This window comes from Mariniflexile sp. (genome assembly GCF_041583155.1).
Lineage (GTDB): Bacteria > Bacteroidota > Bacteroidia > Flavobacteriales > Flavobacteriaceae > Mariniflexile.
This window is the reverse complement of the sequence record NZ_JBFHGK010000017.1, coordinates 1-57,671: the sequence shown is the minus strand read 5'-3', so window position 1 is coordinate 57,671 and position 57,671 is coordinate 1. Positions and strand designations below refer to the sequence as shown.

Genomic DNA, 57,671 nt, shown 5'->3' with positions numbered 1-57,671 from the left:
GTCTGGAAAAACACCTTTGTTTTTATTACTAGATCAATTAAGCGATGTGCGGAATTTTGGTGCTATTATACGAACTGCAGAATGTACTGGTGTTTCTGGAATTATTGTACAAAAAAAAGGTGGTGCCCCCGTAAATGGAGATACTATTAAAACAAGTGCTGGTGCCGTATTCAAAGTGCCAATCTGTAAAGTTGACCATATTAAAGATGCTGTTTTTTACATGCAGTCTTCAGGAATAAAAGTTATTGCTGCCACCGAAAAAACGGATGATTTGCTTTATGATGTTTCTTTTACTGAACCTTGTGCAATCATAATGGGTTCGGAAGATAGAGGTATCAATCCTTCTATTTTGAAAGTGGTTGATGCTAAAGCAAAATTACCAATATTGGGGGATATAGAATCGTTGAATGTTTCTGTAGCTTGTGGCGCCTTTTTGTATGAAGCCGTAAGGCAACGACTTGGTTAAATCTATTTAGAACAAACAATCAAGATTTGTTCAGAAACCTTGCCTTATTTTTTAAAACTTATTCTGAATTATTATTTTCTTTATAAGTATAAATTACATCTGGTTGCCCCTGTTCTTTTTCGGGTTCTAAATGTTCAATAAAGTTACCATTTTCATCGAAGTGCTTTAAAAAGGGATCATCGGCATCTACAAAATTTGGCGATTCCCATTCAAATTTATTGGGTTTTGCTATCGATTTTTTGAAAATAAGGGCAAATACCAATCCCGTAACAAGCCCCGACAAATGACCTTCCCACGACACACCTTCTTCTAGCGGCAAGGCATACCAAATCATACTTCCATAAAGAAAAACTACTAATAGCGACAAAGCAATGAGTCTATAATGTTTTGCTAAAACCCCTTTAAAAAAAATAAAACTTACTAAAACATAAATTAGCCCACTCGCACCGATATGGTGTGAAGGCCTGCCAATGAACCAAGTTAAAAAACCGGATAGCAAGATACCATAGAGTAACACTTTCCAAGCTATAGGACGGTAGAAATAAAACAATGCCATGGACAATACAAAAAGCGGTATTGTATTATGATACAAATGCTGAATACTTCCATGAATAAAAGGACTAAAAAAAACACCTCGAAGTCCTTTTAGGGTTTGAGGGTAAATGCCATAATCGTTAAAATGAAACCTAAAACGTACTTCAAACCAAAACACCAACCATATAGTTAGTACAAATGCTATTGGGTAAGCAATAACACCTGTTGAAAATTTGAAATGATCTTGGTTCTTCATAAGCCTAAATATAACAAATAGTTATCCATATTTGATGTGAATGCTAAAATGGCAGACAGATGCGTGAGCGATTGTAGTGGAAATCCTTTTTGTGAGGCACGAACAAAAAGATTGCAACGAAAAGCGCGACCCCCGATTTTTTTTCGGGGGACACGCCAAATAAATAAAACTTAATTACAAGGAGACTCCAGTTTTAATAGGAATTAATTAATTTTACAGTATGAATGAGCCTTTAGCCGAACGTTTGAGACCCAAAACTTTAGCCGACTATGTGAGTCAGACCCATTTGGTTGGTACCCATGGCACACTAACTCAACATATAAAACAAGGATTAATTCCATCAATGATTTTTTGGGGACCTCCAGGCACAGGTAAAACCACATTGGCGAACATTATTGCAACGGAATCTGGCCGACCTTTTTTTACCTTGAGTGCGATAAATTCGGGAGTGAAGGATATACGTGATGTTATTGACAAAGCGAAACAAAGCGGCGGATTGTTTACTACCAAAAACCCTATTTTGTTTATTGATGAAATTCATAGGTTTAGTAAATCGCAACAAGATTCATTATTACAAGCTGTTGAAAAAGGCTGGATTACTTTAATTGGGGCTACAACTGAAAACCCAAGTTTTGAAGTTATTCCCGCACTATTATCACGCTGCCAGGTTTATGTACTGAACGCTTTTGATAAGACTGATTTAGAGACCCTTTTAAGACGGGCCATTAAAACCGATGTCTACTTATCTAAAAAAAACATTAAACTTGAAGAAACCAATGCTATTTTAAGGCTATCGGGTGGTGACGCCAGAAAACTGTTGAATATTTTTGAATTGATTGTGAATTCTGAAAATTCGGATGATATTACAATTACGGATGCCTTAGTTTCTGAAAAAATTCAAAATAATACGGCGCGTTACGACAAAACAGGCGAACAACATTATGATATTATATCGGCCTTTATAAAATCGATTAGAGGCAGCGACCCAAATGCCGCAGTGTATTGGCTGGCTCGTATGATTGAAGGTGGTGAAGATGTGAAGTTTATTGCCCGACGCTTACTAATATTGGCTAGCGAAGATATTGGAAACGCAAACCCAACAGCCTTAGTTATTGCGAATAACACATTTCAGGCGGTTACCGCCATAGGCTACCCAGAATCTAGAATTTTACTAAGCCAATGTGCTACGTATTTGGCCTGTTCCCCTAAAAGTAACGCTGCGTATATGGCTATAGGCAAGGCGCAACAATTAGTAAGACAAACTGGTGATTTATCGGTACCTTTAGAAATTAGAAATGCGCCAACCAAACTTATGAAAGAACTAGGTTATGGTGACAATTACCAATACGCTCACAACTACGAAAATAACTTTGCCAACCAAGAGTTTATGCCAGATGCCATAAAAAACACAAAGCTTTATGACCCTGGGAATAATAGCAGAGAAAATACTGATAGAGCTTTTTTAAAACTAAGATGGAAAGATAAATATGGCTATTAGTTACTTGTAAAGTTGTGAGTTGTTAAATACAACCCACAACTACAATAATTAAAATTTGATGTTAAGTTCTTCTTGTTTTAAAACATTATTTTCGTAATATTCTAAAACCCAAATATTATCTTTCTTGTAAAGCGTTGCATCTTTGTTTTCTACCAAATACACATCGGCAATACTCGTTTTTTTAATCTTATAAACCACTTTAGGAGAACTATCTACTAATTGAAATCCGTTTTCAATAGCTTGCGCATATAAAATACCTGTTTCCGCTTTTTTTAATTGTGCTACAATTTCAGCCTCTTTTTTTATAACTTTTTTTGGTTCCGATTTTTCAACTGTTGCATTCACAGTTTTATCAGAAACAACATTACTTTTAGACTCAAGTTCCTTAGCGTTCTTAATACTTGCAATTTCTTGTTTTAGTCTTTCTATTTCTTTTGATGCCTCACTACTAACCTCAACCTCTTGCAAGCCTGCTAGATTTGTAACTTCACTTGGCACGTATTTATAATTTAGGGCTTCAATATATTCAAAAGCACTACGTAAAGCTTCTGTATATGCGCGTTGATATTCTTTTTCCCTACTCTCTCCCATTTCTGAAGTATAAACAATTTGGTCGTTGCAATTTTTAAGCTCAATTGCCAACTTGGTTTTAAACATTCCAGAATCTTTAATTAAATTGGATTTTAAAGCCAAACATCTGTTTTTAAGCAAATCAGCAGGATAACTACCACCTTCCATCAATGGTGTAAAACCATATTTTTTAAACAAAAATTCGGTAAGTGAGTTTAGTTGAAACTGATCGTTTTCTTTTAAAAAATCGTATTTAACGGGAACAATTACATATTTGTAGTTGTTCAAATTCTTTTGAGAAAATAGGTTTGAAGCGGTAAAAAATACCAGAAGTATTGTAATATATTTAAGTTTCATTTATATAAAGTTTAATTTAAAATTCAATTGTAAAGATACATTTTTATAGGTAGTTTTTTATTTCAATTAAAGCTGCAATTTGTTTCACTGTGGTTTTGTTTTTTATGTTATTGGTGTCAAAGTAAATAACATCCATTCCCACATTAAGCGCACCTTCAATATCAGCTTCATAACCGTCACCAATCATTATACTTCTACTTACATCGGTTTGAGCCTTTTCCAAAGCATGATAAAATATTTGAGGATGCGGTTTTTTAACCCCAATATCTTCCCCGTTTGTAATTGTTTTAAAGTAATGATGAATATTCGATTTAGTCAATTTCCTGTATTGTACTTCTTCAAAACCGTTTGACAATATATGTAGATTATAATTTAAGCTTAGGTAGTCTAAAATTTCAACGGCATTTTCAAACAAAAAATTATTATCGGTAAGGTAAGTGATGTAATCAATTGAAAGCTGCTTAATCATCTCATCTTCAACATGATAATTAACAGCTGTAAATGTGTCTTTTAAGCGCCCAAAGCGCAATACTTCTTTGTCAATTTCTGCCTCGCGATAAAGCTTCCAATATCTAAAATTAATATCTCGGTAATGAGAAAGAAACTCATTTAAATCTACGCTAATAGAATTAAGTTTAAAAATTTTATCCAAAGTTAATTCAGAGTTTTTATCGAAATCCCAAAGGGTATGATCTAAATCAAAAAAAACATCTGTTATGCCATTAATTTTCATGTTTGTTTTTTATTGTTTTACAGGTAATTTGTCCTTCTTTATTTATTTTTTTCGGGAAATTAAATTATCGGCTATTTCAATCATTGGATTCATTTCCTGATTCCAAAATAATATTAAATAATTCTTTAAACCCTTGCCAACGCTCAATATCACTAAAAGTATAATTATGAAATACAGGTATAAACTCACCATTTACTTGTTTTACTTCGTTAATAATTTCGTTTAAGGTTTTCTTTTTATCCAATAAGGAGTGGTTTTTTAATAAAACATAATCCATAAGATGGTACGAATATACCTTTAATGGTGTTTGAACTTCATAATCTAAATCGTAAAAGAAAAATGGCGTGCAGGAGCCAGCTCTAAATCCTTTATGATTTACATAGCCCATGGTGTAATCTTCTAAAATTTCTAATTCTATCAAGTTTCTATAAGATTCTGGTAAGTTTAATTTAGAAAACGATTGGCGAGATGCTTTTAGTGTGCTATTTAAAATATCTTCCATTTTTTGTTTTTCTTTTTTCATAATAGAAAAATTATCGATGGAAAAAAACGATGTTTTTAATCCAACTTCACAATAATCAGCAACGTGTTTTATAAGCGACACAAATTTCCTTTTGTTAGGATTAATACCTTTGTCGAAAGTTGAATAATCCCCAATTAAAAAGAAAAACAAAAATTTAAATTTACTTTGTTTTTGCCTGTTGATTATATATTTGAAAGTATCGAAAGGATCGTGTTGCAAATTAAAAATTACCATAAATCTGGTATATATATTTTTCAATTTTAGTGCAAATAAATCTTTTATTACACCACCAAAACTCCGCATAACACCTTTTAATTTATAACGATATGGAATTGGAATGTCTATAATGGGTTTTACACTGTATCTTCTTTCTGGAAAAACATACTCTGGGTACTGTGCTTGCAATGCATCCTTAAACTTATATGCCCAAATATCAACTACAGGTTGATGTAAAAATCCGTGTTTATAAGCTAAGCTTTCGGTTGCCAAAAATCGGCCATATTGATCCTTTACGTGTGGCAAATACTCTTCGTACCTACATAGTAAATAGAAAGATGCCGCAAAAATATCAAACGGAATAGCGCTTTTTTCTCCATTAAAGAAGAAACATTTGGTTTGTCCCCATTTTTGAACATTTGGATCGATATCATTAAGTCCCTGTTCGAATAAAATATCATGGCTTTTAATGAAAAATTCGCTTCCTAATTGTTGCTTGGTGTAGGATATTTTTAGGCTATCGTGAGCAATAAACTCCTCAATTTTTGTGGTAAAAGCAACCTCAATACCCAATACTCGCGTACATATGTGCTTAAAAACATATTTGAAACGAGGAGTAATGGCATGTGTGTAAACTAAAAGCATACTATTATTAAAATCCAATTTTTAAAAACCCCAAAATACAATATTAAAAGATTTATTTTCCAGCTGAAATTTGAAAATTGTTATTCTGAAATTATTCACAGCAGGGATTCGTCAGCGAAACTAAAGTATGCATTTTCGGTTACAATAAGGTGATCTAGCACTTTTATATCCAAACTTTCTGCAGCTAACTTTAATTTCTTGGTTATTTGTTTGTCGGCCTCACTTGGTTTTAGGGTTCCTGAAGGATGGTTATGTGCCAATACAAGTCCGGTAGCACCAACTTCTAAAGCATTTTTTAATACCAAACGCACATCCACTAGAGTTCCTGTTATCCCTCCTTTACTTAATTGAGTTTTTTGAATCACCTTATTTGAATTATTTAAATATATAATCCAAAACTCTTCATGTTCCAACTCTCCTATTATTGGTTGCATCAACTCAAAAACAGATGTACTAGATGTTATTTGTTTATTATCCAGAGCCTCCTCGCCTCTCCGCCTTCTTCCCAACTCCAAAGCCGCAGCAATACTAATAGCCTTAGCTTCTCCAATGCCTTTAAATTGCATCAATTGCTTAATAGAAAGCTTTCCTAACTTACTTAAATTGTTATCTACACTAGCTAATATACGCTTGCATAACTCTACAGCACTTTCGTTTCTATTACCCGATCCTATCAAGATAGCTACCAATTCAGCATCGCTTAAACTGGCCTTACCTTTGTTGAGTAACTTCTCTCGAGGTTGGTCGTCTTGACTCCAATTTTTTATTGAAAATGAGGTTTTTTTTTCTTGCATTGAGTAAAGATAAAAATTGTAATTTTAAAAAGTGAAAAGTGAAAAATTTAAAACGTAAATCTAGTTGAATTATCCACCAAAAATACATCAAGATAATAACATTCAACATATGGTTGATGTTATAAAAACATATCCTCTAGCGACCCTCATTTCTGTAAAAAACAACGAACCTATAATCACTCATTTACCTTTGGTTTACAATGAGTTTGGCAAATTAATTGGACACATTGACAAAAATAATCCTCAAGCTGAATTGTTAAAAAACAACCAACCGATAACAATTTTGTTTTCTGGACCTCAATGTTACATATCTCCTAGTATTTTTTCAACTGCGCAGTTGCCAACATGGAATTATATTAAAGTTCACATAAAGGGAACCGTAAAAGCGATTGAAAGTAAAGAAGCTTTAAAAGATTCGCTTATTAAAATGACCGAATTTTTGGAACAGCCAAACCATAACTATGTTTTAGAGCCGGATAACCCACGAATGCTTGGTGCTTTGGATTATATTGATATGTTTGAAATCACCATTAATTCCTGGGAGGGTAAATTTAAACTTTCTAAAGACAAAAAACCTCAAGACATTGAACATGCTAAGGCTGAATTAATCCGTTCCAACCAAGAAAGTATTGCTCATTTTTTAAGTACCGTATTTTAACCCATATTAATAACATATATGAAGTATTTCATGCTAATCATGGCTATTTTTAGCTACACAAACTTGTTATTGGCTCAAGAAAAGGAATACACGTCTGTAGATTACCCTGAAGAGTACAAGGCGGAAATTGATGTTCTTTACACACAAGTCAATAATTGGAAGGGCTACATGGATATTTTTATAAACCCTACAGCAACAAGCCCTACGCCTGTAGTGATTAACATTCATGGTGGAGGTTGGAAAAGCGGCCAAAAAGAATCTCAAACAGGACTAGACACTTTTTTTAGTCGTGGTTATGCCGTTGCCAATGTTGGCTATCGTTTAATAGATGTTGCTCCTGCTCCGGCAGCTATTCAAGATGTTCGATGCGCTTTGTTATATATTTACGAAAATGCTGTAGCATTAAATATTGACACATCAAAAATTGTTATTATGGGTGGTTCTGCAGGTGGCCATTTAGCACTTATGGCCGGGTTATTGGGAGGCAATAATAGTTTTGATAGTAATTGCCCAAACTCCGAACACATAAAAGTGGCTGCAATTATAGACAAATATGGCGTTACAGATTTAACCCCTCTTGCTTATAGAAATTCGCCAAGAGACTGGTTAGGACTTAATAATATTGATGCCGATTTTGTTAAGAAAGTTTCTCCAATTAATTACATATCAAAAAACAGTCCACCTATTTTCATTGCACATGGTGATGCAGACCCTATTGTGCCATACAGCCAATCTGTAATCCTTTATAAAAGATTAAAAGCCCATAACGTTAAAACCCGACTTTTAACCATCAAAAAAGGAAAACATGGTAATTTCACTAAAAAACAAAACATCCAGTTAAGCAAAAGTATTTGGAAATTTTTAAGTGCCTTAGGTCTTTAATATTGAAATCATATAACAAAAAAACTGAATAAAAATGGCGTTGATTACACTTGCATCAACGCCATTTTCATATAATTGATTTCCTTAGAATTTTACGGTTTTGATTCTGGCAGATTAACACCTTTTATTAATAAAGTTACACCCATTACAACTAACCATATAACTTTTACATGAAATAAGGGCTTGTAAACTTCGAAATTATTAGGAATCATCATAATAACACCCATTGCTGCAAGTCCGAATATTATAGTAAACCATCCTAACCATTTAGCCAACAAATGCCATTTTACAAAGGCAGTCCCTAACAGCACAAAACCAACACCGGAAAAAATACGTCCGAAACGCACAAAACAAGTAACGTACTGGTTAGTATATAAAATGCTATTCATAAATTCTTGAATTTCTTCTGAAGATTTTCCTGCAGTTTGCCCTACACCCCAAGCTCCATAGTTGTAATAATAAGCAGCTGCAATTGCTATTGTAAACGTACCTACAATTATCATTCCTGCTCCGGGCAAGACTAAAACTCTATAAGGTTTTCTAGCTATTATGGATACCAATGCAAACATCGAAATTGCCATAGTAACCCAACCAAAAATATGAAATCTATACATCCAAATCCAGTACCATACATTTTCGCCTATGGCTTCAAAATCTGAAACCACAAAATATTCCCCGACATGATGTGAAGAAAGCCCCCAACCACCCCACAATAAGATTGCAGCAACTATAAATGCCCAACCAGTAAATTTAGTTTCGAAATTTTTAACCATAACTTTCAGTTTTTTAAGCAATTACACAATTTACGATATCAACATGGATTTCATTGTAACTTTTGTTACAGTATTCAATTATAATAAGTTGTAACTTCATAAGGTTTTGATTATCCAATAATTAACTTTAAAACACTTGTTTTGAATAGAAGAGATTTCGCTAAAAAAGCAACGTTAAGCACTTTTGCAACCTTAATTGGAGCAGAGATAGTTTTTGGTTCTCGCCTAATGGAAGGTTATAGTCCGTTGGCACTACAAAATCCAGATCCATTTAAAATGTTTAACAAGCATAAAGACATGATTGTGCTTAACGATAAACCTTGGAACATGGAGGCACAAGCCCATTTACTGGATGATAAAATCACACCAAATTCTTGCATGTTTATAAGAAATAACGGTTTGGTTCCAAAAGATAATGATGCCAACAAGTGGACTCTGACATTTGATGGCGAATCTGTAATTAATAAAAAAACCTATTCTTTAGCCGACTTGAAAACTAAATTTCAGCAGCACACTTATCAAATAACCTTAGAATGTGGCGGTAATGGTAGAAGTGAATTTAATCCTCCCGCAAAGGGAAATCAATGGACGGTTGGAGCAGTTCATTGTGCTTCATGGACGGGCGTGCGATTAAGAGATGTTTTAAAAGATGTTGGCATAAAAAAAAGTGCAGTATATATCGGCTATCATGCAACGGATTTACACCTTAGCATGGACCCAAACAAAGAACCAATTTCTAGGGGTTGCCCCATTTGGAAGGCTTTAGAAGACGAAGCTCTTTTGGCATTTAAAATGAATGGAGATGATATTCCACTCATTCATGGTTATCCACTTCGCTTGATTATTGGAGGTTGGCCGGCTTCGGTTTCGGGAAAATGGGTAAATAGAATCAGCGTAAGAAACAAAATTCATGATGGCCCGAAAATGACTGGAGATGCATACAGAGTACCGTGTGAACCAGTTGCACCAGGAGAAAAAGTTAAAGATGAAGACATGTGTATTATTGAGTCAATGCCCGTAAAATCGATAATTACCTATCCTAAATCTGGTGCCATACTAAAAGAAGGTAAAGCTTTGAACATAAGGGGGCATGCCTGGGCAGGCGATTTGGGAGTTGCCAAAATGGAATACTCAATAGATTTTGGAGCTACCTGGAAATCTTGTCATATTGAAAAACCATCAAACCGATTTGCATGGCAACATTTCAAAGCATCGGTAAATTTACCTAAAAAAGGATATTATGAGATTTGGGCTAGAGCCACCGATAGTAAAGGCACTTCACAACCAATGTTATTACCGGGTTGGAATCCAAAAGGGTATTTAAATAATGCTTGTCACAGAATTGCTGTAAAAATTAATTAAATGTCTAAAGAAGCACTTTTCAGGAAACAAATAAAAAAAGTATATCGCATATTATTTTTATTTTTTGGTTTGCTTCTCATCACTGGAGGAATGCTGGTGTTCTACACTATCAATCCAGGCTTTTTTACTTTTGAAACCCAAACTGAAACAATTGTTAGCACTCCTATTAGTGTAGAGGAAGATGAAGACAAAATTGAAAATGGCATACATATAAGAACTGGATTAATTGATGCAGAAGGCTTAATGACGGTGGTTAATAATTGTACCAATTGTCATTCATCCAAATTATTAATTCAAAATAGAATGAATACCGAACGATGGAACGCTACTATTAAATGGATGCAGGAAACACAAAATCTTTGGGAGCTTGGTAAGAATCAAGAGATTATTGTAAACTATTTAGTAACAAATTATCCTCCAAAAGATAAAGGAAGAAGAGAAATTTTAACAAACATTGATTGGTATGAATTAAAGGATTAGTCTCTTTATTCATATTGAAAAAAAATAAGTTTTAAAAACGCACGAATTATTATTCTAACACATAAATTAGCATATTATGGAAAAATATTTAGACGCCTTTTCAACTGCCTTTAACGGCACTCTAAGCTGGACTTGGAAATCGATACTTTTCGAAGTACCATGGTACACGAATTACTTTTGGGGACTTACCCTAATTTCCATCCTTGTATGGTTATTAGAAATTACTTTTCCTTGGCGAAAAGAACAGGCCATCTTTAGAAAAGATTTTTGGCTAGATGCCTTTTACATGTTTTTTAATTTTTTCCTCTTTTCTATTGTTATAAGTGGTGTTTATAATATGTTGGCGGTGTTATTTGGAGAATTAAATATCACGGCTAAAAGTTTCGCCGTTATAGATATAGCAACCTGGCCAATGTGGGCACAATTACTGGTTTTTTTCATCATTCTTGACTTTGTACAATGGTTCACTCATGTACTATTGCATAAGTATGCATTTTTATGGAAATTTCACAAGGTACATCATAGCGTGAAAGAAATGGGCTTTGCTGCGCATTTAAGATACCATTGGATGGAAAACATTTTTTACAAACCTTTAAAAACTTTTGGAGTTATGTTACTTGGGGGATTTGAACCAGAACAAGCTTATATAGTTCACTTTATTGCCATAACCATAGGGCATTTAAATCATTCCAACATAAAAATAACTTGGGGACCACTAAAATATATTTTCAATAATCCGGTAATGCATCTATATCATCATGCGTACGTATTACCAAAAGGAACTTATGGCGTAAATTATGGCATTAGCTTAAGCCTTTGGGATTATATATTTAAAACAAACTACATCCCTGAAGACAGCGGAACCATTGAAATAGGGTTTAAAGGTGATGATAAATTTCCAAAAGATTTTTTTCATCAAAACATTTACGGCTTCAAAAAGGGACAAAAATAATTTCAGAAAAAGCTTAACACTGGGATAAACAAAAATTTTAGATATTTTTAAATATCTTAGGAGTGTAAAACTGAATAAAATACATCAGTTTTGAACACACATGAAACAACTCCTATATTTCATACTTTTTAATTTTTTAAGTATTGGCACATCATTATCGCAGGAAAAAAAACACAACCCAGTAAATGTTCCGGATGAGTATCTAACCCAAATAAACGTTGTTTACACAAGGGTTAATGGTTGGGACGGCAAAATGGACTTGTACACTAATCCGAAAGCCGAAGCACCAACACCAATCGTAATCAATATTCACGGTGGCGGCTGGAACCACGGCGAAAAAGAATCTCAAACAGGTTTTGGCTCCTGGTTTAAAAATGGTTACGCCGTAGCTAATGTAGCATACCGCTTAGTGCATATTGCCCCAGCCCCAGCAGCTATTGAGGATGTAAGATGTGCATTAATATACATCATCAAAAATGCAAAAACATTAAATATTGATACCAACAAAATTGTGATCATGGGGGCTTCCTCCGGTGGCCATTTGGCGCTTATGGCAGGCTTATTAGGAAGCGACAACCGTTTTGACTACAATTGCAGTTATGACGAACCCATTAAAGTTACAGCAATAATAAACAAATACGGCGTTAGCGATTTAGCACCGCTGGCAACTTGGAAATCAGCCAAAAACTGGTTGGGAACAAAATATAACGACGAACACTTTGTTCAGTCAGTTTCACCAATACATTACGTAAATACCCAAAGCCCCTCTGTTTTTATAATTCACGGAGATGCCGATCCTATTGTACCCTACAACCAATCTACAATTCTTTACAACGCATTAAAAGCTAAAGGAGTCAAAACTGAATTTATTACTATTCAAGATGGTGCCCATGGAAAATTTAGCACTGAACAAAATGAAATGATTAGTAAACAACTTTGGGAATTTTTAAATAACTTAGGGCTATAATATTGAAATTTAAAAACATATCGTTATGAAAAAACTAGCAAAGGAAGATATAAATCAAGATGTTTTTGACCTGTATGATGACTATGCCCACAATAAAATTAGCAGACGTCAATTTGTAGAAAAGTTATCGCTATATGCCATTGGGGGCATTACTGTATCATCCTTACTTAGTTTCATGACTCCAAACTATATTGATACCCTATTGGTAAAACCAGATGATGAACGTTTAGATTCTAAGTACATCACCTATTCTTCCCCAAAAGGAGGTGGCACGATAAAAGGACTACTAACTAAGCCAGAGAAAACTAAAACCAAACTACCTGGTGTTATTGTAGTGCATGAAAATCGCGGATTAAACCCATATATAGAAGATGTAGGAAGACGTGTTGCTCTTGATGGTTTTATATCTTTAGCACCGGACGCTCTATGTCCGTTAGGAGGATACCCTGGTAACGACGACGACGGACGGGAACTTCAAAAAAAACGCGACCGAAACGAAATGCTCGAAGACTTTATTGCTGCCTTTCACTTCCTAAGCAATCATGAACATTGTGATGGCAACATTGGTGTTGTGGGGTTCTGTTTTGGCGGTTGGATAGCCAATATGATGGCGGTTCACATACCAACACTTAAAGCATCAGTACCTTTTTATGGCGGGCAACCCACCGCAGAGGAAGCTGCAAAAATTAAAACTCCTCTTCAATTACATTATGCAAGCTTAGATACCCGTGTGAATGAAGGTTGGGATGCTTACCAAACTGTATTAAAAGCTAATAATATTGAATATGCTGCGCATTTCTACCCAGAGGTAAATCATGGGTTTCATAATAACACTACCCCACGTTATGATCAAGAAGCAGCAACCTTAGCTTGGGATAGAACGATTGCCTTTTTTAAAGAAAAACTGAAGTAGCTTTTAATAAAACTACATGTAAAACAAGAAAAAATTCTGAAATTTTGCTTTATGAAGAATGGGGTTAGGATACTTTTCCCAACACCTTCTTCTACGAACTGCCATATTTTAAGAAATCCTTAAGTGATTTCAGGAACTTTTCTGTTTAAGCCTTCAATTATATCTCAATGAGGAATAAAAAAAGAATTTAAATCTGAATGAAAAAATCATATCAATTTTAACAGTTCTGCCATATTACCAAAGGTTTTAGTTGCAACTGCTTTAAGTTCGTTATTATAATCATGCGCTGTAAATCCAAACACATCAAAACCACCTAATTTAGCACCTTTCACACCAGATAGGCTATCTTCTATAATTAAACATTCATTTGGACTAAAACCCATGTCCTTTGCTGCCCATAAAAACACGGCTGGATCTGGTTTCCACTTTTGAAGTGTGTAACAACTATAAATCTTGTTTTCAAAATAAGGCAACAAACCAGAAAGTTCTAAATTTAGTTTTATTTTATTCTCTGGGCCACTGGAAGCCACACAAAAAGGTATGGTTAGTTCATTTAAAACATTTTTTATTCCCTCAATAGGCTTCATATCCTTTTTAAAGGCTTCAAAACTTTGTTTCCTATAATCGTTTTCAAAAGTGTCTGGTAAAGCTTCTTTAGTTAACTTTGATATTTTTTCAATACACTCATACATAAAACTACCTTTAAAGTGTTTCATTCCGTATGCTAAATCGATTGAAGCACCGTAACTGTTCGCCATATTCACCAAAATTTGAATGCTAATAGGCTCGCTATCTACCAACACCCCGTCACAATCAAAAATGATGCATTTATATTTACTCATAAGTTATTTTTTTAAAGCAAAATGCCCTTTAAATTCACTTTCATTATTCAATTTTACAATAAACCAATAGTCGGTTGAAATCATTTTTTCACCTCTAAAAGTGCCATCCCAACCCAAGCTGTTTGTACTTAATTGTTTTAAAAGCTTACCATAGCGGTCATAAATAAAAATTTCTGCACTAGGATATTCTGCAATACCTCTTATATGCCAAGTATCATTCACACCATCATTATTTGGGGTAAAATACTTAGGATAATCAATAACCGTTACTTTTTCAAAATCTTCGCCACAACCTAATTTATCTCTTACTAAAACGGTATAAACACCCCCTAAAACATCTTTAAAAGTATTACTGTTTTGAAAACTAATCCCATCAATTGAATATTCAAAATCGCCATCGCCCGTTGCATTTACTGTTATAAAGTTAGCATCAGACAATTCTTGAAAATCAACATTAACAATATCAGGAAGCTCGGAACGAATTAATTTGAAATGAAAACTATTTTCGCAATAAATACCGTTTTTAATTTCGCCAACCGTAAGCTTATAGTTTCCTGCTTCCACTAAATTAACTTCATAGGAATTAGAGATAACAGTCCCATCTTGATATTCCCACGCATAATAATCTAAATAGTCCTCTACAATTAAATGCATTGAAGGCTCTAGATTACATAAAAAATAAGCGTTTTCAATAGTTACGAGAGGCAGTTCATTTACAACCAAATCAAAACTAGTTTGCGAATAACACAGGCTGTTAAATTCATTTTCAACTTTAACAAATATTGTTTGAAACCAAGCCGTTGTGTTTTTATATTCGAAAGGCAACGGATTTGGTAACTGATTATTATTAGCATCAAAATATTGTATTTTTAATCCATTTTGATTGCCTATAAGTTGGCTTTCTACCAAAGACATATTGAAGAGCCCATAACCTTCACCATCATTACAAGCATAAATGGTTTCCGGCTTACTAATTTGAGGCTTGGAAGCTGTTTTAAGAACTAATGTTGTTTCCGAAAAACACTTTGTTAAACTATTTGTAACTCTTACAGTAATTATCTCTTGGTTGGAAACCGTATTAGTAAATGGATTTGGTAATGGATTTGGCAATGGACTTCCATCCGATTTAAAATAAGAAACTTCCATTCCTATTTGATTTCCTAAAACTTGAGATTGAATGTTTGAAGTATCAAAATATTCCGAAATACCATCATTATTATCGTCACAACCTACTAATTCTTGCAATGTATTGGCCATAGGTAACGAAAGTACCCTTAGTTTAAAAGTAGTTTCTGAGAAGCATTCGGTATTACTATTTTTAACTATTACTTTAATTAGCTCTTCATTAGCTATCATATTGGATACTGAAGTTAAATCCGACAGTATTTCTTTTCCATTTTGATGATAAAATCTAACATTTATATCTGTTTCTACTCCTATAATTTCGTCCTTTATTTTTTGAAAGTTAAACAAGCCAATCCCATCAAAATCGTCATCACAAATAATCACATCTGTAACCTCTTTTGTTTTAGGTAAGGCATTCACAATTAAATCAAAAGTGGTTTCAGAATAACAACAAGGTTCATCTTTATATGCCACTCGAACACTGATAGTCTCTCTATTTTTAATAGAATTTGTTAAGGTATTTGGCATGGGACTAGCCATTTTTCTTCCACTACCATCAAGATAAGTAACTACCACATCGGTTCTTCCATTAAGCACCTGAGAATGAATAGCTGAAACATCAAAACTTGAAGAAATTCCTGTTCCATAATTATCCTCACAGGCGTATATATTATTAATACCGTAAGCTTGAGGGGGTTCCTTAACATCAATTGTTTCTTTTAATACTTCTATACTCCCATCTTTAGCTGTTACATTAGCAGTAATAGTATATTCTCCATCTTGTGAAAAATCATGAAACGGTGATAAATCTGTTGAAAAATTAGCTGCTCCTGAAGCTACATCACCAAAATCCCATGATACTAAAGCTACATTTGCTTTATTCTCTACACTAAATTCCTTTAAAAACTCCGAACAAATATTTGAAACATTCATCTCAAAGTTGTTGGTTACATGTTTTGTTTTTCCGGTTACGTTAATAAAATAATTAATGTTTGGATTGGTAGTGGCTGTATATTGCTGAAATGGCGGACAGCCTCCGGCCTCCGACCTTAACCAAGAAATATCATTATTTTGAGCTCCTCCTGCAATAAAAACAAGACCAGCACTACTGGAGCTACCTAAATTATACACTTCAACAAGTATTTTATCTACATTCGCAGGAACCGTTATTGGTGTACCGAATAATACTTCGAAAATTCTAGGTCCACCTGTACTGAAACCAGGAAGATAAATTACCTGACTACTACCTAATAAATCAGTTTGTGAATACGACGCTGGAAAATTATCATCGATTTTATAGATATTGAATTGAATTTTAGCATCGTAAACACCAACACTAGACAAAGCTACCTGCCCCCTATCAATTATAAATTCTTCATTAGCTGAAACACCAAATTCCTTCAAAATGAATCTTCTAGCATACTTTAAACCACCCCAACTACAACTATATTGATTCACCTTTACAACATCATCGCAAAGATTATGTGTTAACATGATATCGGAACCCAAATCATTTATATTTAAAAGCGTTCCTGTAACATTTATATAAAAATTAGCATTATAAGACGGTGGATTAAGGTTTTCAGTAGCCGTATGAGAATACACATTATGGCATCCCCAATACCATGAAACATCATTATCATAAGCCGTTCCAGCTATATAGGCAACGGATGTATCCTGTTTATTAACATCATAAAATTTTCTAACTTCTACTAAAACACGCTCTACGCCATCCGGAATTACAACAGGAACATCAAAATCAACCTGAATTATTTCGGGGTTTGCTCCAATAACAGGAATTCCCACAATTTGGCTGCTTCCAATAAGATTTGTATTTGAATACGTATTTGGAAAATTTGAATCAATTTTATAAATATTGAATTGCAAGCTAGATCCTCCTAAGGAGTTATAAATGGCAACTTGACCAGAATTGATAACCAATTTATTCTTTCCAGACACACCGAAATCCTCTAATTTAAAAGCCCGTGCCCAAGATTGAGCAAACTCACAGGAACTCATATCGGTTTGAATTGGTGTTGTACCTATATTATGTGTCAATGTAATTTGGGCAGGCAACAAAAAACTAAATAGCAAGAATGGAATATATAGTAGTCTTTTAATCATAATTTATGGCCCAAAAGGTATGGGTTACAACCAGTAGTTAAAGCGTTTTCTAATAAAAAAGCCTAAACTTAACTATTGAAATTTAATTTAAAAATATTAAAACTATTTTTCATACACGTACAATTCAAGAAAATTTTTACAATTGATATAATAATTATTATTTAAAATATTAATATTATTACATAATTAAAATCCATCTACATGAAAGCGTCTTTTCGTAATATTTCAATTGTTACATTTTTAATATTATTCCTTTCAAATTATTCTGGTGCCCAACCTCAAAAAGGCGAATTCATACAAGCATCAATAGGTTATGGTATGAGTGCGCCCTATGAAAATTATAACATTATAGGAACAGGGTTTTATGCACAAGCGGAGTATGTTTATGCTTTTAGAAAGTGGATTGGCCTAAGACCCTACGCAGGATTTGTAATTACTAACCCTAGTAAAAACAACACAGATATAAATTTAACAGGATATTCTGTAACATCTAAAGCCATATTATTAGGCGGAAAGGCACGCATATGCGCACCAATTCCGTGGGTTGCGCCATTTATTGAACTAGGTGTTGGTGCTTCTCTCGGTTCGTTTGAAACCAACACGCCTTCTTTTTTCAAAAAAGAACGTGGTTTGCTTATGCACATACCTTATTCATTGGGATTAGCATTAGGCAGAAACCATGACGTTGAAATTGCAGCCACCTATTATGACCACCCTTCTGTAGAACAATTTTCTGGAGCCTTGGCAGTTAGTTTTTCTTTTCCAATAAATAAGTAATAATTGTTTCAAGGGGTAGAATTAGATACCTGCAACAATTTACCGTTATAATATTTATTCCCGTTAAGCGAAAAATCAAAAATATACTGCGCCATTTCTAAGGCTGACGTGGAGGCTATATAACCAGGAAATGCCTCCTCCAACATTTCAGTTTGCACCGCCCCTAATGCTAGAACGTTAAACGAAATTCCAGACGCTTTATATTCTTCTGCTAATAATTCTGTAAGGGTTATTACGGCTGCTTTACTAGAACTATAGGCTGCAAGCCCAGGAAACTTCATACTACCTTGTACGCCTCCCATAGAGCTTATGGTTACGACATGACTCTCCTTTTTCATGAATGGTAAAACAATTTTTGTTAATTCAGCGACTCCAAACACATTGGTTTTATAAACCGATTCAAATTCCTCCATGGTGATTTCAGAAAAGGGTTTATTCAATAACGCACCAGCATTATTAATTAGCACATCCACATGCTCCCAGTCACTATCAATAAAATTTTCTACTTTTTTATAGGCTCCAGAATCATTTAAATCAAAGGAAAAGGAAGTCACATTAGCTAATTTTAAATCTTGAACGGGCTTTTCATTCCGCGAAAGCGCTAATATCTGATGTCCTGCTTTAGCGAATAATTGTACCAATTCATAACCAATGCCTCTGCTGGTCCCCGTAATAATAATATTTTTACTCATTGTTCATTTTAATTTCTTTGGTTGGCGTATTACACATGCTTTCAATGGCAGGTAATAGTTTATTTATTAAACGTTCCATGTGATTATAGTCTAATTTATCGGCTTCATCATCTACATGGTGATAATAATTATAATTGGACAAATCGCAACTGGAAATAGTTTGACAAGGTAGTTTAAACGCTTGATAAAAAGGATAATTATCAGAATGTTTAAATAAATCGTACTTTTTAGCTACTTCAGAAAAGCCCGTAAGACTAGTATTCGTGTATTCGTTTATTTTAGCCGACATATTAGAAAGTTCAAAACCAGTTATAAACGCTTCATAAGGTCTATCGGTAAATGGGACCCCAATCATTTCGAAGTTAAGCATCGTATATAAATTAATATTTTGGGCTTTAAGCTTTTCAGCCAAATGTTCTGAACCTTTAAGCCCCTTTTCTTCAGCAGAAAACAAAGCAATTATAATACTTCGTTTGTTATTTTTAGTAGCTGCTAAATAATCGGCAATTTCTAAAACAGCGCTGGTTCCAGCCGCATTATCATTGGCGCCATTTGCAATAATATCTTCATTAACCTGTTTCGCAGTGCCAATATGATCATAATGAGCTCCTATAATTACAATTTCTTTTTTAAGAGTTGCATCAGTCCCTTCAATAAAACCTACAATATTATAGGCATTAACACCTTTTAAATTAAAACTATCCCGATATGTTGTAAAATAAGGTTTAATATTACTTTTCATGAAGCTGTTTTCAATGAATATGGCAGCCTTTTCAATACCTTCTGAACCAGTATCTCTACCATTCAATTCATCAGAAGCCATATATTCAACTATGTTTTTAAGTTCTTCACTTGATACCAAATATCGCTTATCAGAATTTAAAGAAGAAGCCATAATAACATCACCTTTTGAAGGTTTTGGAATTATATTTTGACTAGCATCTTCATTATTAATTACAACCGTTGAAGATTTACAACCAAACGAAAATATGATGATTAATAGAATTGAAATTTTTTTCATTTGAAGGTTTTTGAGTTTAAAGATAAAAAAAACCTGCTTCAATAATATGAAACAGGTTTTTATATTGTGTGTTTCCTGCATTAGCAGGAGTATATTATACTAACATAGTCACAGGATTTTCAATGTATCCTTTCAAAGTTTGAAGGAATTGAGCACCCGTTGCACCGTCAATAGTTCTATGATCACATGCTAAAGACAATTTCATAGTATTTCCAACTACAATTTGCCCGTTTTTAACTACTGGTTTTTCAACAATATTTCCAACAGAAAGAATTGCTGAATTTGGTTGGTTGATAATCGATGTAAATGTATCGATTCCAAACATACCTAAGTTAGAAACTGTAAACGTACTACCTTCCATTTCTGCAGGCGTTAGTTTTTTGTTTTTAGCTTTACCAGCAAGTTCTCTTACGGCAGCACCTATTTGAGGTAAACTTTGCTCGTTTGCAAACTTAACTACAGGAACAACCAATCCGTCTGGCACAGCTACTGCAACACCAATATGAACGTGATTATTTAAACGCATTTTATCTGCAAACCATTGAGAGTTTACTTGAGGGTGTTGTTTTAAAGCTAATGCACAAGCTTTAACGACCATATCATTATAAGATATTTTAGTATCTGGAATGGTATTGAACTGTGTACGGAATGCAATTGCATTTTCCATATCGAACTCTACACTTAAGTAGTAATGAGGTGCTGTGAATTTAGAATTTGTTAATGCTTTAGCTATCGCTTTACGCATTTGCGAGTTGGTAACATCTTCAAAATCTTCTTGGCCTGTTGGTAAGAATTTACCAACTGATGCGCCACCTACTGCTGCTGGAACAAAATTCTCTACATCGGTTTTTACAATACGTCCATTTTCACCAGAGCCTTGTACTTGGTTTAAATTTATTCCTTTCTCTTCAGCAATTTTTTTAGCTAAAGGAGAAATAAATAAACGACCATTAGTAGCAGATTTTGCTGCAGGTTTTGCTGCCTTTGGAGCTTCCGCTTTTGGAGCCTCAGGTTTTGGAGCTTCCGCTTTAGGTGCTTCTGCTTTTGGAGCCTCCTTTTTAGCAGGAGCCGCAGACGCAGAAAAATTAGCGGCAACACCAGAAACATCTGTTCCTGCAGGACCTATAATTGCTAATAATGAATCTACTTTTGCCGATTCACCTTCATTTAAACCTATATGCAATAAAGTACCCGATTGGAAAGATTCAAATTCCATGGTAGCTTTATCTGTTTCAATTTCAGCTAAAATATCACCTTCCGCTACAGTATCGCCAATTTTTTTAAGCCAAGTTGCCACAGTACCTTCTTCCATGGTATCACTTAATCGTGGCATAGTTACTACTATAACGCCTTCAGGTAATTCGGCCGCTGGAGCAGCTTCCGTTTTTGCTTCAACTGGAGCTTCTTCTTCTTTAGCTTCTTCTTTTGTTTCTGGGGCAGGTGCTTTTTTAGCATCACTTCCACCACCGTTTATTATTCCAGAAATATCTTCATCTGGCTCACCAATAATAGCTAAAAGCTCATCGACCTTTGTCGTTTCACCTTCCTGAATACCAATGTAAAGCAAAGTTCCTTCATGAAAAGACTCAAACTCCATTGTTGCTTTATCAGTTTCAATTTCAGCTAAAATATCGCCTTCAGAAATTTTATCACCTACTTTTTTTAACCATGTTGCGACCGTTCCTTCTTCCATCGTATCGCTTAAACGCGGCATATTTATAATTTCTGCCATAACTTATATTTTGTGTTGAATAAATGGATAATCTTGTTGTTCGTAAACCATGTCGTATAATTGTTGCTTATCTGGAAATGGAGATTCCTCTGCAAATTTTTCACACTCTAATACTAAATCCTTAACACGTTTATCAATAACTTTCAGATCGTCTTCGGTAGCATATTTCTTTTCAAGAATTACATCTTTAACCTGAGTAATCGGGTCAATTTTCTTGTATTCTTCTACCTCATCTTTAGTTCTATAATGTTGAGCATCACTCATCGAGTGACCTCTATATCTGTATGTTTTTAACTCTAAGAATGTTGGACCATCTCCACGACGAGCACGCTGTATAGCTTCATCAAAAGCTTCAGCTACTTTAATAGGATTCATACCATCAACAGGGCCACAAGGCATTTCATAACCTTTACCTAGTTTCCAAATTTCACCATGGTTTGCTGTACGCTCTACCGACGTTCCCATCGCATAACCATTATTTTCACATACAAATACCACAGGAAGTTTCCAAAGCATTGCTAAGTTAAATGTTTCGTGAAGTGAGCCTTGTCTTGCAGCACCATCACCGAAACAACATAATGTTACAGCATCAACGCCATTATATTTATCGCCAAACGCCATACCTGCACCTAAAGGAATTTGTCCTCCAACGATTCCATGACCTCCGTAAAAACGAAATTCTTTAGAAAAAATATGCATAGAGCCGCCCATACCTTTAGAAGTACCAGTTGCTTTTCCATACAACTCAGCCATAACACGTCTTGGGTCTTCCCCCATTCCAATTGGTTGTACGTGATTTCTATACGCAGTAATCATTTTGTCTTTAGTCAAGTCCATAGCATGTAATGCACCTGCTAATACGGCTTCTTGACCGTTGTATAAATGAAGAAATCCTCTTACTTTTTGTTGAATGTATACAGCAGCTAGTTTGTCTTCAAACTTTCTCCAGAATAACATGTCTTCGTACCATTTGAGGTAAACCTCTTTTGTGATTTTTTGCATTGACTCCTAATTAATTTTTATTATACGGAATACAAAAGTAATACATTGAAAGGTATTGCAAAAATGCATTCCGTTTAAAGTATGAAAAATATGAAAAAAAATAGCACATTCTACATAAAGCTACTTATTTAATATTATTTAATTATAAAATTTCTTGTTTTGAGAATTTTATTTCAATAAATTAACAAACACTTATTGAACCCCTTAAAAGTTAAAGCACTGATTTTTCGAAAACAAAAGGCAAAAGGTTTGCTAGAGAATCTGATTTGGCAACTTTCCCAGATTCCCCCATAAAATAAATTTCGATAGGTGTTTCTTGCTTAACCTCATATTCTGCAATGGCTTGTCTACAGGCTCCGCATGGTGGAATTGGGCTTAAAGTCGGCTTATTTTTTGATGTTGCAGAAATTGCCATTCTTACAATTTTTGCATCTGGAAATTGAGATCCTGCATAATAAATAGCAGTTCGCTCAGCACATAATCCTGACGGATAGGAAGCGTTTTCCTGGTTATTCCCCGTAATAATTTCACCATTGTCTAAAACCAGAGCTGCACCAACATTAAAATTTGAATAAGGCGCATAAGCCTTCTCTCTAGCTTCTATAGCTTTTTGTAGTAGTAAAATAATTTCCTTTGGAAGCTCATCCATAGTATCGTAAACCTCTAATGTGCTTTCAATTTTTATTTTTTTCATGTATTTACTTTTCTCTAAAATTAACAAACTATTTTAGACAAAAAAACTATTGCTGATGGCAATAGTTTTTATTTGTTTTATAAAAAATTCTACTAATATTCTCTATATTCTCCGGAACCAATATTAAGTGTTATAGAGAAACGTAAAGTACTATCTAAAGGACTTTGTACTTTGGATGCTGAAAACAAATAAGCTAAATCAATATTTACCACATTTGCTTTAAGACCTGCTCCAAGTGTGAAGAACTTTCTAGCTCCTTTTTCTTCACTTTCATTAAAATAACCTGTTCTCAGTGCAAAGGAATCCTGATACACATATTCTGCTCCAAGCGAATACGTAAACTCTTTAAGTTCTTCACTAAAACCACCTGGCGCATCACCAAATGACTGAAACATTCCAGACAAAAAATCTACATCATCCGATTTTCCTTTATAAATGACATTTTGGTTAACACGTGTACCTAATTCATCAACGTCTTCATCATAAACACCATTATTATTATTATCCGTGTAATTATATTCATCACCATACATTGGCGGTGTTGGCACTAACAGTTTGGCCACTTCTGCAGTTACGGCTATTTTATTATAATCATCAAATATAAAATCGAAACCTGCACCTAAACGCAGGTTGGTAGGTTGAAAGTTATCGCTACCACCTTCATCATATTTAAATTTAGGACCTATATTTTGAAGTGCAAAACCCATTCTCCAACGACCATTAAAATCGGCATAAGCTTCTTCTTCACTTTGATAATATCCTGAAATATCAACACCAAACGTATTAGCTGCACTTGCATCAATGCTTTCATCGTAATTTAATCTTAAATCAGAACGCAAATATCTCATGGCAACGGACATTGCAAATTGATCAGACAGACGTAAAGCATATGAAACATCAAAAGCCAACTCATTAGGCTTTACTGTTTCAAGCAAATTACCCGAATTATCTGTTAGTTCAATATCTCCTAAACCAAAATATTTAAAACTAGTAGCAAAAGCGCTACGTTCGTCTAAGCGATTAAAATAACTTACATAACCAACACCAATATCATTAACTAATTTTTTAAGGTATGGTGTATAACTTAATGAAATACCCGATTTAGCTTCTGAAAACACATATTTTGAAGAGTTCCATTGCTGTGAAAATGCATCTACAGATGTTGCAACCCCCATATCTCCCATACCTGCCGCTCTGGCATCTGGTGCAATTAATGTAAATGGCATTCCTGTAGTAATAACTCTTGAATCGTTTTCGTTAGGTATAATAACCGTTTGTTGTGCACCTACTTTTAAAGCAAAAGCAATGGCAATTAATAGCAATAATTGGTTCTTCATGAATTAAATTTTATTTAACAAATATAAATCTTTATTAAAGGATTACAAGCTTCTCAATCTTTTCTACCTTTTTATTTAAAAGTTCAGACTGCACAGTAAGCTTGTACACATAAACACCTTTCCCTATTTTATCTCCAAAATCGTCTCTTCCATCCCAAACAATATCTCTTGACAGTGAACTTGTGGTAATTAATCCGCCAGTAGTCTGTCCATTTAAGGTTCTTACTAACTTACCAGAAACAGTGAATATCTGTATAGAAACGTTTAAAGGTGCTGAACTATTGTGATTAAACCAAAATTCGGTATAATTTACGAAAGGATTTGGATAATTAAGCACATTATTTATTACCAATGACTCATCTTTATCGTACACAATAAATTGTATTTCGGCAGTTGAAGAATTATTATAAACATCCCAAGCCTTTAAAGTTAAGGTATGAAGCCCTGGTTCTAAATCACGAAACGGATAACTTACTACTCCTTTTTTGTAATTATCTACTTCGGTTTGATAATAATCATTCAATACAATAGGATTTGTTTCATCTCCATCTATAATAGCGACTATGTCATGTCCAATTCCACTAGCTGTATTTATGCCGTTAGCATCCTCTAGCTTTACCAATAAAGTTGGTGATTCATTTGTAATACCGCCAGACACAAAATTTTCGTCGTTCATATATAAGAGGATTACAGGACCAATATCATCTGCTTCAGCATCATTGTTCAAGCCACCAATTTTTACAGTATTCACACTAGCCCCTGCCTGATCTTCTAATAAATCATCATTCTTTGAGTAAAAACTAACTTTTCCAAATCCTACTGGAATGCTAATATCTTTAGGAACTACAAAATCGAATTCAAATTCGCCATTTTTAACTGAGGCCTGACCTCTAAAGATAATTTCGCCAGAAGTTTTAAAATTTAGTTTTACCAATTGCCCGTTTAGGGTAATACCATCATTTGCCAGAGTTACTCTGTCGATGTCCTTATCGTAAATAGTTACAGATAAATTTCCGTTATAATTAGTGAGTAAGTTTCCTGACAAATCGGTCACTTCTCCTGCTAGTTTAACATAACTTAATCCTTTTAAGGTATCGGTTGATTGAGCTATTGGAATATCGTTGATTTTTGTTAACTTAATATTTGGTTTAGGAAATGCCAATTTCATAGCTGGATCTCCAATAAAAAACACTAATTTATTCTGACTTTGACTTGCTATAGAGGCATTATTTTTTGTCAATCTCAAAGCCTCCGCCATGGAAGGATATTCATAATCAGAATAGGTATCATTATCACTATAAGAAAACAGGTATTGCCCTAACAAATTATTAAATGTAATAGCAAAACTCACAAATATTTGCCGCGTTGTTGTGATAAGGCTAATTGCACCCGCCTGATTATTCCAAAAAGTATACTCACCGGCTGTTTCCCTATACGGGTTATCAAATTTTGTAAATTCGCAAGTAACAGAAACAAAACAATTATATTTATAGTAGTTTCTTAAGTCATCGATATCGGTTTTTATAAAAATCCGTTCTTGAGCCAATCCGTCTTCGCCACCATGCCCAAAATAATTAACCACCAAGGCGCCATTATTAATAGCATTCACCATTTCCGTAGTAACCTGTGGATATCGGTTTCCACCTGCTGAAGTTTCTTGTTTAAAGGAATCCGTATGAATTTTAACCACATTCATAAACGGTTTATTTTCGGTGACTAAATTACCAATATTATCGGTTGTTTCTTGTAAAATACCTTCCCAATCCTGATCCACATCATCCGACACCACAACAAAATTATTACGCCAACTACCAAACGATTCTTTGCTATAATACAACTCCACTTTATCCACAAATTCTTTTGCTCGCAAAGGAGTATCTGCTAAAACTCTTCCAACAGCAATATCTAGCTTATCACTACCTGTCATAGTACCTTCGTTTGCATCCATCATGCCATAAAAATCATCGGAAACAAAAGAACTAGTTAAGTTAAAACTACTATAAGAATGCCATGAAGGCACCATATTGGTATTATTGGGAATTCTATCTTTATAATCAAAAGACCCATCACCAAATAAACACAAGTATTTTATTCTGTTACTTACCGAACTTGCATTATCATAAACATATTTTACAAGATTTCTAATTGCCCCAACATCCTGATTTCCTGTACTAAACTCATTATAAATTTCATTCAAGCCAAATACCTTTACGTTTAAACCATATTGCGTTCTATTAATTTGTGCCAAACGCTCGGCCTGAGTTAGCATATTATCTGGAGCTACAATGATATAATCCACGTCTTGAAACTGACCTTCATTATTTAAGAACACTGTTCCTTTTATGTTTTGATTGCTTACCGTTGTATTAGAATCTGATTTCGGCTCGAAATAATCTAAAGATGTTACGGCGACATAGTTTTTCAGAACACCCATATTTGCTTTGAAACTAAAACTAGCAAGAGCATCTGTATTTAAAATATTGGACACATTATAAATATCAGTTACATCCCAAATTTCTGAAATTTGAGACGCATCACTGATGGTGTACTGGGCAATTCCAGAAGCTGAAGCCACGGCACTATTTTTAAACAGAAACTGTTTTTTATTAAATCTTAATGATCGTGTGGCTTCAAGTGAGATATAATCCAAATAACCCAAAGCACTCGGATTTCCTTTTTTATCATAATTTAATCCAACTGTTATTTTAGAACTATTTACAGTAATTGAATTATTATAAAATGATTCTGATGCTAAATTAGGACTTGAAGCACCGTACATTGACAAGGTTGAAATTGCTGTTCCATTAACTAACAACTGCATTGCTGAAGCTGTTGTTGAGGCTGCTGCAACATAAACTTTCAACTTTACAGGAACAGAGGTTACCAAATCTGGGAAATCGAAACTAAAAGTTTTCTCGGTAGTAACATCAAATTTATTACCAAACCAACGTCTACCCAATAAGGCAATGTTATAATCATCAACTTCATAAAACTTATAATCTTCATAAGTTGATATTTCTAAACTAGCAGCACCACTTGGTTGTGCTAAGGGCTGTATACGCTTGCCTGTTCCAGAACCAACATTAATATAGTAGTAAGTTTTATCGTTATAACAATTAATATTTGTATTGCTTTCTTGGTTGTAACCTTTAGGTCCTTCAGCGTAAAATAAAATATAATCTTCATTATTAAATACGCCATCTTCCTCTCCTACAAATTTTATAGCATTTTCTTCAACATCAAAAGGATAAGCAACAGCATTGGAATACGGAATCATTCTCCCGCCATTACCATACACTTTAATATTTCTTGGATCTACCGAATTTACCTTTACCCCTAAACGCTGTAAAAAACTTTTTGATAATTTATAAACCCCCGTGGTATCAACATAAAACCGATACCATTCGCCAGAACTTAAAACAGAATTTGAAATTGCAGATGTTTTTGTAATTTTATTTACAGAAGAAATTTTACTAGTGCTAACCCCTGAAGTATAACTAATTTGAAATGATGTTATTTTTTTAAAGGCGCCGTTCCCTTCCTTAATGATAGGCGATATTTGAAACACAGCAAACCGCTTATCTCTTGCTACAGCATTTTTTAAACTATATTCCAATTCGGAAGGAATCGTAGACACATCCAAATCTTTTAATTCACTTAATGAAATAGACGCATAGCTAACGTTATTAACTGAAATGGATTGCTCATTAACCGAAGACACTGTGGCCCACTCTGCCACAAACTTTAAGCCATCCTCAAAACTGAAATTAAAATTTTCTGAATTGAAAGCGGGAACTTCTAAAGAGTAAGACCCTCCTGAAAATGTTCGAGAAGATTCCCAATTTAAATTAAATGTTTGTTGTTGCGCACGCATTAGTAAACAACAAAAACATAGTAAAAGTAAAATTTTCTTTTTCATTCCTTGAATAACGCTATTAATGTGATGTTATTATTAAATGGGTAACAAAAATAACAACTCGAGCAAAAATACAATAATAAATTAGGAAAACATACGTTAATACATGACAAAAGAACAGTGAAAAACCACAAAAACATCGTTGTAATGATTAAAAAATAGGGTGAAATGCACTTTTTTTTGGTTAAAATGCAAAAAATAGCTTGCAGTATTAGGTTTAATTCTTATATTGCACCACCAAAACATTATTAGCTTACTTAAACGTATGGATATGAAAAACGTATTAGCATTCAAGGTTTTATTAGTTTTAGCATTAAGCGTGGCTATGACTAGTTGTAAAAAATCTTCGAGTTCAAAAAATAGTTCTAGAGCAACTGGATGGGATATCAACTCAAGAGAAGGCGGTTTCCAATACAATACTGACTTCAAAGAACAAGAAACTTCACCTGGATTAGTATTCGTTGAAGGAGGAACATTCACCAAAGGTCGCGTACAAGATGACGTAATGCATGATTGGAATAACACTCCTACTCAGCAACACGTTCAATCTTTTTACATGGATGAAACGGAAGTTACTAATGCCATGTACATGGAATATTTAGACTGGATTAAACGTGTTTATCCACCATCAGACGAAAACTTTAGAGCAATCTATCACGGTGCTTTACCAGACACTCTAGTTTGGAGAAACCGTTTGGGATATAACGAAGTAATGACCGAAAATTACCTTCGCCACCCTGGTTATGGAGAATATCCAGTAGTTGGGGTTAGTTGGATTCAGGCTGTAGAATTTGCAAATTGGAGATCGGATCGTGTTAACGAATATAACTTAGAAAAAGCAGGCTATTTAAAACGAGATGCTAAGATAGTTGATGTTAATGCCGAATCTACTTTTAATACGGACACCTACGTAAACGCTCCTACTTTAACTTATGGTGGTAATGAAGAAGTAATTAATGCAGATGGAAGAAACAGAAGATTTGTAAGAACCGATGCAGACGGTAATGAATCAAATATTTACGCAACAAGAGAAACCGGTTTAATTACACCTAAGTACAGACTCCCAACCGAAACAGAATGGGAATATGCAGCATTAGGTTTAAGCGAAATAAGAAGCTACAACCTGTATAGAGGTCGTAAAAAATACCCTTGGGATGGCCAATACACGCGTAATGGGTCTCGCAAATATAGAGGCGACCAATTGGCAAACTTCAAACAAGGTAAAGGTGATTACGGCGGGATTGCAGGATGGTCCGACGATGGTGCCGACATTACTAATGCTGTAAAATCATATGCTCCAAATGATTTTGGCTTATATGATATGGCTGGGAACGTTGCTGAATGGGTTGCAGATGTTTACAGACCTATTGTTGATGATGAATTCAATGATTTCAACTACTACCGTGGAAACGTTTATACTAAAAATGCAATTAATGAAGATGGCAGTGTCAAGGTTGTAACTGCTGACAATATTGTTTACGACACATTATCAAACGGAAAAATAGTAGCTAGAAATCTTCCTGGTGAAATCCTACAAATTCCTGTTGATGAGAACGAAACGTATTTACGTACTAACTTTGATAAAAGTAACCAAATCAACTTTAGAGATGGTGATAGACAATCTTCTCGTCGTTTTCAAAATTTCAATGAAGAAGATGGTGCTGCTGGCAAAGTAAGTGAAACTAGCAAAATGTACAATTCTCCGAAAAACATCGTTACAAGAGATGCTGAAGGAAACATTATCAGAGAATATGATAAATCAAATAACAGAACATCTTTAATTAGCGACAATGTTAGAGTTTATAAAGGAGGCTCTTGGAAAGACAGAGAATATTGGTTAGACCCTGCGCAAAGACGCTACTTCCCAGAAGATATGGCTACCGATTACATTGGATTTAGATGTGCTATGTCTCGCGTAGGTTCAAAATCTAAAGAAACACAAAAAAAGAAAAATTAAAAATCTCATCTAAATAATTAAAAAAGTCCTAGCTAATGTTAGGACTTTTTTAATACTTTTAAATTAACTAAAAAAACACCATTTTTCTTTTGAAAATAGAACAACTACATACTCTTTTCTTAGAATGTCATTCCGTTTGTACAGATACAAGAAAATTAAAATCAAATGATATGTTTTTTGCCTTGAAAGGCGAAAATTTTAACGGCAATAGCTATGCAGAACACGCTTTAAAAAACGGCGCTAGATATAGCATTATAGACGAAAAAACCTATAAAACTTCATCGCAAACCATTTTAGTCGAAAATGTTCTTGAAACGCTTCAAAAATTGGCTGCTTATCATAGAACCTATTTAAATATTCCAATAATTGCCCTTACGGGAAGCAATGGAAAAACAACTACTAAAGAGCTAATTAATGCCACCCTTTCACAAAAATATAACACTACTGCAACTGTTGGGAATTTAAATAACCACATAGGAGTACCTTTAACGCTTTTATCCATGAATAAACAAACTGAAATAGGTATTATTGAAATGGGTGCCAATCATCAAAAAGAAATTGAGTTTTTGTGCACAATTGCCAAGCCGGATTTCGGCTACATTACCAATTTTGGAAAGGCCCACTTAGAAGGTTTTGGAAGTGTTGAAGGCGTTATTAAAGGAAAAACTGAATTATACAACTTCATTAAAGCAAACAACAAAACCATTATAGTTAATGGGACTGATCCTATCCAAATGGAAAAGAGTAAGGATGCTAATACGTATTCATTTGGTAACAAAGCTCATTTTAACGTTCAAATTAAGTTTATTGAAGCACAACCCAATGTAAGTGTTGAATACAATAATATCAGAATAAAAAGTCATTTAATAGGCGATTACAACTTCAATAACATTGCTGCTGCAATAACATTTGGGAATTATTTTAAAGTTGAAGATAGCGCCATAAAAACAGCTATTGAGAACTACATTCCTAGCAACAATCGCTCTCAGGTAATAAAAAAAGGAGCAAACAACATTATTTTAGACGCATACAATGCAAACCCAACAAGCATGCATGCTGCTTTACTAAATTTTGAAAAACTAAAAGAGGTATCTAAAACGGCATTTTTAGGAGATATGTTTGAGCTAGGTCAAGATGCCGAAGTGGAACACCAAAACATCGTCAATTTAATTGCAACCTTAAATTTTCAGGCAGTTTTAATCGGCGAAAACTTCAACAGAACTAAAATAAATTCTTCAAAAATAGTCGTATTTAAAACATTTGATGACTTTAAAAATAATTACGACATTACTAAGACAACTAACGCTACGCTTCTAATAAAAGGCTCTCGAGGAATGGCCATGGAACGCATCTTAGACTTACTTTAGACCTTTAAAAATCTTAAAACACGAAAAAGCACCTACATTATATTTTTAAATATAACTCGGTGCTTTTCCAATAATTCTCCCTAAGAACTAATTAATAGCACTGTAAAGTTGTCATTTAATAAGTCAGTAAACAATACTCAATTTGAGTATTTCAACGTGTTTTTCGTTTAAATGCTAATTAAATCGGATGTACAACAAGGCAATAGTCTACTAAAAAAGAAAATCTAAATTATACTAGAATTCATTTTAAGTAGACCAATTAGCTCTCCTGTTGATGAAATATTTAGTTTTTTAAGTATATTTCTACGGTGCGTATCAACCGTATTTGGACTTATATTAAGCTTTTCAGCAATCACTTTACTAGAATGATTCAATATCAGTAACCTGATGACATCACGCTCTCTATTACTTACTGCATCTGATAATAATTTTTGAGAAAAATTATTAAAATACTTGGTTTCATATTCATCATTCTCATTCAAAAGTTTTGCCGATGCGCATATTTCCATTTTTATTCTGGAATCAAGGACCGTATAATGTGCTAAACCAATAATCGGTTTATCATTTAAATCAAACTCTATGGGCGTTGTATTTTGGATGATATTTACATAATTACCCTCTACATTTTTAAGACGGTAGTTCCAAGTATAACTCATCTTACTTCTATCTTTAAGTGCAATTTCACTTAAGGTGAAATCCATTAACTCATTTAAGGCTTTCAACCAAGGTTCAATATCTTCCGGATGCATTCTCCCCCAAAAATAGCGCATTCCTTCTTTTTCAAACATGTCCTTATTTAGTCCTAGGCAGGACGACATATTTTTACTGATATATTCGAATGTAAGATCTCGAGTGTTAGTAATACAGAAAAAAGTAGAACTATAAGGTAAGTAAGCATCAAGTTCGATAATCTTTTGAACATGCTCCTCCAGTGAAGGATGATCATATGACTTAAAAACTTCTTTATAAATACCTTTTATTTCACTAATCTCCATAACTAAATTAATTTATCAGGACAATTAACAAGAGCCTTAATGATGTCAAGATACTTTATTATGAAAAAAAACGCAAATTATACTTGATAAACATGGCGTTAAAATAGAAAATGGTATAAAACAAAAAATCCTAAAGCTTTCACTTTAGGATTTTTTTAGTGGGCAATGAGGGATTCGAACCCCCGACCCTCTCGGTGTAAACGAGATGCTCTGAACCAACTGAGCTAATTGCCCTTGTTATCGGTGTGCAAATATAAGCTAGATTTTCAATCTGCAAAAACTTTTTTGAAAAATTTTTAAATTATTTCTGCAACAACAAATGTACTCCCTCCAATAAAAATAAAATCATTGGATTTTGCGTTTTTTAAAGCACATTTATACGCCTCATTTACAGAGCCATAAGCCTTACCAAGCAATCCAAAACTATATAACGCCTTTTTTAACTCGGTAGCCTCTAAACCTCGAGGAATATCTGGTTTGCAGAAGTAATAAGTTGCCTTTTTAGGTAATAAATCCATAATAGAAGTTAAATCTTTATCATTTACAACTCCAAAAACGATATGCAAAGCATCAAAATCTTCATTTTGCAATTGTTTCATTACATAATTTAAACCATCCCTATTATGGCCAGTATCGCAAACCACTTTAGGATTTATTTTTATCGTCTGCCAGCGTCCCATTAAACCAGTATTTCTAACAACTTGTAATAATCCTTGTTTTATATTCTCCTCTGATAAAATAAATCCCTTCTTCTGAAGTTCTTTTATAGCTTGTAAAACCGTTACTATGTTTTTAGATTGATAAATACCTGTTAAATCGGAAGCATATGTATCAAACTTCTCTTTATCTGCAAAAACGATACTTGTATTATTTTTTAAAGCTACCTCTTTAAAAACTGAGGAAGTTTCCTTTTGGGTTTCACCAATCACCACAGGAATGTTAGGCTTTATAATACCCGCTTTTTCGGAAGCAATGGCTTCTAAAGTATTGCCCAGAAATTGCATGTGATCGAATCCGATGTTGGTAATTACAGAAACTTCGGGTGTTATGATATTTGTAGAGTCCAACCTACCTCCCATTCCTACCTCTATAACAGCAATATCCACTTTCTGTTTTGAAAAATATTCAAATGCCATCCCTACAGTCATTTCAAAAAAGGACAATGAATTTGCCTCAAAAAATTGTTTATGGCGTTTTATAAAACCGTTTACATAGGGCTTACTTATAACCTTCCCATTAATTTTTATACGTTCTCTAAAATCTTTTAAATGAGGCGAAGTATACAAACCAACCTTGTAGCCAGCTTCCTGTAAAATAGAAGCCAACATATGGCTTGTAGAACCTTTACCATTTGTTCCTGCAACATGGGTGGATTTAAAGTCCTTTTCAGGGTGATTTAAGTACTCTACTAATTTTAAGGTGTTTGTTAAATCTTTTCTAAAGGCCGATTGCCCTTGCCGTTGATACATTGGCAGTTGAGAAAACATCCAATCGAGTGTCTCCTGATACGTCATGTTTATTGCCCTAATTTGAAGTTTACTTTTACAAAACCTATTTGTCTTGTTGGCGCATTGGGGTCTGGACGCCATTTATGTGATAAAGCTATTTTTTTTGCGGGCTCCAATAAACAAGCTGCTGTATTTGTAGTACCTTTTACACCTGGTCTTGCCTCAATAACATTACCACTTTTATTCACAACGATTTCAACAATAACCATCCCAGATTCATTGCAATCTTGTTTAAAAGTGTTATGAGTAGCTGTTCCTCTACCGTTCAATCCATATCCAACGCCACCACTTCCTGCGCCACCAGACCCAAAATAACTAGGCGCATATGGGTCGCCATCTAGCTGCCCTTTATCACCCGCCTTGGCATCATTCCCTTCACCTCCAGTTGCTGAACCTTCCGATTTGCTTACACCACCAATTAACGCATCTAGCTTTTTCTTTTTCTCTTCAAGTTCACGCTTTTCTTTAGCAATTCTTTCAGCTTCTGCTTTGGCCTTAGCATCGGCTAATGCCTTAGCTTTTACCTGAGCTTCATTTTGCTTTTTAATAGCTATTTCTTCGGAATTATCAGCCGTTAAAACTTCCTCTTTCGTTTCGGCTGCTTTTGTAGGTTCTGTTTTTGTGACTTCAGGTTCTGAAGGACGATTAATATCCAGAGGCTCCGATTTAATCGGCTTTAAAGGCTGCACTGTACCTGAACCAAAATCGGTAGTTCCAAAATTTACCGCAACACCATATTCTTCTGGCGGATCCATATAAGTAGTACCAACAACAAATAATAACAGCAAAATAATAACAGATATTACTGTTGTTAACATTGCCGATTTTCTTTCGTATGGGGTTTCCAAATACTTCATTGAGGCTTATTAATTTCTTAATTAGAACGCACTAAAATCGTGCCGTATTCCGCGAAAGCGAATTATTCAGGTCTTACCGCTAATATTACTTTTAATTTATTTCTGTTAGCTATATCCATTACCTTAACAACATTTTCAATAGGTACTGATTTCTCTGCTCGCAACACTATCGTTGGATTTTCTTCTGATGCTAATGAGTTTAATAATTCGGCTTCTAAAACACTTTCACCCACTCGACGTTGGTCGATATAATAGGTCAAATCTTCTTTTATGCTTACAGCAATAGACTTTTTGTTTTCTGTTTTGCCACTGGCTTTTGGTAATAATATATCGATAGCATTTGTAGTTACTAAAGTAGATGCTAGCATGAAAAATATTAATAACAGAAAAACAATGTCCGTCATGGATGCCATACTAAATTCTGGCGTTATTTTATTTCTACCCTTTAAATTCATCTGTTATGTAGGTTCATTTAAATGATCTAGAAATTCTAGCGAATTAGCTTCCATTTGATACACAACCTTATCTGTTTTTACTACTAAATGATTGTATGCCATATACCCTACAATACCCACAATTAAACCTGCAACGGTAGTTGTCATGGCAGTATATAAACCATCTGCCAATAGTTTTATATCAATTTGTCCTCCAGAATTTGCAATTTCGAAAATAGATAGAATCATACCAATCACGGTTCCTAAAAATCCTATCATGGGTGCTGCACCCGATATAGTTGCAAGTATACTAACATTTTTCTCTAATCCGTATACTTCTAACCTCCCTGCATTTTCAATAGCCGTATTAATATCGGCTAAGGGTTTCCCTATTCTAGAAATACCCTTACCAATTAATCTAGATACAGGCGAATTAACTTGCGCACATAGTAATTGTGCTGAATCCACTTTGCCATGCGACACATGGTCTTTTATCTGATTCATAAAGTTACTATCTATTTTTGACGCTGCTTTAATAGCAAACAGCCTTTCAAAATAAATATAGATGGCGCCAACTAACATTAAAAATAATAAGGCAATAATAAATTGTCCGGCTACGCCGCCACTGCTAATTAATTCTATTATTGAAAGGGATTTTTCAACCGGTACAGTATCGGTAAGCAACTCTGCACCCTCTTGATCTTGAGTTATAGTTTGTAATAATATATTCAACATATAATTTGTGTTTCTTGAATTTTAAAACGCTAATTTTTGTATAAAATTATATTAAAAAAATAAGGTAATCCTAATTTAGAGTATATTTTATAAAAATTTAACCCTTTCAGAGTTTAAATACTGAAAGGGTTAAAAAAAATATATCGATTAAAAGATTACTAAAACCAGGTTCTAGTTACCATAAATGTAGCACAACCTAAAAGGAATCCTACTAAAGCTAACCAAGAAATCTTTTTAAGATACCAGAAAAAATCTATTTTTTCCATACCCATTGCAACAACACCTGCTGCAGACCCTATAATTAACATACTTCCACCAGTACCTGCCGAAAAGGCTACGAAATGCCATAATTCGTTATCCATAGGCTCAGAAAACATTCCTAAACTAGCCGCAACTAAAGGCACGTTATCAATGACTGCAGACCCAACTCCTAACAATATCATTACCAAATCCGACACCCCTTCGTGGTGTAGTTCTGTTCCTAAAAGTGGCATCCCATCTTTTAAAGATTCTGCAAATCCGAATAAAATACCTAAAGATTCCATAGCAGCAACAGCCATTAAAATTCCTAAGAAGAATAAAATACTCGGTAATTCAATTTTAGACAATGAATGATGCACTGGGCTATGATGAGCATGCGAATCACTTTCCGTAGAATCTGCATTTGAAATGCTAAATTTAGAATTGCTATAAACTTCAGCAAAAACTGCTACGATACCTAAAGACAACATCATGCCTACATATGGAGGTAAATGAGTTACTGTTTTGAAAATTGGCACAAATACAATAGCACCAAGCCCTAAGTACAACATAATAGCACTATACTTAGATTTCTTTTTTTCTTCTACTTGTTCTATTTCTAAATCACCTTTAAAAATTGGTAAAAACGAAGCAATAAAAGTTGGAACCGCCATACAAACAAAAGAGGGCAATAATAAATACCCCATTAAATGACCTGTTGATACTTTTTTACCAATCCAAAGCATGGTAGTTGTTACATCACCAATAGGAGACCAAGCACCACCTGCATTGGCTGCAATAATAATTAAACCTGCATACCAAATACGAATTTCTCTGTCTTTTACTATTTTTTGAAGAATAGAAATCAATACAATTGTAGCTGTAAGATTATCTATGATAGCAGATAAAACGAAAGCTAGAAATCCAAAAAGCCATAATATTTTTGTTTTCTTTTTAGTTTTAACGAAGTCCTTAATAGTTGAGAATCCATCGAAGTAATCAATAATTTCAACAATAGTCATCGCGCCCAAAAGGAAGACCAATATTTCGGCAGTTTTCCCTAAATGATGCAATAAGGTTTCTTCCATTAAATGCATTTTCTCTTCTGGTGCAAATCCAGCAAATCCTTCAACTAAACTATGTCTTGCCGAGTCAAACCAATTTGGAAAACTTTCTAACCCCAAAGCTATTAATGCCCAACAAATGGCCATCATTACTAATGCGGGGATAAGTTTGTCTATTTTTAGGTTATGCTCTAGCGTGATGGCTAAATAACCTATTACAAATACTAAAATAATTGCTGCTTCCATAAAAAATTTAATAGTTAAATAAGTTGGCTTAATGCGATTTCATATGCTGTTGCACTAATACCTGTTTTTGATTGATTTTTGTTATATACTTTTTTTATTGCTTCTTTAATTTTGTTTGATGTATCGTTAAAAATGGCTTCATCTGTCATTTGTACGCGGCGTTCCATAAAATAAGCAAACACACGTGCCATTCCGCAGTTTGATATAAAATCCGGTATTAAACTTACCCGATAATCGGTGTGCTCCATGATTGGTCCGAAGAAAATTTCCCTGTCTGCAAATGGCACATTAGCACCACAAGATATAACTTCCAAACCACTATCAATCATTTCATCTATCTGATGAATGGTCACTAAACGTGATGCTGCACATGGTGCAAAAATTTCAGTTTTAATTGACCAAATTTTTTGATTAATTTCTTGAAAAGGGATTAAATGATTGCTATTCAAAGTATTTCCAGATTTTGCTAAAAACAGATTGGTAATTTCTTCAAAAGTAAATCCTTCCTGTTTAATTAAACCACCTGCAATATCGATAATTCCTACCACTTTAGCACCCATTTGGGCCAAATAAAATGCCGCAGCAGCTCCAACATTACCGAAACCTTGAATTACAGCCCGTTTTCCAACAACCGAACCGCCGTAAATTTCATAGTATTGTTTTACTGCCTCTGCAACACCAAAACCAGTAATCATATCAGCAATTGTATACTTTCTAGATACATTTGGCGAATAAAAAGGGTTTTCAATAACTTTGATAACACCTTGTCTTAACTGACCAATTCTATTTATTTTATCGGCTTCCGTAGGTTTAAAGTGCCCGTTAAAAACACCTTCCTGCGGGTGCCAAACTCCACTTTCTTCAGTTATTGGAATGACTTCATGTATTTCATCTACATTTAAATCGCCACCTGTTCCATAATAACTTTTAAGCAAAGGAGATACGACTTTATACCAGCGCTCTAGCACTCCTTTTTTCCTCGAATCCTTTGGATCGAAATTAATGCCTGATTTTGCACCGCCAATCGCGGGTCCAGACACCGTGAATTTAATTTCCATCGTTTTTGCCAACGACAAAACCTCATTCATATCCAACCCTTTTCGCATTCGTGTGCCACCTCCTGCAGCGCCCCCTCGTAACGAATTAATAACCACCCAACCTTCAGCTTCAGTTTCAGCGTCCTTCCAATTAAAAATGATCTCGGGTGATTTTTCTTCAAACTTTTTTAATAACTCCTTCATTTATTTTGACTTACTAATTTATAGCTAACTTAATTATGAATTTATTTTTTAGGCCTAGCGTAGCTATAACTGAGTCATTATGAAAGTGTTTCAAACAATAATGCAACAAATATAAAAAAAAACAAAAATCCCATTTTATGCTATTTGTCATTTTTTAAAATTAAATATTTTACCAGAACAATGATTTTTTGATGCTCCAGTAACACTTTTTAAACAATTCACCTCATTACGAAGTTTTAAAACACCTAGAAAACCAAAAATTAATGCCTCCTTAAATTCAATAATTGATTTAGAAGGAATTACTATCGTGTTTTTTGTAAATACCTGTAGCCTATCAACCAGAAACTTATTATATACACCTCCACCAGTTACCAATACAGATACTTGCTGTTTTTTATTTATTTCTATGGAAAGCTGTAGGGCGATATGTTCAACGAATGTTGCTAATATATCCTTTATTTCTAACTGAAAGGAATCGATTAATGGAAAGATATTACTATCCACCCATTCCAGACCTAAGGATTTAGGATAATTCATTTTATAAAAATCAAGTTCGTTTAACTTTTGAAGTAAAAGAAAGTTTATATGACCTGTTGAAGCTATTTTGCCTTCATCATCATAATTAAGTCCTAACTGCTTTACATAATGATTTAATACAATGTTTACCGGACAAATATCATACGCAATACGCTCCCCATCAACCTCGGTAGATACATTAGCAAATCCGCCTAAATTCAGGCAAAACTCATAATTTGAAAACAGCAATTTATCCCCAATAGGAACCAGTGGCGCTCCTTGCCCACCCAAAGCAACATCTTGCACTCTGAAATCGCAAACAACGTTTTCCTCCAAAAGTTTAGCTAAATGCGGCAAATTTCCAATTTGGTAAGTCAAGCCTTTATCTGGGCGATGTAGCGCCGTGTGCCCATGAGAACAAATGGCATCAATAGTTTTTATTTTATACCCATTTATAAAAGATTTAATTTTTAAGCTCAGTAAATTGGTATAATGAAAATCAATTTCCTTTAAAGCTACAGAAGTAGCCGACACCAATCCTCTTAGGGTATCCACCCATTGCGATTCATAAGCTACCGTCTCAGAGTAAATAATTTCAAAATGCCAAGAGCCATCATACTTAAACTGCACGTAAACCAGGTCTATACCATCAAGCGATGTTCCAGACATAACTCCTACTACGTTATATAAATCTTTTATCATACGAAACAAAAATAACAATGCCCTTTGAAAAAATATCATTAAAAAGCTATATTTTTGTATAATCTCCATCAATTCAACAATAAATTCGAAAAATATGAATTTCCAACTATCCGACGAACATATTATGATACGTGATGCCGCACGGGACTTTGCACAAACAGAATTACTTCCTGGAGTTATTGAACGTGATGAAAACCAACATTTCCCTAAAGAATTAGTTAAAAAAATGGGCGAACTAGGCTTTTTAGGAATCATGGTAAACCCAAAGTATGGCGGTAGCGGCATGGACACAATATCCTACGTATTAATTATGGAAGAGTTATCGAAAATTGACGCCTCGGCATCTGTGATTGTTTCTGTAAATAATTCGTTGGTTTGTTACGGAATTGAAGCTTTTGGAAATGAAGCGCAAAAACAAAAATATTTAACCAAATTAGCAACGGGTGAATTTATTGGCGCCTTTTGCTTGAGTGAACCAGAAGCTGGTAGCGACGCAACTTCGCAAAAAACAACAGCCATAGACAAGGGCGATTATTACCTTATTAATGGCACAAAAAACTGGATTACAAATGGCGGTCGCGCAGATGTTTATTTAGTAATTGCACAAACAGACAGAGACAAAGGATCACATGGAATTAATGCATTTATTTTGGAAAAAGGCATGGACGGATTTCATGTTGGCCCAAAAGAAAACAAACTCGGTATTCGTGGAAGCGACACTCACACCTTACAGTTTAATGACGTAAAAGTTCCAAAAGAAAACCGCATTGGTGAAGATGGATCTGGATTTAGATTTGCAATGAAAACCCTATCTGGTGGTAGAATTGGCATTGCTGCTCAAGCCTTAGGCATAGCCTCGGGTGCTTACGAGTTAGCTTTAAAATACGCCAAAGAACGAAAAGCCTTCGGAACTGAAATATGCAACCACCAAGCTATTGCATTTAAATTAGCAGATATGTACACCGAAATTGAAGCTGCCAGACATTTAGTTATGAAATCGGCTTGGGACAAAGACCAAGGTGGCAATTATGATGTTTCAAGTGCTGTAGCGAAATTATACGCTTCCAAAGTGGCCATGGAACATACGGTTGAGGCCGTTCAAATTCATGGTGGCAATGGCTTTGTGAAAGATTATCATGTGGAGCGATTAATGCGAGATGCTAAAATTACTCAGATATATGAAGGCACTTCTGAAATTCAAAAAATAGTAATCTCAAGGAGCTTAATTAGGCAATAATCCGTTTCAAAATAGAAAGTCTTTAAAAAGTTCAACATTTATTTACGGGTAAATACTGAACTTTTTTTTGTTATGTATCATAAAAACTTCCGACTTTATAAACTAGATTTTTATCTTTAAGAAAAATAAATTCATGCAAAAAACATACTACGACCCGGCCGACTTAAAAAAATTTGGAAAAATTTCCGAATGGAATGAAGAATTAGGTGCTAAATTTTTCGACTACTATGGAAAAGTATTTGAAGAAGGCGCTCTTTCTGAAAGAGAAAAATCTTTAATAGCCTTAGCAGTAGCCCATACCATTCAATGCCCATATTGTATTGATGCTTACACCGGCGATGGCTTACAACGAGGCATTACCAAAGAAGAAATGATGGAAGCACTTCATGTGGCAGCTGCTATTCGTGGTGGCGCTTCATTGGTACATGGTGTACAAATGATGAATAAAGTGAATAAATTGGACATGTAAACCCATTGTAATAAGGAATACCTAGAAGAAAGTAATACCATTTTAACTTTCTATTTTTTAAACTTGATACGCATTAATGATTAAATCCCTACATAAACGCGAAAGCGATTTAGCTAATAGCAAAAGGCAATTAGAAATACTATCTAATGGTATTTTTCAAAAAGGAGCATTACCAACTTTTAAGGAAAAGATATCGGAAACTAATCAATTTCCACTAAAAGCAAAAAAACTTGAAATTTTACAAATAAATGTTGGATACATGTGCAATCAGGTATGCACACACTGCCATGTAGACGCAGGTCCGGACCGTAAAGAGATAATGACGCGATCCACCATGCAACAATGTTTGGATATAATAAAAACTACGGGCGCACATACCTTAGATTTAACTGGTGGTGCACCTGAGATGAATCCGGATTTTCGTTGGTTTGTTGAAGAAGCTTCCAAAGTAGGTATTAAAGATTTTATTGTTCGTTCTAACTTAACCATAATAACTGCTAATAAAAAGTACCACGATTTACCAGAATTTTTCAAAAAACACAATGTACACGTTGTTAGCTCCATGCCGCATTGGACACGTGGTAAAACCGACAAACAACGCGGGAATGGTGTTTTTGATGCTTCTATTAAAGCTTTAAAGATGCTGAATGATGTTGGTTATGGTAAACCTGAAAGTAGTTTACGATTAGATTTGGTTTATAATCCGTCTGGTGCTTTTTTACCAAGCAACCAAAAATCAATGGAAAAGGATTTTAAAAAAGCGCTTTTAGAAGAGTTTAATATTCATTTTCATAATTTATTTGCCATAACAAATTTGCCTATTAGTCGGTTTTTAGATTATTTAATTGCCTCAGAAAACTACGAAGATTACATGTACGCATTGGTTGATGCTTTTAATCCTACAGCAGTTTCAAATGTTATGTGCACAAATACCTTATCCATAAGCTGGGATGGCTTTTTATACGACTGCGATTTCAACCAAATGTTAGAATTACCAGTAAACAGCAAAGCTAAACATGTTTCCGAATTCAATGAAACCTTACTAAATGGCAGAGATATTGTTATTTCTCAACATTGCTATGGCTGTACAGCTGGTGCCGGCAGTAGCTGCCAAGGGAGTGTGATATAGCAATAATAACCAAGTCTAAAAATGAAAACACAAACCCTTTGGATACTACTTTTTATTTCAGTTTTTACCTATTCACAAAACACATTACCTGAACTTTTAAAAAAGTACAACACCGAAAGCATTCCTTATATCTCGGTTGAAAAATTAGCACATACCAAAGACAGCTTTATTATTTTAGATGCACGCGAGTTAAAAGAATTTAAGGTTAGCCATTTAGAAGGTGCCGTTCATGTTGGGTATGATGCTTTTAATTTAAAATCGACACAAAAACACCTACCTCATAAAAACTCTAAAATTTTAATATACTGCTCTTTAGGAGTTAGATCTGAAGCTATTGGCGAAAAACTAAAAGCAGCAGGCTACCTTAATATTTTCAATTTATACGGAGGTATTTTTGAATGGAAAAACAATGGTTTTAACATAGTTGATTCAACAAATAAAAAAACCGAAAATGTTCATGTTTTTTCCGAAAAATGGGGAAAATGGCTAAACAAAGGCACTAAAATTTATGACTAAGGAACTCATCATTGTTTTTGTAAAAAACATAAAATTAGGCAAAGTAAAAACCCGTTTAGCCGCCTCCATTGGCAATCGAGCAGCTTTTGAAGTGTACAAAGAACTCGTTAAAGAAACTGAAAAAGCTATTAAAACCATAACAACGGATAAACGCATATATTTCTCGGAAGCCCTTGAAGAAACCATTTGGGAACATGCAACAAAGGCCATTCAAAATGGCGAAGATTTGGGTGAGCGCATGAAAAATGCATTTAAAAAAGGATTTGAAGACGGCTATGAACGTATTGTTTTAATTGGCTCCGATTTGCCCGATATTAATGCAACCCATATTAAAGACGGATTACAAGCATTAAACCAAACCGAAGTCGTTTTTGGCCCTGCAGTTGATGGCGGCTATTACCTAGTGGGTTTATCCAAATTCCATGAATATATTTTCCAAGATAAACCTTGGAGCAAGCCCCATTTATTAGAAGTTACCTTAGAAGAATTAAAGCAAAAAAACGTAACTTTCAACTTACTAGAACCCTTAAATGATATTGATACATTTGATGATTTAAAAGCCTCTGCATTTTACACTTCAAATGAAACATTAAAACAACGAATACAACAATTACAATGATTAAAGAAATAGAAGAAACCGTAAGCTACCTTCTTAACAAAGGGTTTGAAAACCCTGAAATTGGCATTATTTTAGGCACAGGTTTAGGTCAGCTAATAAATGATATCGAAATATTACATGAAGCAAGTTACAACCACATCCCAAGCTTCCCAACTGCAACTGTAGAGTTTCATAAAGGAAAACTAATTTACGGGGTTTTTGAAGGCAAGAAAGTAATTGTCATGCAAGGACGGTTTCACCTTTACGAAGGTTACACGTTACAAGACGTTACCTATCCTGTGCGCGTAATGAAACAATTGGGCATTAAAACCCTATTGGTGTCCAACGCTGCTGGCGCCATAAACTTAAATTTCAAAAAAGGAGAATTAATGCTTATTGAAGACCACATCAACCTTCAAGGCAGTTCACCTTTAGCCTTTAAAGGTGTGGAACTTTTAGGAGAACGCTTTACCGATATGAGTGCACCTTATGATGCCGAAATTAATTCAAAATTCAAAAGTATCGCCAAAGCAAATAACATAACCTTACACGAAGGAGTTTATGCAAGCGTTGTAGGACCACAATTGGAAACCAGAGCCGAATATCGCATGTTAAAAATTATAGGTGCCGATGCTGTAGGAATGAGTACCGTTCCAGAAATTATTGTGGCAAACCACTTAAATTTAAAAACCGCAGCTGTATCCGTTTTAACCGATGAATGCGACCCTAATAATCTAACACCCGTAAATATTACAGAAATTATTGCCATGGCAGAAAAAGCGGAGCCAAACATGATTACTTTATTTAAAGAATTAATTAAAACACTATAAATTTTACTGGCGTTACCCTAAAGGGTCGGGCTTTTCGCTATATCTTTTTTGCTTTTAATGGCAAAAAAGGATACCGCTTCAATCCCTAACGCAAAACAATCACAAAAACCGATAACCTAAAAAATACAAATTTATAAAATACAATAAATGAGCTATTTAGAAACCACACATAATGTTTACAAACAAGCAGCCCTTACTCCCGATGTTGGTTTATGCTGTACCACCAACCCAATTTGGGAATTACCAGGATTAAAAATTCCTAAAATAATGCAGGAAATGAATTATGGTTGTGGTTCTACCGTACACGCTCGCGATTTAACAAACAACCCAAAAATGCTTTATGTTGGCGTAGGTGGCGGTATGGAATTATTACAATTTTCATATTTTAATCGTCAGAAAGATGGAGTAATTGGAATTGATGTAGTAGATGAAATGCTTGAAGCATCCCGTAAAAATTTCATAGAAGCAGAAGCACTAAACCCTTGGTTTAAAAGTGATTTTGTAACCCTTAAAAAAGGAGATGCTTTAAATTTACCTGTTGAAGATAATTCAATAGACGTAGCCGCACAAAATTGTTTATTCAACATATTTAAAGCAGAAGATTTAAAACAAGCCATTGCTGAAATGTATCGTGTTTTGAAACCTCACGGAAAACTAGTAATGAGCGACCCGACCTGCGAACAGCCTATGAATGATGCGCTTAGAAATGACGACAGACTTCGTGCTTTGTGCTTAAGTGGCAGTTTACCAATAGCCGAATATATAAAAATGCTAACAGATGCAGGTTTTGGAACTATTGAAATTCGTGCTCGTAAACCTTATAGAATACTGGATCCTAAACACTATCCAACAGACGAATTAATCTATATCGAATCTATTGAAGTAGCTGCTATAAAAGACCCAATGCCTGCCGATGGTCCTTGTATTTTCACAGGAAAAGCCGCTATTTATTATGGCGAGAATGCATTCCTTGACGACAAAAAAGGCCATGTGTTGTTAAAAAATCAGCCGTTAGCAATTTGCGATAAAACAGCCAAAGATTTAGCATCTTTACAAAGAGACGATATTTACATAAGCGAATCTACCTTTCATTACGATGGTGGTGGCTGTTGTTAAAATTTCAGTAGGCAAAATAACACCCTGATGAAATATTTTCAGTTTATATTAATAATTACTTTAGCTCTAGTTTGTTCTGGAGCTAAGGTTATTCCTAAAAGCAAATCAACAATAATTACTAACCACAAAGAAATTATTAAAGATTCCGTTTTTATAGTTAATAGTAATAATGCATTGGCTATAATTAAAACTGACATTCTAAAAAATAATGGCAGCAAAACTGAAAAGCAAGACACTACCTTTCATCAAACTACATTACTGACTGATACATCCATTCACCAGCTTTGGAACGAATTACTACAAAATCATGTATCAGTTAATGGAAATGTAGATTACAAAGCATTTAAAGATGATCACAAAAAATTACTAGACTACATACACATATTAAATATCACAAATCAAAATGAAGGGTTTCACACTTTTTCTAGAGAAGAAAAACTGGCCTATTGGATAAATGCCTATAATGCCTTAACCATCGATTTAATTTTACGCTATTACCCTATAAAAAGTATTAAGAGTATTAAAGACCCTTGGGAGCAGCGCTTATGGAAATTGGGATCTAAATGGTATAACTTAAACGATATTGAACATGAAATTCTTCGAAAAATGGAAGAACCACGTATTCATTTTGCAATAGTTTGCGCGTCTGTTTCCTGTCCCAATTTATCAAACGAAGCATATTCTCCTGAAAATATTGAAGTACAATTAACTAAGGCTACCCAAATTTTTTTGAGGGACACTAATAAAAATACAATTTCCAAAGACCAATTAGAATTATCCAAAATTTTTCAATGGTTTACAAAAGATTTCAAACAAAATGGCACTCTAATTGAATTCTTAAATCAATACTCGGAGATCCAAATTTCAACGAGTGCTAAAATAAATTTCAAAGAATATAATTGGGATTTGAATGACTAAAATTTCAATAATAATTCCAATTCTAAATGAAGCAGAAAGCATCGTAAATCTGCTAAAATACCTATTACAAAACAGTTCCAAAGAAAACATTTCAGAAATTATCGTAGTTGATGGCGGTAGCACCGATGGCTCCATGGAAATCATTGAAAATTTTGTTTCAAATCGGGTACAATCTTCAACTAAACATAAACACACAACTTCACCAAAGGAGACCGCAATAGCCTGTATCCGTTCTAAAAAGGGACGTGCTAAACAAATGAATTTTGGAGCAAAAAATGCTTCAGGAAACATCCTTTACTTTTTACATGCAGACTCGTTCCCTCCTAAAAATTTTGATCAATTTATTTTAGAAGAAACAAACCAAGGCCATGAAGCTGGTTGTTTTATTATGAAGTTTAATAGTAATCACTGTTGGCTTAAACTTGCGGGATTTTTAACAAGACTACCTTGGAGAGCTTGCCGAGGTGGCGACCAAAGCTTATTCATTTCAAAATCTCTTTTTAACAGTATAGGTGGTTTTGATGAAACTTTTAAAATTTATGAAGATAATATTATAATTGGCAAACTTTATAAACTCAAAAAATTTGTAGTGATTCAAAAGTGGCTAACAACTTCAGCAAGACGTTATAAAACCAACGGTGTTTGGACCTTGCAATACCACTTTATAATTATTCATTTAAAAAAATACTTTGGCACCTCAGCCGAACACTTAAGTAGTTATTATAAAAAACACATTAAGTAAATTAATCTTTGTTTCTACCTTTTTCATTAGGATACAAACTAGGCAAGGCATCACTTTGAAAGACTTCCTTAGAATTAACATCCAAAACAGATAATTTCCCTTTAAACGTAGCCCCTGTGTCTACATTCCAAACATTGGCCGCCTTGGTTGGTACATGAAAACCAAAGTTAGTGGTTGGGGTATGCCCAATATAGATTTCTTTATAACGCTTTAAGCGGTTAGGAAATAAGGGAGAATCTTCTTTTAAGCCCTTATCCATAGAAAGCGCCATTTCCCAAAGGGTTCTATCAAAGTAAAATGTTTTTTTAAAAATTTCTTTTTCAACCCCATAAATAGATGTAAAACCAGCATGAATAAACAAACGGTTTTCATCATCTAAATAATACAATGGCATACTTTTAAAGAGTTCCAAATGAGTTTTTTTCTCTTCATCTGTAAACCCATTATAACTTTCCATCGTTTCTTTACCGCCGTGCATATACCAGGTAGCATCTACATGTCCGGTTTCAAGCCAATTTTCACACCAAACATCGTGGTTTCCTTTTATAAAAATACAATTCACTTTTTCAGAAAGTGTTATTAAAAAATCGATAACCTGAGCCGCTTCACTCCAACCATCAACATAATCACCAACAAAAATTAAGGTATCCTCGTCTTTAACTTCTACTTTGTTTAACACTTGCACTAAGGCTCTTAAACCGCCGTGTATATCGCCTACAACTAAAGTTCTCATGAAAATTATTTTTTTGCAAATCTAAAGGTTTCCTTCAACATTATTAGAATTGAAGATTAACTTTAGATTAAAATTAAAACTGAACATCCTTTAAAAGCTTCCGTATTGTGATTTTATAACCTTTTCAACAGGCTTGTTTTGCGGCGTAAATCTACTATCAGATTCTCCTCCAGCCTGTTCATGATTATGAAACCATTTCCATAAAAAACCACCAGCAAACCAATCTTCATTCCAAAAGGTTTCAAAAAGCACTTGAGTGGCGTTAGTTTGTGCTTCTAAGTTCACGGAAACCATATCCCGATCACTTTTCCAAGGAGCCTTTCCGGAAAAATCGACGCTTCTATAACCATATTCCGTAAACAAAATCGGTTTATCATATGTGTCAGCATAACTCTTTATTATTGGTTTATGCCGTTCCCATCCCTTTCTTAAAACCTCCAAACTTGGCGTCTTTTCGTCGCTTACAGGAAAATATGCATTAATACCAATATAGTGCAAGTCGCCCCAAAAAGGGGTTCTATCGTATTCATTCCAATTGGCGGCATAAGTTAATTTGCCATTATAGACCTTTGCGACTTGGGTAATGAGGTGCTTCCAAAATTCTGGTCGCTCATCAATAAAATTTTCTAATTCAGTACCTATGCAAAAAATTTCAGCATGTATTTCATTGGCTAAATTGGCATATTCTAAAATAAACTTTAAATAAGATGCTTCAAGTAATTTCCAATCCGCTTCAGTGGTCATTTTAATACCTCCGGTAAATTCACCACGCCTAACCCAAATTTGAGGTTTTATCATAATTTTTAAGTCGTGGCTTCTTAAATTCTCAACATATTGTTTAACTCCTGTTTTAGTTTCCCCAAACCACTGCCTACTCGTATTAAACCGTATGTTGGGATGTGTTAATGCTTCCAAAAATCCAAACGGCATAATAGCTGCATAATTGGCATGGATATTAACAACAGGCTTCACATGGTTACTATTAATTGTATCTCTTGAAGCCACATAACTAACACCATTAATTTTATTAATCTTTGGTGATGTCATAGCACAAGAAGATAAAAAAAGCAACAATAATGACTTTAAAATTATTCTCATAACTAATATATATTGACTAAATTTAAACAAAATCGATAAATTTATTAAGGTTTTAATAGATGCTTCGACTTAAAACCCAACCTTAAAAAGATTCATGGAACACATTGTTATTATAGGTAATGGTATTTCTGGCGTTACTGCTGCGAGGCATATTCGGAAACTTTCAGATAAAAAAATCACTATTATTTCTGCCGAAACTGACTATTTCTTTTCTAGAACCGCATTAATGTATGTGTATATGGGGCATATGAAATTTGAGCATACCCAACCTTATGAAAATTGGTTTTGGGAGAAAAACAACATATCCTTAAAAAATGGCTTTGTAAAATCGGTTAAAACCGAAACAAAAACACTTCACTTTGAAGGTGGTGACACCTTAAATTACGACAAACTCATTATAGCAACTGGCAGTAAACCTAACAAGTTTGGTTGGAAAGGACAAGACTCCAAAGGTGTTATGGGCATGTACCATAAACAAGATTTAGAAAATTTGGAACTCCATGCTCCAAATAATGAGGTTTGTAAGCGTGCTGTAATTGTTGGAGGCGGTTTAATAGGTATTGAACTTGCCGAAATGCTGAATTCCAGAAATATTCCAGTAACATTTTTAGTGCGTGAACCTAGTTTTTGGAATGGCGTATTACCGCAAGCTGAAAGCGAAATGATTAACCGACATATAAAAAGTCATCATATCGATTTACGTTTATCTAGCAATTTAAAGGAAATTGTTTCAGATGAAAATGGGCAAGTAACCTCCATTATTATTGAAGAAACCGGAGAAGAAATTCCTTGTAATGTCGTTGGACTAACAGCAGGAGTTACGCCCAATATCGATTTTTTAAAAGAATCCAACATTGAAATTGGAAGAGGCGTAAAAGTAAACCGCTTTCTTGAAACCAATATAACCGATGTTTATGCGATTGGTGATTGCGCCGAACAACACGAACCCATTGGCCAACGCAGACCAATAGAAGCTGTATGGTATACGGGCCGCATGATGGGCGAAACTGTGGCGCAAACTATTTGCGGAAACCGTATTGCTTACAATCCTGGACATTGGTTTAACTCTGCTAAATTTTTTGATATTGAGTATCAAACCTATGGATGGGTATTTGCAAAACCGAAAGAGCAACATGCTCATTTCCATTGGAAGCATAATGATGATACCAAATGCATTACCATAGAATACCATTCCGCTACCAACCAATTTTTAGGTATAAACACCTTTGGCATACGCATGAGACATGAGACTTTTGATACCTGGCTTACCGAAAAACGGGATGTTCATTATGTGATTGAGCATTTGTTAGAAGCTAATTTCGATCCGGAGTTTTTCAAACATTACGAAACGGACATTCAAAAAGCATTTTATTCACAATTCCAAACAGCATAAATGAGTTCTCCCGCAAACAAAAGCATGTCATTAGCATCACCCGATGCTAATACTATGTCAGCAAAACAAAAAGTATCCGTAGCATTAGGTATAATTGGGTTACTGATTTTTTTCCTAGCTATATTCAATATCAATTTCCCTAATAAAACGCTGTTTTTATCTTTAGCTTTAGGCTTGATTTCTATCGGTGTAATTCTTTTTTCGAATGATGCTTATTTAAAAAAGTCTAAAGGCATAAAAAACGATGGCGTCTGGTTTAAATCTATCTCCTCACGTGGTGTTTTAGGTTGGGCAACAGGTGTGCTTCTAACAGGTTTTTACATCGTACTTTATTTCTATCCGCAATATTTAGGACAAACTTCCGATGGGCAACCCAATACAGGCTTAATTGCATTATTTGACCCCTTAAGTAAATTATTAAATGGGAATCCAGCTAGTCAATGGTTTGTTTATGGTACTCTTTACACTGTTGCCATTTTGGTTTTTGGCTATAAATTCATGCTTAAATACAAACATAATAGATATGAACAACTAAGAACCGCTTCAGTTATGTTTTTTCAATTAGGTTTTGCATTCCTTATACCAGAATTTATGTCGCGCCTTAATGAGAGTCCTGATTATAATCTACCTTATTACGACCTAAAAAGCATGTGGCCATTAAACTATTATTTGTTTGATAGTTGGTCAATTAACGGCCTATTATCCTCAGGAAGTTTAGGACTTATAATGTTACTTTTTGGTATCATATCCATTTTTATAATTTCTCCAATACTTACTTATAAATATGGCAAACGCTGGTATTGCTCATGGGTTTGTGGTTGTGGTGCTTTAGCAGAAACTGCGGGCGACTCATTTAGGCAACTAAGCAGTAAAAAACTATCAGCCTGGAAACTGGAACGTTGGTTAATACATACCGTCTTGGTATTTTCAGTAGTTATGACTACGGCATTAATTTACTCTTATCTAGGAAAAGATCCGGAGGCATTTTGGATAACTCGAAATTCGTTTCTAATAAGTGTTGCCGTATTTTTAACACTCATATTTTCACTAACGCTAATTTTCAAAAGAAAAGAGCTAGGAAAAGATGCCATTTATGGCGCCATTGGCTATTTTGTGGTTATCTCAGCTTTTTTGCTAATGCATTATACGAGCACCTCAAACGAAATATTCTTAGTTAAATCAAGCACTTTACGTTCTGCTTATGGTCTTTACATCGGTTCTATATTTTCTGGTGTAATTGGCACAGGCTTTTACCCTATTTTAGGAAATCGTGTTTGGTGCAGGTTTGGTTGCCCTATGGCAGCGGTCTTAGGGTTCCAACAGCGGATGTTTTCAAAATTCAGAATTACAACAAATGGCGGTCAATGTATTTCCTGTGGAAACTGTTCTACCTATTGCGAAATGGGAATTGATGTCCGGGCCTATGCACAGAAAGGAGAAAACATTGTTCGTTCCAGCTGTGTTGGTTGCGGCGTTTGCTCTGCAGTATGCCCCAGAGGTGTTTTAAAACTAGAAAATGACGCCATGGAAGGCCGCATAAATCCTAATGAAATTTTATTAGGAAACGACGTTAATTTAATGAATTTATTAAATAAAAAATAAATTTAGAAATTCTTAAGGTTTTGTTAAATATATATCAAATCTATTGTACTTTTGCCGGCTGACAGTTAGTTTTTTATGACCAACATCAAAGTAATTATTCCAGCTTATAATGAAGCCGATTCTATTGCGAAAGTAATAAAGGACATTCCTAAAATAGTGAATGAAATTATTGTTATTAGCAACAATTCTAGCGATAAAACAGAAGAAAACGCAAAAAAAGCCGGTGCAACAGTATTAACCGAAAAAAATAAAGGCTATGGTTACGCATGTCTTAAAGGGTTAGAATACATTGCAAATCAACCAGAAAAACCAAATATTATTGTATTTTTGGATGGCGATTACAGTGATTATCCTGAAGAATTAATCAAAATTGTAACTCCAATTATTGAAGAAAATGTTGATTTTGTTGTTGGAGCTCGCGTAAAAAGTTTACGAGAAACCGGCTCGATGACTATCCCACAAATTTTTGGCAATTGGTTAGCAACAAATTTAATGAAGCTTTTCTATGGCGCTAAATTTTCAGATCTGGGCCCTTTTAGAGCAATTAAATATGATAAATTATTAGCTATCAACATGATAGACAAAACCTATGGTTGGACCGTAGAGATGCAACTAAAGGTGTTAAAACAAGGTTTTACTTACAGGGAAATCCCTGTAAAATATAGAAATAGAATTGGTGTCTCAAAAGTATCAGGAACCATAAAAGGTGCTATATTTGCGGGCGCAAAAATCATAAGTTGGATTTTAAAATATAGTATTAAAAAATGATCATAGAAACTACAGTTATCATTATTTACACCCTGTCGCTTTTGCTTATTTTCATGTATGCCTTAGCACAATTAAATCTTTTGCTGAATTACCTTTCATCCAAAAGAAAAATAGACAATTCACCCACTTTTGATTTATCTAACCCTGAAGAGGTGCCCTATGTAACCATCCAATTACCAGTTTATAACGAAATGTACGTTATGGAACGCCTATTGGATAATATTGCTAAAATTGACTACCCGAATGATAAACTTGAAATCCAGGTTTTAGATGATTCAACAGACGAAACTGTAGAATCTACTCGTTTGCATGTTGAGAAAATAAAAGCAACCGGATTAGATATTAAACATATTACAAGAACAGATAGAACTGGTTTTAAAGCTGGTGCTCTTAAAGAAGGCTTAGTAATTGCAAAGGGAGAATTTATTGCTATTTTCGATTCAGATTTTTTACCTCAGCCAGATTGGTTAAAACGAACCATTCCTTACTTTAAGGACGAGCAAATTGGGGTTGTTCAAACACGTTGGGGCCATTTAAATCGTAATTATTCCATTCTTACCAAAATTCAAGCATTTGCTTTAGATGCACATTTTACACTAGAACAGGTAGGACGTAATAGTAAAGGCCATTTCATTAACTTTAATGGAACAGCAGGTATATGGAGAAAAACTTGTATTATCGATGCAGGAAACTGGGAAGGTGACACATTAACGGAAGATTTAGATTTAAGCTACCGTGCACAACTAAAAAACTGGAAATTCAAATACCTTGAAAACGTTGAAACTCCTGCGGAACTTCCTATTGTAATTAGCGCTGCGCGTTCTCAACAATTCAGATGGAATAAAGGTGGTGCCGAAAACTTTAAAAAAATGCTTGGTCGTGTTTTAAAAAGCAAGAACATTTCAGCAAAAACAAAATTACACGGACTTTTACATTTATTAAATAGTACCATGTTTTTAAATGTATTTGTGGTTGGTGTATTAAGCATCCCGATGCTTTACATTAAAAATGAATACACCCATTTAAAACCATACTTCTATGTTATGAGTTTCTTTGTTATAAGCTCTATCATCTTTTTTATATGCTATTGGTTTATGTATAAAAATATTTATGGTGGCGGTTTTAAAAATTTCATTAAATACATAGGCATGTTCTTTGTATTTTTCTCAATCGCTATGGGCTTCTCATTACATAACTCTATTGCAGTTTTAGAAGGTCATTTTGGCAAGAAAAGTGAATTTGTGCGTACACCAAAATTCAATATTAGCTCAATAAAAGACAGTTGGAAAAAGAATAAATACATAAAAAAAACAATTTCGGTACACGTTATTTTTGAAGGGTTACTTATGTCGTACTTCGCTTTCGGAATGTACAGTGCCTTCATTGTAGGAGATCAAGGTGGTGATTTCGGATTGTTCCCTTTTCACCTTATGTTATTTTTAGGTTTTGGTTTTGTATTTGTAAAATCCATAACTTCTAAAGTATAATTTTTGGGGCGTTACCACAAGGGGCGCGCTTTCAGTTATATCTTTTTTAAAAAGCTTCTAACTAAAACAAACATTAAGCAACCTATAAACTTCACGGTTTACTGGTTGCTTTTTTATTTCCATTTTTTTTAAAAAAGGATGCCACTTCAATCGCTAACGCATTACCTTCAGTAAAAATCAAGTTTTCAGCTAAATTCTACTCAAACCCAACAATTTAAAAGCGTTCTTTTTTACACTATTTTCGTCCAAATAAAAAATCATTTTCATGGTGCTTTTTCCTATTATCAGTATCTTTATAACAGCAATTTTCAAGTAATAAATGAAGAACTACAAACCAAAAAACAGACTCACGGCAAAAGCATATATTGACGGTGTTTTAAAGGGAGACCGCGTTATTCTGTCTAGAGCCATTACGATTATAGAGAGCAATTTAGAAAGTGATAAACTTTTAGCTAAAGATATTATTCAAGCCATTTTACCAGCTTCAGGAAATTCCATTCGCATCGGTATTACTGGCGTTCCCGGCGTAGGAAAAAGCACCTTCATAGAGGCATTTGGTAAACACCTTATCACCCAAGGTCATAAAGTAGCCATCTTATCAATCGACCCAAGTAGCCAACGTTCTAAAGGAAGTATTCTAGGAGATAAAACTCGCATGGAAGAACTAAGCAATTTAGAACATGCTTACATCCGGCCATCAGCATCAGGAGATACTCTAGGTGGTGTTGCCAATAAAACAGCCGAAAGCATGTTACTTTGTGAAGCAGCAGGTTACGATGTTATTCTAATTGAAACCGTAGGTGTCGGGCAATCTGAAACTGCGGTACATGGAATGACCGATTTTTTCCTACTACTAATGTTAGCAGGTGCCGGAGATGAACTTCAAGGTATTAAAAAAGGCATCATGGAAATGGCCGATATGGTGGTTATAAATAAAGCCGATGGCGATAATATTCGCATGAGCGAAATGGCACGTTTACAATACCAAAATGCCTTACATATCTTTCCACAGTCGGAATCTGGTTGGGAACCTGTGGTAACGAAAGCCTCTTCAACAAAAAACACAGGTATTGATACCGTTTGGGAAGAAGTATTGAAATACAAACAACTTGTTACAGATAATGGTTATTTTATTAAAAACCGTAATCATCAAAAAATACGTTGGATGTACGATAATATTAATGAAGAATTAAAACACATGTTTTATGGATCCAATGATATTGCAAGCACACTTTCTGTATTAGAAAAAAACATAATTTCTGATGAAATTTCACCAGTAAAAGCAGCACAGCAAATAATTGAAAAATTTAAAGCTTCATTTTAACCGGTAATTAATTCAAAACTTTCAAAATTAATAACATGCCTTTTGAAAATTATTTTGATAAGCAATTTGAATTAAGATATTTTGAAATGAACAAATTGGGTGTGGCCACACCTGCCATCATTTTAGGGCTACTGGAAGAAACTGCAGCCGACCATTGTTACGCTATTAACCAAAGTTTATTCGATTTGTTAAAAAACAATGTAGGATGGATATTGGTTTCTGGCGTTTTAGAAATGTACCGTTACCCAAACTACAAGGAAAAAATAACCATTAGAACTTGGCTATCCAGTTACTCCTCCATTAAAGGGTACAGAGAGAACCTCATTTTTGATGAAAACCAAACAATTATAGGTCGTGCCAAAGGTTTATGGGTTTACTTTGATATTGAAAAAAGAAGACCCATCCCGATTTTAAATGATATAAAAGAAAAATGGTCCTTTTTTAATAAAGAATCCATTATTAAAGATATCAAGATAAAAATACCTCCTGTAAACTTTTCAGACTATAAAAAACAATTTATCGTAAATCGGTTTGATACCGACATGAATAAACATGTAAATAATATTAGATATCTACACTGGGTAATTGAATCCATCCCCGAAGATATTGTAGACAATTATTTTTTACATACTATAGATGCGCGCTTTATTGCAGAAGCACAATATGGCGATACGGTATTTTCGTTAACAAAAAAACTATCAACCAATAACTCTTTTGCACATACCATAAAAATTGAAGGAAGTAACACGGTTTGCGCCACCGCCAAAACTTTCTGGAAAGCATATTAAACCTACTTCAAAAAAACTTTTATAAAATAAAAACCCCACTGTATGTTTTAAAACACAAGTGGGATTCTTTATTTGAACAAATTGTGACGTCCTAGAATAGTGTTACACTTAACACTTAATCATTCATGGAACCACAAGAATCAAATTACAAAAAGCGCACGCAAAAGGACTACAGTTTAAGTCTAAAACTACAAGTTGTTCAAGAAATAGAGCTAGGGTT

The 57,671-nt window shown here is 34.3% G+C and carries 52 protein-coding genes and 1 tRNA gene (1 of these 53 running past the window's edge); 27 read left to right on the top strand and 26 right to left on the bottom strand.

Features of this window, described 5'->3' with window-relative positions:
- Positions 1 to 466: the 3' portion of a 23S rRNA (guanosine(2251)-2'-O)-methyltransferase RlmB gene (rlmB, locus tag ABYI63_RS08470; RefSeq protein WP_372755448.1), read on the top strand. Its footprint begins 272 nt before the window's first position; the window shows 466 of its 738 coding nt (coding positions 273–738); the start codon falls outside the window, past its left edge; its stop codon occupies positions 464 to 466.
- A gap of 58 nt (positions 467 to 524) precedes the next feature.
- Here rlmB and ABYI63_RS08465 read toward each other — a convergent pair whose 3' ends face one another.
- Positions 525 to 1,256, bottom strand: coding sequence for a rhomboid family intramembrane serine protease (locus ABYI63_RS08465; RefSeq protein ID WP_372755446.1), 732 nt, complete (start codon positions 1,254 to 1,256; stop codon positions 525 to 527).
- A 220-nt stretch (positions 1,257 to 1,476) separates the two neighbouring features.
- Here ABYI63_RS08465 and ABYI63_RS08460 point away from each other — a divergent pair, with 220 nt between their 5' ends.
- On the top strand, positions 1,477 to 2,754 hold the full coding sequence (locus tag ABYI63_RS08460) for a replication-associated recombination protein A (RefSeq protein WP_372755444.1): 1,278 nt from the start codon (positions 1,477 to 1,479) through the stop codon (positions 2,752 to 2,754).
- Between the two features lie 48 nt (positions 2,755 to 2,802).
- Here ABYI63_RS08460 and ABYI63_RS08455 read toward each other — a convergent pair whose 3' ends face one another.
- The 4 genes from ABYI63_RS08455 to radC form a co-directional block, all read right to left on the bottom strand.
- Positions 2,803 to 3,681 (bottom strand): hypothetical protein, encoded by an 879-nt coding sequence (locus ABYI63_RS08455; RefSeq protein WP_372755442.1) that lies wholly within the window; start codon positions 3,679 to 3,681, stop codon positions 2,803 to 2,805.
- 43 nt (positions 3,682 to 3,724) lie between these two features.
- Positions 3,725 to 4,414 carry a YjjG family noncanonical pyrimidine nucleotidase gene (locus tag ABYI63_RS08450; protein WP_372755439.1) on the bottom strand — a complete coding sequence of 230 codons (690 nt, stop codon included), beginning with the start codon at positions 4,412 to 4,414 and terminating at the stop codon, positions 3,725 to 3,727.
- 76 nt (positions 4,415 to 4,490) lie between these two features.
- Entirely contained in the window at positions 4,491 to 5,798 is a 1,308-nt protein-coding gene (locus ABYI63_RS08445) for a polysaccharide deacetylase family protein (protein WP_372755472.1), read from the bottom strand.
- Between the two features lie 95 nt (positions 5,799 to 5,893).
- Positions 5,894 to 6,592 (bottom strand): DNA repair protein RadC, encoded by a 699-nt coding sequence (radC, locus tag ABYI63_RS08440; RefSeq protein ID WP_372755437.1) that lies wholly within the window; start codon positions 6,590 to 6,592, stop codon positions 5,894 to 5,896.
- Positions 6,593 to 6,656: 64 nt separating this feature from the next.
- On the opposite strand from radC, the gene ABYI63_RS08435 reads away from it, so the two are divergent.
- Together ABYI63_RS08435 and ABYI63_RS08430 are read left to right on the top strand one after the other, a co-directional pair.
- Positions 6,657 to 7,250 carry an FMN-binding negative transcriptional regulator gene (locus ABYI63_RS08435; protein ID WP_372755435.1) on the top strand — a complete coding sequence of 198 codons (594 nt, stop codon included), beginning with the start codon at positions 6,657 to 6,659 and terminating at the stop codon, positions 7,248 to 7,250.
- A gap of 18 nt (positions 7,251 to 7,268) precedes the next feature.
- The gene (locus ABYI63_RS08430) at positions 7,269 to 8,132 is read left to right on the top strand and encodes an alpha/beta hydrolase fold domain-containing protein (protein WP_372755433.1); all 864 of its coding nucleotides are present in this window, start codon (positions 7,269 to 7,271) and stop codon (positions 8,130 to 8,132) included.
- A 92-nt stretch (positions 8,133 to 8,224) separates the two neighbouring features.
- On the opposite strand, the gene ABYI63_RS08425 is transcribed toward ABYI63_RS08430, so the two are convergent.
- Complete coding sequence (locus ABYI63_RS08425; RefSeq protein WP_372755431.1) at positions 8,225 to 8,905, bottom strand: hypothetical protein; 681 nt, start codon at positions 8,903 to 8,905, stop codon at positions 8,225 to 8,227.
- Between the two features lie 141 nt (positions 8,906 to 9,046).
- Between ABYI63_RS08425 and ABYI63_RS08420 the strand changes: the two genes are divergently transcribed.
- The 5 genes from ABYI63_RS08420 (at position 9,047) to ABYI63_RS08400 (ending at position 13,579) form a co-directional block, all read left to right on the top strand.
- The gene (locus tag ABYI63_RS08420; protein ID WP_372755429.1) at positions 9,047 to 10,267 is read left to right on the top strand and encodes a sulfite oxidase; all 1,221 of its coding nucleotides are present in this window, start codon (positions 9,047 to 9,049) and stop codon (positions 10,265 to 10,267) included.
- Entirely contained in the window at positions 10,268 to 10,747 is a 480-nt protein-coding gene (locus tag ABYI63_RS08415; protein ID WP_372755427.1) for a monoheme cytochrome C, read from the top strand.
- A 76-nt stretch (positions 10,748 to 10,823) separates the two neighbouring features.
- On the top strand, positions 10,824 to 11,699 hold the full coding sequence (locus ABYI63_RS08410; protein ID WP_372755425.1) for a sterol desaturase family protein: 876 nt from the start codon (positions 10,824 to 10,826) through the stop codon (positions 11,697 to 11,699).
- 100 nt (positions 11,700 to 11,799) lie between these two features.
- Positions 11,800 to 12,666, top strand: coding sequence for a prolyl oligopeptidase family serine peptidase (locus tag ABYI63_RS08405; RefSeq protein ID WP_372755423.1), 867 nt, complete (start codon positions 11,800 to 11,802; stop codon positions 12,664 to 12,666).
- Positions 12,667 to 12,691: 25 nt separating this feature from the next.
- Positions 12,692 to 13,579, top strand: a complete 888-nt coding sequence (locus ABYI63_RS08400; RefSeq protein ID WP_372755421.1) for a dienelactone hydrolase family protein — start codon at positions 12,692 to 12,694, stop codon at positions 13,577 to 13,579.
- Positions 13,580 to 13,785: 206 nt separating this feature from the next.
- Here the strand turns inward: ABYI63_RS08400 and ABYI63_RS08395 are convergent, their stop codons facing one another.
- Together ABYI63_RS08395 and ABYI63_RS08390 are read right to left on the bottom strand one after the other, a co-directional pair.
- Entirely contained in the window at positions 13,786 to 14,421 is a 636-nt protein-coding gene (locus ABYI63_RS08395) for an HAD-IA family hydrolase (protein WP_372755419.1), read from the bottom strand.
- A gap of 3 nt (positions 14,422 to 14,424) precedes the next feature.
- Positions 14,425 to 17,670, bottom strand: coding sequence for a T9SS type B sorting domain-containing protein (locus ABYI63_RS08390; protein WP_372755417.1), 3,246 nt, complete (start codon positions 17,668 to 17,670; stop codon positions 14,425 to 14,427).
- A gap of 201 nt (positions 17,671 to 17,871) precedes the next feature.
- On the opposite strand from ABYI63_RS08390, the gene ABYI63_RS08385 reads away from it, so the two are divergent.
- The gene (locus tag ABYI63_RS08385) at positions 17,872 to 18,447 is read left to right on the top strand and encodes a hypothetical protein (protein ID WP_372755415.1); all 576 of its coding nucleotides are present in this window, start codon (positions 17,872 to 17,874) and stop codon (positions 18,445 to 18,447) included.
- Between the two features lie 8 nt (positions 18,448 to 18,455).
- Here ABYI63_RS08385 and ABYI63_RS08380 read toward each other — a convergent pair whose 3' ends face one another.
- The 7 genes from ABYI63_RS08380 to porU all read right to left on the bottom strand — a co-directional run bounded on the left by ABYI63_RS08380 (position 18,456) and on the right by porU (position 28,844).
- Positions 18,456 to 19,139, bottom strand: coding sequence for an SDR family NAD(P)-dependent oxidoreductase (locus tag ABYI63_RS08380; protein WP_372755413.1), 684 nt, complete (start codon positions 19,137 to 19,139; stop codon positions 18,456 to 18,458).
- Positions 19,132 to 20,160, bottom strand: a complete 1,029-nt coding sequence (locus tag ABYI63_RS08375) for a M20/M25/M40 family metallo-hydrolase (RefSeq protein ID WP_372755411.1) — start codon at positions 20,158 to 20,160, stop codon at positions 19,132 to 19,134. The genes ABYI63_RS08380 and ABYI63_RS08375 overlap by 8 nt, the downstream gene beginning before the upstream one ends.
- Before the next feature lie 94 nt (positions 20,161 to 20,254).
- Positions 20,255 to 21,892 (bottom strand): pyruvate dehydrogenase complex dihydrolipoamide acetyltransferase, encoded by a 1,638-nt coding sequence (locus ABYI63_RS08370; protein ID WP_372755409.1) that lies wholly within the window; start codon positions 21,890 to 21,892, stop codon positions 20,255 to 20,257.
- Positions 21,893 to 21,895: 3 nt separating this feature from the next.
- Positions 21,896 to 22,894 carry a pyruvate dehydrogenase (acetyl-transferring) E1 component subunit alpha gene (gene pdhA, locus ABYI63_RS08365; RefSeq protein WP_372755407.1) on the bottom strand — a complete coding sequence of 333 codons (999 nt, stop codon included), beginning with the start codon at positions 22,892 to 22,894 and terminating at the stop codon, positions 21,896 to 21,898.
- A gap of 211 nt (positions 22,895 to 23,105) precedes the next feature.
- Positions 23,106 to 23,588 carry a cytidine deaminase gene (gene cdd, locus ABYI63_RS08360; RefSeq protein WP_372755405.1) on the bottom strand — a complete coding sequence of 161 codons (483 nt, stop codon included), beginning with the start codon at positions 23,586 to 23,588 and terminating at the stop codon, positions 23,106 to 23,108.
- Positions 23,589 to 23,680: 92 nt separating this feature from the next.
- Positions 23,681 to 24,925 carry a type IX secretion system outer membrane channel protein PorV gene (porV, locus tag ABYI63_RS08355; protein ID WP_372755403.1) on the bottom strand — a complete coding sequence of 415 codons (1,245 nt, stop codon included), beginning with the start codon at positions 24,923 to 24,925 and terminating at the stop codon, positions 23,681 to 23,683.
- 34 nt (positions 24,926 to 24,959) lie between these two features.
- Complete coding sequence (gene porU / locus ABYI63_RS08350) at positions 24,960 to 28,844, bottom strand: type IX secretion system sortase PorU (protein ID WP_372755401.1); 3,885 nt, start codon at positions 28,842 to 28,844, stop codon at positions 24,960 to 24,962.
- Between the two features lie 262 nt (positions 28,845 to 29,106).
- Between porU and gldJ the strand changes: the two genes are divergently transcribed.
- The gene (gldJ, locus tag ABYI63_RS08345; protein ID WP_372755398.1) at positions 29,107 to 30,798 is read left to right on the top strand and encodes a gliding motility lipoprotein GldJ; all 1,692 of its coding nucleotides are present in this window, start codon (positions 29,107 to 29,109) and stop codon (positions 30,796 to 30,798) included.
- 89 nt (positions 30,799 to 30,887) lie between these two features.
- Entirely contained in the window at positions 30,888 to 32,165 is a 1,278-nt protein-coding gene (murF, locus tag ABYI63_RS08340; RefSeq protein ID WP_372755396.1) for a UDP-N-acetylmuramoyl-tripeptide--D-alanyl-D-alanine ligase, read from the top strand.
- 224 nt (positions 32,166 to 32,389) lie between these two features.
- On the opposite strand, the gene ABYI63_RS08335 is transcribed toward murF, so the two are convergent.
- The 9 genes from ABYI63_RS08335 to ABYI63_RS08295 form a co-directional block, all read right to left on the bottom strand.
- Positions 32,390 to 33,160: a LuxR C-terminal-related transcriptional regulator gene (locus tag ABYI63_RS08335; RefSeq protein WP_372755394.1), complete on the bottom strand. Its 771-nt coding sequence runs from the start codon at positions 33,158 to 33,160 to the stop codon at positions 32,390 to 32,392.
- 159 nt (positions 33,161 to 33,319) lie between these two features.
- Positions 33,320 to 33,394 (bottom strand) — tRNA-Val (locus ABYI63_RS08330).
- A 62-nt stretch (positions 33,395 to 33,456) separates the two neighbouring features.
- Entirely contained in the window at positions 33,457 to 34,674 is a 1,218-nt protein-coding gene (locus tag ABYI63_RS08325) for a folylpolyglutamate synthase/dihydrofolate synthase family protein (protein ID WP_372755392.1), read from the bottom strand.
- Positions 34,675 to 34,676: 2 nt separating this feature from the next.
- Entirely contained in the window at positions 34,677 to 35,525 is an 849-nt protein-coding gene (locus ABYI63_RS08320; RefSeq protein WP_372755390.1) for an energy transducer TonB, read from the bottom strand.
- Between the two features lie 62 nt (positions 35,526 to 35,587).
- Positions 35,588 to 35,980, bottom strand: coding sequence for an ExbD/TolR family protein (locus ABYI63_RS08315; RefSeq protein WP_372755388.1), 393 nt, complete (start codon positions 35,978 to 35,980; stop codon positions 35,588 to 35,590).
- 3 nt (positions 35,981 to 35,983) lie between these two features.
- The gene (locus ABYI63_RS08310) at positions 35,984 to 36,694 is read right to left on the bottom strand and encodes a MotA/TolQ/ExbB proton channel family protein (RefSeq protein ID WP_372755386.1); all 711 of its coding nucleotides are present in this window, start codon (positions 36,692 to 36,694) and stop codon (positions 35,984 to 35,986) included.
- Between the two features lie 158 nt (positions 36,695 to 36,852).
- Positions 36,853 to 38,244, bottom strand: coding sequence for a sodium:proton antiporter NhaD (gene nhaD / locus ABYI63_RS08305; protein WP_372755384.1), 1,392 nt, complete (start codon positions 38,242 to 38,244; stop codon positions 36,853 to 36,855).
- A 14-nt stretch (positions 38,245 to 38,258) separates the two neighbouring features.
- Positions 38,259 to 39,485, bottom strand: a complete 1,227-nt coding sequence (locus ABYI63_RS08300; protein ID WP_372755382.1) for a Glu/Leu/Phe/Val dehydrogenase dimerization domain-containing protein — start codon at positions 39,483 to 39,485, stop codon at positions 38,259 to 38,261.
- 147 nt (positions 39,486 to 39,632) lie between these two features.
- On the bottom strand, positions 39,633 to 40,703 hold the full coding sequence (locus ABYI63_RS08295; RefSeq protein ID WP_372755380.1) for an anhydro-N-acetylmuramic acid kinase: 1,071 nt from the start codon (positions 40,701 to 40,703) through the stop codon (positions 39,633 to 39,635).
- 94 nt (positions 40,704 to 40,797) lie between these two features.
- Between ABYI63_RS08295 and ABYI63_RS08290 the strand changes: the two genes are divergently transcribed.
- From ABYI63_RS08290 to ABYI63_RS08250, 9 genes are all read left to right on the top strand, one after another.
- On the top strand, positions 40,798 to 41,940 hold the full coding sequence (locus ABYI63_RS08290; RefSeq protein ID WP_372755378.1) for an acyl-CoA dehydrogenase: 1,143 nt from the start codon (positions 40,798 to 40,800) through the stop codon (positions 41,938 to 41,940).
- A gap of 133 nt (positions 41,941 to 42,073) precedes the next feature.
- Entirely contained in the window at positions 42,074 to 42,409 is a 336-nt protein-coding gene (locus ABYI63_RS08285) for an arsenosugar biosynthesis-associated peroxidase-like protein (protein ID WP_372755376.1), read from the top strand.
- A 76-nt stretch (positions 42,410 to 42,485) separates the two neighbouring features.
- Positions 42,486 to 43,538 (top strand): arsenosugar biosynthesis radical SAM (seleno)protein ArsS, encoded by a 1,053-nt coding sequence (gene arsS, locus ABYI63_RS08280; RefSeq protein ID WP_372755374.1) that lies wholly within the window; start codon positions 42,486 to 42,488, stop codon positions 43,536 to 43,538.
- A gap of 21 nt (positions 43,539 to 43,559) precedes the next feature.
- On the top strand, positions 43,560 to 44,054 hold the full coding sequence (locus ABYI63_RS08275; protein ID WP_372755372.1) for a rhodanese-like domain-containing protein: 495 nt from the start codon (positions 43,560 to 43,562) through the stop codon (positions 44,052 to 44,054).
- Entirely contained in the window at positions 44,047 to 44,673 is a 627-nt protein-coding gene (locus tag ABYI63_RS08270) for a TIGR04282 family arsenosugar biosynthesis glycosyltransferase (protein ID WP_372755370.1), read from the top strand. Before ABYI63_RS08275 ends, ABYI63_RS08270 begins: the two co-directional genes overlap by 8 nt.
- On the top strand, positions 44,670 to 45,482 hold the full coding sequence (locus tag ABYI63_RS08265; RefSeq protein WP_372755368.1) for a purine-nucleoside phosphorylase: 813 nt from the start codon (positions 44,670 to 44,672) through the stop codon (positions 45,480 to 45,482). Before ABYI63_RS08270 ends, ABYI63_RS08265 begins: the two co-directional genes overlap by 4 nt.
- Positions 45,483 to 45,629: 147 nt before the next feature.
- Positions 45,630 to 46,598 carry an arsenosugar biosynthesis arsenite methyltransferase ArsM gene (arsM, locus tag ABYI63_RS08260; RefSeq protein WP_372755366.1) on the top strand — a complete coding sequence of 323 codons (969 nt, stop codon included), beginning with the start codon at positions 45,630 to 45,632 and terminating at the stop codon, positions 46,596 to 46,598.
- 27 nt (positions 46,599 to 46,625) lie between these two features.
- Positions 46,626 to 47,516, top strand: a complete 891-nt coding sequence (locus tag ABYI63_RS08255; RefSeq protein ID WP_372755364.1) for a DUF547 domain-containing protein — start codon at positions 46,626 to 46,628, stop codon at positions 47,514 to 47,516.
- The gene (locus ABYI63_RS08250; RefSeq protein WP_372755362.1) at positions 47,509 to 48,258 is read left to right on the top strand and encodes a TIGR04283 family arsenosugar biosynthesis glycosyltransferase; all 750 of its coding nucleotides are present in this window, start codon (positions 47,509 to 47,511) and stop codon (positions 48,256 to 48,258) included. The genes ABYI63_RS08255 and ABYI63_RS08250 overlap by 8 nt, the downstream gene beginning before the upstream one ends.
- A gap of 1 nt (position 48,259) precedes the next feature.
- On the opposite strand, the gene ABYI63_RS08245 is transcribed toward ABYI63_RS08250, so the two are convergent.
- Together ABYI63_RS08245 and ABYI63_RS08240 are read right to left on the bottom strand one after the other, a co-directional pair.
- Entirely contained in the window at positions 48,260 to 48,991 is a 732-nt protein-coding gene (locus tag ABYI63_RS08245) for a metallophosphoesterase family protein (protein WP_372755359.1), read from the bottom strand.
- Between the two features lie 90 nt (positions 48,992 to 49,081).
- Positions 49,082 to 50,038, bottom strand: a complete 957-nt coding sequence (locus ABYI63_RS08240; protein ID WP_372755357.1) for a glycoside hydrolase — start codon at positions 50,036 to 50,038, stop codon at positions 49,082 to 49,084.
- A 145-nt stretch (positions 50,039 to 50,183) separates the two neighbouring features.
- Between ABYI63_RS08240 and ABYI63_RS08235 the strand changes: the two genes are divergently transcribed.
- From ABYI63_RS08235 to ABYI63_RS08210, 6 genes are all read left to right on the top strand, one after another.
- The gene (locus tag ABYI63_RS08235) at positions 50,184 to 51,482 is read left to right on the top strand and encodes an NAD(P)/FAD-dependent oxidoreductase (protein WP_372755355.1); all 1,299 of its coding nucleotides are present in this window, start codon (positions 50,184 to 50,186) and stop codon (positions 51,480 to 51,482) included.
- Entirely contained in the window at positions 51,483 to 53,084 is a 1,602-nt protein-coding gene (locus ABYI63_RS08230) for a 4Fe-4S binding protein (RefSeq protein WP_372755354.1), read from the top strand. It abuts the gene before it with no gap.
- Positions 53,085 to 53,159: 75 nt separating this feature from the next.
- Complete coding sequence (locus ABYI63_RS08225) at positions 53,160 to 53,852, top strand: glycosyltransferase family 2 protein (protein ID WP_372755352.1); 693 nt, start codon at positions 53,160 to 53,162, stop codon at positions 53,850 to 53,852.
- Complete coding sequence (locus tag ABYI63_RS08220) at positions 53,849 to 55,339, top strand: cellulose synthase family protein (RefSeq protein WP_372755350.1); 1,491 nt, start codon at positions 53,849 to 53,851, stop codon at positions 55,337 to 55,339. Before ABYI63_RS08225 ends, ABYI63_RS08220 begins: the two co-directional genes overlap by 4 nt.
- A 319-nt stretch (positions 55,340 to 55,658) precedes the next feature.
- The gene (gene meaB, locus ABYI63_RS08215; RefSeq protein ID WP_372755348.1) at positions 55,659 to 56,663 is read left to right on the top strand and encodes a methylmalonyl Co-A mutase-associated GTPase MeaB; all 1,005 of its coding nucleotides are present in this window, start codon (positions 55,659 to 55,661) and stop codon (positions 56,661 to 56,663) included.
- A 35-nt stretch (positions 56,664 to 56,698) separates the two neighbouring features.
- Entirely contained in the window at positions 56,699 to 57,451 is a 753-nt protein-coding gene (locus ABYI63_RS08210; RefSeq protein ID WP_372755346.1) for an acyl-[acyl-carrier-protein] thioesterase, read from the top strand.
- The last annotated feature ends 220 nt before the right edge of the window (positions 57,452 to 57,671 follow it).

Excerpts from the sequence above, each read along its gene's own strand:
- ABYI63_RS08465 (WP_372755446.1), bottom strand. The coding sequence starts at position 1,256 with ATGAAGAACCAAGATCATTTCAAATTTTCAACAGGTGTTATTGCTTAC.
- ABYI63_RS08460 (WP_372755444.1), top strand. The coding sequence starts at position 1,477 with ATGAATGAGCCTTTAGCCGAACGTTTGAGACCCAAAACTTTAGCCGAC.
- ABYI63_RS08455 (WP_372755442.1), bottom strand. The coding sequence starts at position 3,681 with ATGAAACTTAAATATATTACAATACTTCTGGTATTTTTTACCGCTTCA.
- ABYI63_RS08450 (WP_372755439.1), bottom strand. The coding sequence starts at position 4,414 with ATGAAAATTAATGGCATAACAGATGTTTTTTTTGATTTAGATCATACC.
- ABYI63_RS08445 (WP_372755472.1), bottom strand. The coding sequence starts at position 5,798 with ATGCTTTTAGTTTACACACATGCCATTACTCCTCGTTTCAAATATGTT.
- radC (WP_372755437.1), bottom strand. The coding sequence starts at position 6,592 with ATGCAAGAAAAAAAAACCTCATTTTCAATAAAAAATTGGAGTCAAGAC.
- ABYI63_RS08430 (WP_372755433.1), top strand. The coding sequence starts at position 7,269 with ATGAAGTATTTCATGCTAATCATGGCTATTTTTAGCTACACAAACTTG.
- ABYI63_RS08425 (WP_372755431.1), bottom strand. The coding sequence starts at position 8,905 with ATGGTTAAAAATTTCGAAACTAAATTTACTGGTTGGGCATTTATAGTT.
- ABYI63_RS08415 (WP_372755427.1), top strand. The coding sequence starts at position 10,268 with ATGTCTAAAGAAGCACTTTTCAGGAAACAAATAAAAAAAGTATATCGC.
- ABYI63_RS08410 (WP_372755425.1), top strand. The coding sequence starts at position 10,824 with ATGGAAAAATATTTAGACGCCTTTTCAACTGCCTTTAACGGCACTCTA.
- ABYI63_RS08405 (WP_372755423.1), top strand. The coding sequence starts at position 11,800 with ATGAAACAACTCCTATATTTCATACTTTTTAATTTTTTAAGTATTGGC.
- ABYI63_RS08400 (WP_372755421.1), top strand. The coding sequence starts at position 12,692 with ATGAAAAAACTAGCAAAGGAAGATATAAATCAAGATGTTTTTGACCTG.
- ABYI63_RS08395 (WP_372755419.1), bottom strand. The coding sequence starts at position 14,421 with ATGAGTAAATATAAATGCATCATTTTTGATTGTGACGGGGTGTTGGTA.
- ABYI63_RS08390 (WP_372755417.1), bottom strand. The coding sequence starts at position 17,670 with ATGATTAAAAGACTACTATATATTCCATTCTTGCTATTTAGTTTTTTG.
- ABYI63_RS08385 (WP_372755415.1), top strand. The coding sequence starts at position 17,872 with ATGAAAGCGTCTTTTCGTAATATTTCAATTGTTACATTTTTAATATTA.
- ABYI63_RS08380 (WP_372755413.1), bottom strand. The coding sequence starts at position 19,139 with ATGAGTAAAAATATTATTATTACGGGGACCAGCAGAGGCATTGGTTAT.
- ABYI63_RS08375 (WP_372755411.1), bottom strand. The coding sequence starts at position 20,160 with ATGAAAAAAATTTCAATTCTATTAATCATCATATTTTCGTTTGGTTGT.
- ABYI63_RS08370 (WP_372755409.1), bottom strand. The coding sequence starts at position 21,892 with ATGGCAGAAATTATAAATATGCCGCGTTTAAGCGATACGATGGAAGAA.
- pdhA (WP_372755407.1), bottom strand. The coding sequence starts at position 22,894 with ATGCAAAAAATCACAAAAGAGGTTTACCTCAAATGGTACGAAGACATG.
- cdd (WP_372755405.1), bottom strand. The coding sequence starts at position 23,588 with ATGAAAAAAATAAAAATTGAAAGCACATTAGAGGTTTACGATACTATG.
- porV (WP_372755403.1), bottom strand. The coding sequence starts at position 24,925 with ATGAAGAACCAATTATTGCTATTAATTGCCATTGCTTTTGCTTTAAAA.
- porU (WP_372755401.1), bottom strand. The coding sequence starts at position 28,844 with ATGAAAAAGAAAATTTTACTTTTACTATGTTTTTGTTGTTTACTAATG.
- gldJ (WP_372755398.1), top strand. The coding sequence starts at position 29,107 with ATGGATATGAAAAACGTATTAGCATTCAAGGTTTTATTAGTTTTAGCA.
- ABYI63_RS08335 (WP_372755394.1), bottom strand. The coding sequence starts at position 33,160 with ATGGAGATTAGTGAAATAAAAGGTATTTATAAAGAAGTTTTTAAGTCA.
- ABYI63_RS08325 (WP_372755392.1), bottom strand. The coding sequence starts at position 34,674 with ATGACGTATCAGGAGACACTCGATTGGATGTTTTCTCAACTGCCAATG.
- ABYI63_RS08320 (WP_372755390.1), bottom strand. The coding sequence starts at position 35,525 with ATGAAGTATTTGGAAACCCCATACGAAAGAAAATCGGCAATGTTAACA.
- ABYI63_RS08315 (WP_372755388.1), bottom strand. The coding sequence starts at position 35,980 with ATGAATTTAAAGGGTAGAAATAAAATAACGCCAGAATTTAGTATGGCA.
- ABYI63_RS08310 (WP_372755386.1), bottom strand. The coding sequence starts at position 36,694 with ATGTTGAATATATTATTACAAACTATAACTCAAGATCAAGAGGGTGCA.
- nhaD (WP_372755384.1), bottom strand. The coding sequence starts at position 38,244 with ATGGAAGCAGCAATTATTTTAGTATTTGTAATAGGTTATTTAGCCATC.
- ABYI63_RS08300 (WP_372755382.1), bottom strand. The coding sequence starts at position 39,485 with ATGAAGGAGTTATTAAAAAAGTTTGAAGAAAAATCACCCGAGATCATT.
- ABYI63_RS08295 (WP_372755380.1), bottom strand. The coding sequence starts at position 40,703 with ATGATAAAAGATTTATATAACGTAGTAGGAGTTATGTCTGGAACATCG.
- ABYI63_RS08290 (WP_372755378.1), top strand. The coding sequence starts at position 40,798 with ATGAATTTCCAACTATCCGACGAACATATTATGATACGTGATGCCGCA.
- ABYI63_RS08285 (WP_372755376.1), top strand. The coding sequence starts at position 42,074 with ATGCAAAAAACATACTACGACCCGGCCGACTTAAAAAAATTTGGAAAA.
- arsS (WP_372755374.1), top strand. The coding sequence starts at position 42,486 with ATGATTAAATCCCTACATAAACGCGAAAGCGATTTAGCTAATAGCAAA.
- ABYI63_RS08275 (WP_372755372.1), top strand. The coding sequence starts at position 43,560 with ATGAAAACACAAACCCTTTGGATACTACTTTTTATTTCAGTTTTTACC.
- ABYI63_RS08270 (WP_372755370.1), top strand. The coding sequence starts at position 44,047 with ATGACTAAGGAACTCATCATTGTTTTTGTAAAAAACATAAAATTAGGC.
- ABYI63_RS08265 (WP_372755368.1), top strand. The coding sequence starts at position 44,670 with ATGATTAAAGAAATAGAAGAAACCGTAAGCTACCTTCTTAACAAAGGG.
- arsM (WP_372755366.1), top strand. The coding sequence starts at position 45,630 with ATGAGCTATTTAGAAACCACACATAATGTTTACAAACAAGCAGCCCTT.
- ABYI63_RS08255 (WP_372755364.1), top strand. The coding sequence starts at position 46,626 with ATGAAATATTTTCAGTTTATATTAATAATTACTTTAGCTCTAGTTTGT.
- ABYI63_RS08250 (WP_372755362.1), top strand. The coding sequence starts at position 47,509 with ATGACTAAAATTTCAATAATAATTCCAATTCTAAATGAAGCAGAAAGC.
- ABYI63_RS08245 (WP_372755359.1), bottom strand. The coding sequence starts at position 48,991 with ATGAGAACTTTAGTTGTAGGCGATATACACGGCGGTTTAAGAGCCTTA.
- ABYI63_RS08240 (WP_372755357.1), bottom strand. The coding sequence starts at position 50,038 with ATGACATCACCAAAGATTAATAAAATTAATGGTGTTAGTTATGTGGCT.
- ABYI63_RS08235 (WP_372755355.1), top strand. The coding sequence starts at position 50,184 with ATGGAACACATTGTTATTATAGGTAATGGTATTTCTGGCGTTACTGCT.
- ABYI63_RS08230 (WP_372755354.1), top strand. The coding sequence starts at position 51,483 with ATGAGTTCTCCCGCAAACAAAAGCATGTCATTAGCATCACCCGATGCT.
- ABYI63_RS08225 (WP_372755352.1), top strand. The coding sequence starts at position 53,160 with ATGACCAACATCAAAGTAATTATTCCAGCTTATAATGAAGCCGATTCT.
- ABYI63_RS08220 (WP_372755350.1), top strand. The coding sequence starts at position 53,849 with ATGATCATAGAAACTACAGTTATCATTATTTACACCCTGTCGCTTTTG.
- meaB (WP_372755348.1), top strand. The coding sequence starts at position 55,659 with ATGAAGAACTACAAACCAAAAAACAGACTCACGGCAAAAGCATATATT.
- ABYI63_RS08210 (WP_372755346.1), top strand. The coding sequence starts at position 56,699 with ATGCCTTTTGAAAATTATTTTGATAAGCAATTTGAATTAAGATATTTT.